This is a genomic window from Thiofilum sp., from assembly GCF_016711335.1.
In the GTDB taxonomy this organism is placed as follows: domain Bacteria; phylum Pseudomonadota; class Gammaproteobacteria; order Thiotrichales; family Thiotrichaceae; genus Thiofilum.
Map to the genome: position 1 here is coordinate 2700892 of NZ_JADJTF010000001.1, position 57671 is coordinate 2758562.

Here is a 57671-nt window from a genome sequence, read left to right on the forward strand (position 1 = left end):
AATGTTAAATTTGGATACTCTAACCTTATCGGTGGTGGTTATTTTGGCGGCGTTGCCTACGGCTTCTAGTGCCTATATTTTAGCGCGACAGCTAGGAGGTAATGCCGATTTAATGGCGGCCATTATTACCTTGCAGACCCTAGCGGCGCTATTAACTTTGCCTCTAGTGTTGTGGTTGTTGGCTGGTGTGACTCATTGATTTAGCGCGTTTTTGTGAGTGCAGTAAGGCTAAACCCGCTAGTGTAATCAATAAGCTACCGATTAGTACGCGCTGCGAAGGCATTTCATGCCAAATGATAAAGCTCAATACAGCGCCCCACACTAATTGGCTATATTGCATACTACTCACCATAATCGGCGAGCCGCGATGAAAGGCGGTAATGACTAAAGCGGTGGCTAAGGCATAGCACGCTCCACCCCCGATACTGATGCCTAAATCGGTTAAGGGCATAGGTTTAAAACTCCACATCATCACCACGCCAGTCACGAGCGTTACCAAACCTAAACCGTAAAAAGCAAACGCTTGCGGGGTTTCTTGTTCACGGTGGCGGCGAATTAATAAAAAGCCCACTGATTCAATCACAGCACTCAGGAGTGCCGCGACTAAGGCCCAATGAAAATGCCCAAATTGGGGAGAGAGCATTAGATACACACCACTAAACCCAATAAACGTCACCGCTAAGGCGAGGGGGCGTAAGGGTTCATACCTAAATAGCAGGGCGAAAAGCGCAGTGAATAAAGGCATGGTGAGAATTAGAGTATAAGCTTCAGCTAGTGGTACTTGCCCATAACTATAAAAAGCCAATAAATCAACTACTAAGACAATACTGGCGCGTAGCAAATGAATCTGAGGCTGCTTGGTTTTCAGTAACTCAAAGCGTGGATAAATCCAGATCAATAGCCCTAGCAAAGCAAAAAAGCAGTTAAAAAAAGTGACCTGCATCAATGGATATGATTGCAATAGCCACTTAATACTCAAATCCATCAGGGTAAAACTAAAAAAGCCCGCTAGGGCGAATAAGATTGCTTGCATAACACAGTACTCAAGGTGGTGATTTTCAATAACCTTAAGTGTGCGGCATGGCTTAAAATAAATAAAACGTAACTTTTTTAAATTAAAATGCAAAATTTTTGAATTATTATGCCTATACCTGCTCATTTACTAACCCATTTGCCCTATTTTGCGGCGGTTGCACGCTTGAATAGCTTTACTTTAGCGGCGGAGTCTTTGCATGTGTCACCCTCGGCAATGAGTTACCAAATTCGTCAATTAGAAGAAAAACTCAAAGTCAGTTTAGTGTTACGTCAGTCGGGCAGTAAGTTAAATTTAACCTCGGCAGGTTGGCAATTAGCACAGGCTTATCAACAGTTTGAGTCAGGGTTAGAGCAAACTTTGGCGCAATTACAACCGAGCCATTTAAGCGGTGTAGTTAAAGTCACTGCGCCCGTTGATTTTGCCAGTCGAGTTTTGCCCTATGTGTTAGCAGAGTTGAAAGTGCTAGCCCCGCGCTTGGTGGTGCAGCTAGAGGCTAGCGACACCTTGCGTGATGTGATTCAAGGCGGTTTTGATCTCGCTATCCGCTCAGAGCCAAGTGATGAACGCTTACAGCATGAGGTGCTGCTACAGGTACATAAGTCGGTGGTAACGAGTCCGGCATATATTCACAGTTATGGATTACCGGAAAAATTATCTGAGCTAAGTACGCATACTTTATTAGTGCGAGGTGTAGGGCAATATACGAGCTGGAAACAGTTATTAGCTTTGGAAAATCTAGTGTGGTCGGATGCTTTTAATACTTTGATTTTAGGTAATTCATTTGCCTTGGAGGAGGGTGCAAAGGCTGGATTAGGGTTGGCATTATTAGCTGATTTTGTGGTAGTGGATGCGTTAGAACGAGGGGAATTATTGCGGGTTATGCCACAATTAACACAGTCCTTGAGTACCACTTTTTATGTGAGTTTTGTCCCGACTCCGCAGGCTAGGGTGTATGTGGAGATATTGCAGCAGGCATTGAAAAAGGTGGTGGAAAAACGGTTTGCTGGGGCTTTGGTTGGGGGCATAGATATTGTTAAAATGTAGGATGTCACTGCTGGTAGTGTATGGTTAAAAAATTGTATATTTTGCTTACTTCTAAGAGATCGTTCTAGACTATATAAATTTTAGCAAAAGATTACAGTTAGTGAGTTATGAAGCTCTAAATAATTACTTACAGCGGTAAATATCAATAGGAAATAGGAAATAGGAAATAGGATTAAATGATGGACAATAAAGAAAAAGTAAAATTGCTTAAAAAACTTATAGAGGATGCTTCATCTATTACAGTAGAAAATAGTGATGATACAAATTTTAAAATATGGAGAAATTTAGTAGAAAGAACATTTATTAAAATATTTTCAAAGGATTCTACAGAGTATGAGCATTTCTCTAGTTTAAAATTTTATTATTCAGGAATGACAGTATATACTTTGGACGGGTATGGCCATGACTATGATGATGACCACCTTCGGATATTCAGAGAGGATCTAAAGATACTCTTATCTTCCATTAATAGTTATATTAAAGAATTTTCAGAGTCAACTGATAGTTTAGTAAAGAGTGCTCTGGAAAAAGAGGGAGCAATTTCTAAAGTATTTATAAGCCATTCCTCAAAAGATGTAGAGCTTGTTGAGGAAATAGTAGAGATTCTTGAGTCTATCGGTTTAGACTCAAAGCAAATATTCTGTACATCTTTTGAGGGTTATGGAATTAGTTTAGGTGAAAATTTTTTAAATGAAATAAAAAATGAACTATCATCAAACTCCATGGTAATTTTTGTATTGACTGAAAACTTTTTTCATAGTCCGATTTGCTTATGTGAGATGGGAGCTACTTGGGTTTTAGCAAAACAGCATATTCCCATTGTCGTACCTCCCTTAGACTATAAGGATATAAAAGGAGTTATTCCGTTATCTCAAGGATTTAAAATAAATGAGCCTTTAAAGCTAAATTTATTTAAAGAAAAAATTGAGCAAGTATTTGCTATTATAGAAAAGCTACCCACTTCTACATGGGAAAGAAAAAGAGATAGAATAATAAAGCGTATCGAGCTATCTATAGCAAAATCTCCGAATAAAGTTTAATTATTAAATTAAGTACGGCTTTTTAATTTGTGAAGACCTAAGTTCTATGTTCTTTTTTAGGATGGAAATAAGCCCTGAAATATGTTTACTCATTACCCTAATCATGATTTGCTAATATCAAGTGAGCTGAACCATACAGATCAAAACCAGCCATAGGAACAAAAGCATGTTAGCACCGCAAATTAACCACATCAGTGTTAAAGATTACCTAGCAGGTGAGCGCTTAAGTACACAAAAGTATGAATATGTAGCGGGTCAAGTCTATGCAATGGCAGGAGCAAGCCTCAGCCATAATCGTATTACTCGTAATCTTTCTGCCTTATTGTGGAGTGCTTTACGTGGGCAACCGTGTGAGCCGCTCACTAGCGATATGCTAGTCAAAACAGCCCATGATCGCTTTCGTTATCCAGACCTCATGGTCACCTGTAATGATGACCCTTCTACCGACAAATATGTACGCGAAACCCCCGTATTAATCGTAGAAGTAATCTCAGAAAGCACGCGGCGTACTGATAAAACCGACAAACGTTTAGAATATTTTGCTCTCCCTAGTGTGCTTGAATATATGTTAATAGAGCAGGATATTGCCGAGGTCACAGTCTATCGCCGTAGCGCAAGTTGGCAGCCCTTTTACTACTACTTGGGGCAAGAAATACTGTTAGAGTCTATTGGTGGTGTTGCTGTGCGAGTAGAAGACATTTATGAGCGGGTTGAAAATAGCGCTATGCTCCAATGGCTAGCTACTCTAGATCTAGAGGCATCTAAAACAGTTTAAATTCCTACCTGAATTGTGCCAAAAAGCACTCATCACTAGAGAGCTTGGTAAGGCATTATGTGTTTTAAGTGCAAAACGCTAGTCATAATCAGCAGCAGGCGCATTCGCTACTTTATCTAATACCTTCAAAGCATGTTCTCTAGAGCCACGTAGAGCACGCTCTTGCAGATAAGCTTCAGTACGTAAAGCCGCAATCTTCTCGGCGATAGCGTTAATAATAAATTGATTAATAGAGGCATCACCTTTGAGTTGCATGATTTCGTCTTTGTAATAATCAGGTATTCTAAGTGCAAAATTCATGGTATTCCCCTTTGATATAACTGCCATAAGTCCTTGGGTGCGACAGGTTGAATATTGAAATTATCCTTGACCTTTCTAAAATCTCGTAAGTTATGAGTGACGATAAATAAGACCATAATTGATGCAGAATTGCGCCAAAAAGCACTCATCTCCTACCATTAGTTACACCTTAATTGAGGTTAATCTGGTATACTAGGCGGCTTCTCTTAACAGCGATTAGAAATACAATATGGCCGATTTTGCCAAGGAAGTCCTCCCTATTAATCTCGAAGACGAGATGCGTCAATCGTATCTCGATTATGCCATGAGTGTTATCGTCGGCCGCGCCTTGCCGGATGTACGCGATGGTCTCAAACCGGTTCACCGCCGTGTGCTCTTTGCCATGAGTGAACTGGGTAATGATTGGAATAAACCCTACAAAAAATCCGCCCGTGTGGTCGGGGATGTCATCGGTAAATACCACCCACACGGGGATACGGCGGTCTATGACACCATCGTGCGCATGGCTCAACCGTTTTCATTGCGTTATATGCTCGCTGATGGTCAGGGTAACTTTGGTTCGGTGGACGGTGATGCACCCGCCGCGATGCGTTATACCGAAGTGCGCATGTCCAAAATCGCCCACGAATTACTCGCCGATTTAGACAAAGAAACGGTTAATTTCGTCCCTAACTATGACGGTTCTGAATCCGAGCCAGTGGTATTTCCCACCCGTGTACCGAATCTATTAGTCAATGGTTCTTCGGGTATTGCGGTGGGGATGGCGACCAATATTCCACCTCATAATATGAATGAGGTGATTAATGCCTGTTTAGCCTTAGCGAATAATCCCGACTTAGATATTAGTGATTTAATGGAATATCTGCCCGGTCCTGATTTTCCTACCGCAGGAATTATTAATGGCGCACGCGGGATTCATGAGGCTTACCATACCGGACGTGGGCGTATTTATGTACGGGCGCGAGCTGAAATTGAGGTAAACGAAAAAACTGGACGCGAAACTATTATTGTCCACGAATTACCTTATCAGGTGAATAAAGCGCGTCTTTTGGAAAAAATCGCCGAATTAGTCAAAGATAAAAAGATTGAGGGTATTTCAGAACTACGCGACGAGTCCGATAAAGACGGTATGCGTATGGTGATTGAAATCAAACGCGGTGAAGCGGGTGATGTAGTTTTAAATAATTTGTATAAACAAACCCAAATGCAAAGTGTCTTTGGGATTAATATGGTGGCTCTAGTTAATGGTCAACCTAAGCTACTGAATCTTAAACAGATTATTGAGGCTTTCTTACGTCATCGCCGTGAAGTGGTCACGCGCCGCACCATTTATAATCTACGCAAAGCACGGGAACGCGCCCATATTTTAGAAGGCTTAGCCATTGCTATTGCCAATATTGATGAAATTATTACCCTGATTAAAACCTCAGCCAATCCAGCCGAAGCAAAAGCCGCGTTAATGGCAAAAGGTTGGGGCTTAGGCGTCGTGCAAACTATGCTGGATAAAGCCGCTGGAGTGGTTAAATCAGAGGCGATTAGCGCTGAATTAGGCTTAAGAGACGGGTTATATTGGCTGTCTGAAACACAAACTCAAGCCATTTTAGAGTTACGCCTGCATCGTTTGACGGGTCTAGAACAAGATAAAATCTTGTCTGAATACCAAGAGCTGATTCATAAAATTAACGATTTTCTGGAAATACTCAGTAATCCAGATCGTTTATTACAAGTCATTCGTGAAGAATTGCTCGAAATCCAAACCAATTATGGTGATAAGCGTCGTACTGAAATTCAAACGGTAGCGGAAGATTTAAGCCTTGAGGATTTAATTGCCGAAGAAGATGTAGTAGTAACACTTTCGCATGAAGGTTATGCCAAAGCGCAGCCAATTGATACCTATCGGGCGCAACGCCGAGGCGGGCGGGGTAAGACTGCTACAGCAATGAAGGAAGAGGATTTCATTGAAAAGCTATTTGTAGCGAGTACTCATGACACGATTTTGTGCTTCTCCAGTCGTGGGCGCATGTACTGGCTCAAGGTGTATCAATTGCCTGTCGGGAGTCGCACTTCGCGCGGTAAACCGATGGTGAATTTATTACCCTTGGAAGAGGGCGAGCGCATTCAAGCAGTATTGCCGATTCGTCATTATGCCGAGGATGCTTATGTATTCATGGCAACCACTAATGGTACGGTTAAGAAAACGCCACTGACTGATTTCTCGCGTCCGCGTGCGGCGGGTATTATTGCGGTAGATTTACGCGATGGTGACAAGCTGGTCGATGTGGCGCTCACGAATGGCAATAATGAGGTCATGCTATTTACCAATGCGGGTAAAGCAATTCGTTTCCCAGAAAGTGATGTACGTGCGATGGGGCGTCAAGCGGCAGGTGTCAGAGGTATTCGCTTAGATGAAGGTGGCGCGGTGAATGCGCTGATTATCTTAGGCGAAGGCGAGATTTTGACTGCCACTGAAAACGGCTATGGTAAGCGTACCCGTGTAGATGAATTCATGCCCCAAGCGCGTGGTGGTCAGGGGGTGATTGCCATTCAGACCTCTGAGCGCAATGGACAAGTGATTGGTGCGGTTCAAGTGAAACCCGACAGCGATATTATGCTCATTAGCGATGGTGGTACTTTAGTACGTACTCCCGTAAGTGGCATTGCTTTAGTAGGGCGGAATACTCAAGGCGTAACACTCATTCGTATGGGCGATGATGAAAAATTGGTGCAGTTAGCGCCGATTATGAGTGAGGACGATGATGCACTACCCGAAAGCAGTGGCGACACACCACGCCCTAGTGCTTTAGCTCAAACCGATGACATCGATCAGGACAATAATACGAATACAACCGAGGATGAAGCATCATGACCGAAGTTTATAATTTTAGTCCCGGCCCAGCGGTCATGCCGCGTGAGGTATTAGAACAAGCTCAAGCTGAAATGCTTGATTGGCGCGGCTCAGGTATCTCGGTGATGGAAATGAGTCACCGTGAATCGAATTTTATGTCGATTGCTAATCAAGCCGAAGCTGATTTACGCGAGCTTTTGAGTATTCCGAGTAACTATAAAGTATTGTTTTTGCAGGGTGGGGCGCATATGCAATTTGCTATGATCCCGCTCAATCTGCTGCGTGGCAAAAGCAGTATGGATTATTTGGATACGGGCGACTGGTCAGCTAAAGCCATTCAAGAAGCCAAACGTTTTGGTAATGTCAATGTGGTGGCGTCTACCAAAGACACAGGTTATACCACGATTCCAGAGCAAAGCACTTGGGCGTGCGATCCGAATGCCGCCTTTTTGCATTACACCAGTAATGAAACCATTCGCGGCGTACAGTTTAAAGCTATTCCCGATCTTGGTGATGTGCCTTTAGTGGCGGATATGTCATCCGATATTTTATCTAAGCCTATTGATGTGAGTCGGTTTGGGTTGATTTATGCCGGAGCACAGAAAAACATTGGTCCAGCGGGCATTACGGTCGTGATTGTGCGTGAGGATTTAATCGGTCACGCGACACCTAGTACTCCTTCGATGCTCGATTACCAAATCTATGCTGATAATGAGTCGATGTATAATACGCCGCCGACTTATGCATGGTATTTGTCTGGCTTAGTGTTCAAATGGCTCAAGCGTAAAGGTGGCTTAGCGGCGATGGCTGAGTTCAATGAGCTAAAGGCTAAAGTGCTTTATGACGTGATTAATGCGTCTAGCTTTTATATTTGTCCGGTCGATGAGCGCTATCGTTCCACTATGAATGTGCCGTTTACTTTAGCCAATCCAGAGTTGGACAAAGTGTTCCTAACGGAGGCGGCTAATGAGGGCTTAATGTCCTTAAAAGGGCATCGCTCAGTGGGTGGAATGCGGGCTAGCATTTATAACGCCATGTCGATTGAGGGCGTGATAGCTTTAGCTCAATTTATGCGTGAGTTTGAGCGCCAGCATGGTTAGTTAGTACCGCTTATCCGTAGTCAGGCATTTCTTCCGCAGTCGCTGTAAATACATCCCTGTACGCTACAAGTTGGCATCCATGCCAACAAGACTGCTCCAGAAACACCTGACTACGGATCGGTAGTTATTAGAGCCAAACAAAATTAATTGAGGATGGGAGTGAGCCAAGCGGTGAGTGCCGATTTATTAAGTTTGCGTGAGCGTATTGATGCCCTTGATACGCAATTACTGGAATTATTGAGTGAGCGGGCGCGGTGTGCTGAAGCGGTAGCCCATGCCAAACTAGCCACTGATCCCGATGCGGTATTTTATCGTCCAGAGCGTGAAGCCCAGATTTTACGGCGCATGGTGTCGTTAAATGAAGGGCCTTTACGCAATGAGCAAGTAACTCATTTATATCGGGAAATTATTTCAGCTTGTTTGTCGCTTGAAGAGTCTATGACCATAGCCTATCTAGGACCAGAAGGGACTTTTACTCAGGAGGCAGCGCGTAAACATTTTGGTAACACGATTGGTCTACTGTCCTGTGATTCGATTGCTCAAGTATTTCGTGAGGTCGAAACTTATCGGGTGCGCTATGGAGTAGTGCCGATTGAAAATTCGACTGAAGGGATTGTGTCCCATACGCTGGATGTCTTAGTCAATTCGCCGCTCAAAATTTGTGGCGAGGTGGTATTACGTATTCACCAAAACTTATTATGTAAGCAAGAAGCATGGCAACAGGTCACTAAAATCTATTCTCATGCTCAATCCTTAGCCCAATGTCGCTATTGGCTAGATAAACACCTGCCCCAAGCGGAGCGTATTGCGTGTAGTAGTAATGCCGATGCTGCCAAACGTGCTGCTTCTGAACCTAACGCTGCGGCGATTGGTAGCATTCAAGCTGCGCCGATTTATGGGCTGAATGTGGTACAAACTTCGATTGAAGATAATGCCAATAATACCACACGCTTTTTAGTGGTCGGTCATCAGGATGTGGGGCCGAGCGGTCAAGACAAAACCTCGCTTTTGCTCTCTATGCCTAATCGTCCGGGGTCACTCTATAATTTGCTCAAGCCCTTTGCCGAATTTGGCATTGATATGACACGTATCGAGTCGCGTCCGGCACGGAGCAATAATTGGGAATATTTATTCTTTGTCGATATTCGTGGTCATGTCAAAGACACCCCGATTCAACAAGCACTGCAAACCTTGCAAGGGCAAGTCGATTTAGTACGGGTATTAGGTTCCTATCCAGTGGCGGTAATGTAAAAAAATGACTATTAATTTTCGTGATCAAGCCGTCAGCGGCGTACAAAAACTTCAACCTTATCAACCCGGTAAACCCGTTGAAGAGCTAGAGCGCGAGCTAGGGATTAGCAATATTATTAAGCTTGCCTCGAATGAAAATCCATTAGGTATTAGCCCTAAAGCTCTGGCAGCGATGCAAAAGGGTTTGACCGAGCTTGCGATTTACCCTGATGGTGCAGGCTTTAATCTCAAGCAAGCGATTGCTCGCAAGTTTGGTGTCAATGCTAATCAAATTACCTTAGGTAATGGCTCGAACGATATTTTGGAACTAATTGCACGCGCTTATTTAGATCCGAGTCGAGGTGTAGTGATTTCTGAGCATGCTTTTGCGGTGTACTACATTAGCTCGCAAGCGGTGGGGGCGCAGTTACAAATTGCCAAGGCGAATGACAGCACATCGACTATGCCCTATGGTCATCATTTGTCCAATATGCTGAATGCCATTCTGGACAATACCGTCGTATTGTTTTTGGCTAACCCCAATAATCCCACCGGAACATGGTTCAAAAGTGCTGAGCTATATGCCTTTTTAAAACAAGTACCTGATCGCGTTTTAGTAGTATTGGATGAGGCTTATACCGAATATGTGACGGATCCTGATTTTCCCGATGCTTTGCCTTGGCTGCAAGAATTCCCCAATTTAATTATTACGCGCACCTTCTCAAAGATTTATGGGATGGCGGCGTTGCGTGTGGGGTATGCATTATCTAGCCCTGAGATTGCGGATATTCTTAATCGGGTGCGTCAACCCTTTAATGTGAACTCTCTAGCGCTATTAGCAGCAGAAGCCGCACTAAGCGATGATGAGCATTTACAGCGCAGTAAAGACACCAATGCCGAAGGTCTAAAGCAGTGGCAAGCGGCTTGTGTTGAGCAGGGTTGGGAGTATGTGCCGACACAGGGCAATTTTATTACAGTCCATTGTAAGCGTAGTGGGGTAGAAGTATTCAATGCCTTATTGCGCGAAGGCGTGATTGTGCGCCCGATTGCCAATTATGGTATGCCTGAGCATGTGCGCATTACCATTGGGACGCAAGAACAAAACGAGCGTTGTATTGCCGCGTTGACTAAGGTATTAGCAGCATGATCCAGCGCTTAGTCATCGCTGGGGTGGGGCTGATCGGTGGTTCGCTGGCGTTGGCGCTGAAAGCAAAACAGTACTGCAATGAAATTATAGGCTTAGGGCGTGATGAGGTTTCATTGCGCCATGCTTATGAATTGGGAGTGATTGACCGCTTTAGTACTGATCCTAAGGAAGCATTGGAAGGGGCTGAAGTGGTTTTATTAGCTGTACCAATGCAAGCCATGCTTCCGGTTTTAAACAGTATTCATCCCTATTTGCCCGAACAAGCGATTCTCACCGATGCGGGTAGCACTAAGCAAAGTGTGATTCAAGAGGTCGAGCAAGTATTCGGGGCAAATTTTGCGCGTTTTGTTCCCGGACACCCGATTGCAGGGCGAGAAAAAAGTGGAGTCGATGCAGCTTTAGCGGATTTGTATGAAGGGCGGCGGGTGATTTTAACACCAACGCCTACGACAGATAGCCAAGCATTGCAAACCATTGAAACGATGTGGCAAGTCGCAGGTGGGCGCGTGGAACACATGACGCCAGAACTGCATGACCAAGTATTAGCAGCGACTAGTCATTTACCGCATGTATTAGCTTTTGCTTTGGTCGATACCTTGCTCAAACTGCCAGATCATGAAGACATTTTGCGCTATGCAGGGGGCGGCTTTAGAGATTCAACCCGTATTGCGTCTAGTGACCCGACGATGTGGCGTGATATTTGTTTGACTAATACCGATGCGATTGTCGAGGTAGTCGAAGCCTTACGTGAAAATTTGGCTGAATTTGTCACTATGATGCGCCAACAGGATGCTGAAGGATTGCATCAGCGCATGGCGACAGTGAAACAAGCGCGGGATGCGTATATATCTAAATACGATGCGCGTTAATGGCGGAAGCTGAGTATCCATAAGTCACAATACTTAGATGCTCAGCCTACTATTTAAACCTAATTTGCTTAGGTGGTTTCTACCGCAAAGCCTACTATATTGCGATTCTGCTTACTAAACTCTACGCCGATTAAGTAAATGGGCTGATTTAAAGCACGATATTTATCCGCATAGTGTTTGTCATGTAGCTGTTGAAGAGCTACACCCGTAGGTTGTTCATCGACTACTTTAAATTCAAATAAATAAACTTGGTGATTGAATTTGACTGCCATATCTAAACGCCCATGATTGGAAGCATCTTCAATAATCACATCTAAGCCTAAAGCAGCAAAATAAGAGTAAAACACGCTAGCATAATAGCCCTCGTAATTTTGAATGTCATTACTGCTATACCAGTTATAAGGAATGCTAGCATAGAAAGAGTGAAATAATTGCCTTAAGCCCTCAAAGTCATTAACTAATAATAAACGATAGAGTTGAGCGCTATTTACAGCTTGTTTGGATTTGTCTTTAACTAAAGCCAACAAAATATTTTCGTTTAAACTTTGGCGCACTTCTAGATTAGGGTAGCCTAAGGTGAAAAAATCCTGACTACCTAAACGTTCATACTTGATAATAGTTAAATAGCCTGTTTGAAACAATAGTGCTTCGGTTGCTATATCCTCAATCTCAAAGCTAGATATAATGGAGGAGCTAGTAAACATTTGATCTAGTGCGAGCGTAGAAACCTGTCTTTTGATTAATAAATTAATTAGAAAAGTAGGAGTCCCTGTCTCAAACCAATAATTTTTAAATTGACGCTGCTTAAAAAGTTGCAAAATATCAAAAGGATTATAGACACCTTTACCTAACCAATTGTAGCCATTATACCATTGTTTAATTAAATCCCTATCTAGGTTATCCAACTCACTGTTAAAGGTGGTATCAATATCATCATCAGTATAACCACAAATAGTGCTATAGCGCGAGTCAAGGGTAAGGTCATAAAGATTATTCAGCCCTGAAAATAAACTCACTTTAGAAAACTTGCTAACTCCTGTAAGAAAACTAAATTTGATATAGGCGTCATAGTCTTTAATAGTACCGTAAAAACCTCTTAAAAAATCTCGATTATTTTTTGCTAATTCAGGCTGGTCTAGAGCATCTAGAATCGGTTTATCATACTCATCTACTAGAATGACAACGGGTAAGCCGATTTTTTTGTGTACATGCAGGATAAGCTCAGCAAAACGACCGCTCACATGATCAAAAGTAGGGTTTAAATCAAACTGTCTTTCTAAAAAGGTGAGTTGTGCATCTAAAGCATTAGCCAAACCCTCAATATCGGTGAATTTGCCACTACCAAAACTAAAGCGTAGTACAGGATATTTAACAGACCAATCCCATTGTTCATGGATACCTAATCCTCTGAATAAGGGTTCATTACCCTCAAACAATTCTTTGAGAGTATCTAAAAATAGGCTCTTACCAAAGCGACGCGGACGTGAAAGGAAGTAGTGGCTACCCTTATTAATCAAGTCTAAGGCTAAGCTAGTTTTATCTACATAGTAGTAGTTTTCGCTACGGATGCGGGCGAAGGTTTGTATGCCTATAGGTAGTTTTTTACGCTGAGTCATGGCTAGTTTGCGTCATGTAAGAGGTATATTTTAAGTATATCACGGAAGGTGGTCAGGGCTGGGATAGGGATTTTATCTAGTGCTTATTCATACTCTGCGCCAAACGATTGCAGGCATTTTTTATAAATGCAGGCAGTGCGTGCATGTGCTATCATACCAATATTACTATATTTGGAGGTTGCAGCATGGGTAATTTAAGTATTCGACGTTTGGATGAGGCTACTCTCAAAGGGTTAAGATTGCGGGCAGCCCGTCATAATGTGTCTATGGAGGAAGAAGCACGACGTATCTTACGGCAAGCAGTCAATGCTCCATTGCGTTTAGGTGATTTAGCTGTACAGTTGTTTGGGCAAGAATCTGGTGTTGAGTTGGAGTTACCTAAACACGAAGCTCATGAGCCATTGAGTTTCTAAGATGATTTTATTAGATACCAATATTATTTCTGAATTAATGCGTCCTAAGCCACAACCTGCTGTGGTTCAATGGTTGAATAATCAGGATGCTTTAGATGTTTATATATCGGTTATTACCATTGCTGAAATTGAATATGGATTAAAAATTTTGCCAGAGGGTCAAAAGCGTTGGGGATTAAAACAGAAATTTGATTGGCTTATTGCGCAGGGTTTTAGCGAGCGAGTTTTAGATTTTACGGCTGAAGCAGCTTTGCATTACGCAGATATTATGGCTTATCGGCGTAGTTTAGGCTTGCCCATGAGTGTACCTGATGGACAAATTGCGGCTCTTGCTCGATTAAAGCGTTTTACTTTAGCAACACGCAATGTCAAAGATTTTGAAGAGTGTGGATTAATGTTGGTGAATCCATTCAGTATTGTCTAAAGCTAGTTGTAGGTTTTGACTGGCTGTTGGACTCAACTCTTGACCCAACTCAAACGCATAACCTCGAACCCTAAGCACATACGCAGGCGGTGGCGCTATTCCATACACCTCCTGATAGGCATGTAATAATGCAGCAGGGGTCATGGCATGGCTGGTATAGCTGCAATCTTGTTGAGCGATTAAAGGCTCAAACACAAACGGCGCTGCACAACTCGCATCCGCATCAATGAAGATAATCTTTTCACGCCCTACTAAATCGGTGATGTGTTCCACTTGTAATTGCATATCGGTGAGACATTCGACTTGAGGCAAGGCGCGTTGCTCCATTGCCTCAATGAATAAATACCCTAATGCATCATCACCACGACTAGGATTGCCGTAGCCAAACAATAAAATCGGTGCGGGTTTACTCAAAGTCACACTCAATCCTACCATCCATATGACGTGCTAATTGACTGACTACTTCCCCCTGTGCATTAACTAACTGCACTTGCAAAGGCATTTTGCCCAGAGCATGAGTGGCACACGATAGACAAGGATCATAAGCTCGTACTGCCACTTCTAGGTGATTGAGTAAGCCCTCGGTAATTTCTTCACGCCCCTCTAAATACTCATTCGCCACCGAGCGCACCGAATCATTCATGGCTTGATTATTACTGGTAGTGGAGACAATCAGATTAGCTTTTTCAATCAAGCCTTGTTCATTGATTTGATAATGATGAAATAATGTACCGCGTGGTGCTTCAATCACCCCAATTCCTTCACGGCGCGAAGTGCCCTTCACCACTAAATCCGTGCCCATAATGTCTGGATCATGGAGTAATGCTTCAATCGCTTCAGCACAATGCAACATTTCAATCATCCTAGCCCAATGATAGGCAAGGGTATCATGCACATAAGCACCCTGAGCGAATGCCCGAAAACGTTGACGTACCGTTTCCGCTTTAGGGGTAGCAATAAAATCAGCCAAATTAACCCGTGCTAAGGGACCGACCCGATACCAACCGTGTTCTTTACCAAGGCTAGTGATATACGGGAATTTCATATACGACCAACTGCGCACTTCTTCACGCAGGAGCTGGGTATAGTGAGTGTAATCAAATTGATCAATAATCGGCGCACCATCGGCATGACACGCTCGTAAGCCACCATGATAGAGTTCCATTTCACCTTGTTTGCCGATCATACCTAAATAACGGGTGACTAAAGTCGCAAAGCCATGATTTTCAGGATGTTGCAAATGAATCTGCTCATTCAGCTCGACCGCATCCTGTGACCATTGAATAATGTCTTTAATATCGACCAATAGTGCTTTGCGTTCCTCATTGCTGAGCGCTTTATTCATTCCCCCCGGAACAGTTGCCGCACCATGAATACGCTTACCCGCAATTGCTGCAATCACTTGTTGCCCGTATTTGCGTAGCTTTACCCCTTTTAAACCAATGTCTGGATAAGCCTCCAACACGCCCACAATATTGCGCTGTACTAAATTTGAGCCAAAGCCAAATAATAAATCAGGTGAGGAGAGGTGGAAAAAGTGTAAAGCATGTGATTGCAGCACTTGCCCAAAATGTAATAAGCGCCGCAGCTTATTCGTAGTAGGAGTTAATTGTTCGGGATCAACACCGACCAATTGATCGACTGCCTTAGCTGCGGCTAGATGATGTGAAACTGGACAAATACCGCAAAGCCTTTGCACAAAGTAGGGTACTTCGGTAAAGGGACGACCCTGAATGAATTTTTCAAAGCCACGAAATTCGACAATATGTAAGCGGGCTTCTTGCACATGATTGTCCTGATCCATGAGTAGCGTAATTTTGCCATGTCCTTCGACCCGCGAGATCGGGTCAATGGCAATACGACGTTTAGTAGTCGGTGTATTCATAATCGCTATCCTTAATCGTAGTGCAACAGGGCTTTAGGCAATGAGGGTTCACGTCCAGCGAGTAAGTCGCTCAAAATAGTAAAGAACGCATCACCCGCAGGTGGGCAGCCGGGGAGGTAATAGTCCACACGCACCACTTCATGTAAAGGATGCACCTTAGACAATAATAAGGGCAACTCAGGATCATTAGGGATCATAGGGTTATCGACGCCTACCCCATTGAGATAAGCCTCTTCCAAGCACTCCTGCACATCGTAATGATTGCGCATAGCAGGGACACCGCCATTAATCGCACACGCGCCTACTGCAATCAGGATTTTGCAGTTATTACGAAATTCACGCAGCACATGCACATTTTCAGCATTGCATAATCCCCCCTCAACTAAGCCAATATCACAAGGCTCGCAATGCTTAATATCAGTCAAAGGGGAGCGATCCAATTCAACGTGTTCCAATAAGTTGACTAAGCGTTCATCCATATCCAAAAACGACATATGGCAACCAAAACAACCCGCCAGTGAGGTAGTGGCGATACGAATTTTATTAGTCATCGTGGTGCTCCGTTTTCATCAGGGCTACAGCAAGATCAGACTCTGCTACGGTGTGCAAATCAAAGGTACGTCGCCCAATCGGAACTTCGTGCCCCTGATTTTTCGGCAAAATCGCTCCTACCGGACAGATATGGGCTGCTAGGTCATCTTGGGTTAAATCACTGTCGCCCAATTTTCCAGAGGGTGAGTTCACAATCACATGGTTATTAGCACCGCGTCCACTTAAAGCAAATACATTTTTGCCGTCGACCTCTTGGCTAGCCCTTACACACAGAGCGCACATAATGCAACGATCTCGATCTAGAATAAAATCAGGGTGCGAGGCATCCACTTCGCGCAACGGATAAAACGGTGGAAAGTGACCATCGAGCATACCCAAGTGATAACCCAAGGCTTGTAAGGTGCAATCTCCAGTTTTGTCACAAGTGGGGCAAAGATGATTACCTTCCACAAAGAGCATTTGTATTAAGGTTTTACGCACTTCATTGAGAGCAGGGGTATTATTAGCCACTTGCATTCCGGCACTGGCGGGATAAGTACACGCCGATACATTACGACCTTCAATGTCTACGGTGCATAATTTGCAGCTACCGTGTGGTGTCAAACCGGGTTTATGACAGAGATGTGGGATATAAATACCGGCTGCTAAAGCGGCATCCATAATGGTTTGCCCTTGAGTGAAGGGTATTACTTGCCCATCAATCGTCAGGGTGTTTGCTAAAGCAGGATTCATGCTAAATGTGCCTCCGCGTCATTACGGTGACTTAATTGGCGCGTAGTTTCTAATGCGGCATCTAAGTCAAAGAAGGGTTCATAGTCTTTCAGCATTAGCCGTTTTTCACACACCTCTGGGAAGTGTTGCAATAGATCTAAAATCGGATTAGCAGCAGTTTGACCTAGACCACAATGCGAACGCTTTTTAACCAATTTTGCCAAGCGTGCCATTTCCTCACGATCATAAGCCGTACCATGTCCCGCCGCGATTTTATCTAAGTATTTGCGTAATAATGGTGTACCCACACGGCAAGGCGTGCAAAAGCCACAGCTTTCATGTGCAAAGAAATGGGTAAAATTACGCACCACCTTTAATAAATCTTGGTGTGCGCCATAAATCATGATCGAACCCCCCGTAGCTAAATCCTCAAAGGCAAGGGTGCGAGCAAAATCCGCTTTACTCACTAAAGTACCTGATGGTCCCCCCACTTGCACCGCTTCAGCATCGATAGCACCACAATCATCCAGTACGTGCTGCAAGGTCACACCAAACGGGTATTCATAAATGCCAGCTGTTTTACAGTCACCACTAATACTTAATAATTTAGAGCCTGCTGATTTTTCAGTACCTTGCGCTTTAAACCACGCAGCACCTTGAGCGGCAATATGAGCCGCCGCCACCAGCGTCTCTACGTTATTAACGACCGTAGGTTGTTCTAAATAACCATGAGTAACAGGGAAGGGCGGACGCACACGCGGCACACCACGTTTTTGTTCCAAGGACTCTAAAAGAGCGGATTCCTCGCCACAAATATAAGCCCCCGCACCGACTATAATCTCAATCTCAAAATGAAAATCACCTTGCCCTAAGATCGTTTGACCTAATAGATGCTGCTCGTGACGCTCAGCTAATATGGATTCTAAGTGGGGCACTAAATAACGATATTCACCACGTAAATATAAATAGCCTTGGTGCGCACCGATCGCATAGCCTGCTACTGTCATACCCTCAAACAGTTCGTGGGCATGATCGCTGAGTAAAATACGATCTTTAAAGGTTCCGGGTTCACCCTCATCCGCATTACACACCACATAGTGCGCTGTACCTTGAGCTTGGCGGCAAAACTCCCATTTTAGCCCGGTCGTGAAACCTGCTCCCCCGCGTCCGCGTAGCCCCGATTGCTTAATGGTATGAATCAATGCCTCGCTTTCTTGAGCCAAGGCAGCTGTTAAACCTGCTCCTTGAGCTAAGGGGGTTTGCAGCAATAATCCAGTACGGCGGATATTGGATTGAATCACAAAGTAGTCACTAGGCCAGTCATCTACAGGCGTATGAGCCTCAATCAAATGCGCGATAGCGTGTAGGCGCTCTGAGCTTAGGTGGGTGATCACTTGATCATTGACTAATAAAGCAGGGCCTTGATCGCACATACCAATGCATGCGGTTTCATCAATACTCACTAAGCCATCGGTACGCGTAATGCCTTGTTGTACCTTGAGCAAAGCACACAATTCGCGCATAAGCTGCAAATCACCGCAGCTAGTGCAATTACTAAAGAGCAGATGGTAGTGACCACGCGGAGTGCGGGTAAAAAACGAATAAAAATCAATGACGGATTGAACTTGTGCAATGGGTAGTTCGAGTGTTTGAGCTAAAGGTGCAATTTGGTTAACGGGGATATGGCGAAATTGATGTTGTAATTGGTGCAGACATGCAAGCAAATGCGGCCTATTAGAGCTAGGCGCTTCAGGTTTTTTAACATTCATGAAATTAGCCTAAGGTGGTTTTACGCTATGAATTTATTAGTGATATACAGAGTAACAGTTATTAAAGGGGCAAGACTCCAAAAACCTAGTAATTAAATAGGTTATAGTGGTTTAATAAGTTTATTATAGCACCAGCCGGTAATTTGCAAAGAGTTAATAAGTAATGAATAATGAGCTAATATATTTTCTGATTAAATAAGTAGGTTATAAAGAATTGATTGGTAGCTAGTATATTTAGTTTATGCTAGTTAATCGATTTAAATGATTATGCAGGGAAAAACCTAGACTCTTTGAGAGTTCATTAGCTTTTTGTTTTAGTACTTGTTTAGTATCGCTATTAGCTATTCTACCCGCAATAATAATCCAATTATGGCTAGAGGTACTAATAGTTCTAATATCAGGGAAATAAGCTTTTAATCGAGTTAGAATAGTGGTAGTAGCTTGATGCTCTGTCCATGCATTAATCACTAGCCAGCCATCTATTTTTAATTGTTTCACACAATTATCAATAAAAGCTTGCTGGAATTGATTCTGATCTGCGCCTTGAGCTTGATATAAATCAGTAAAAATAATATCGACTTTACGTTCCAAACCTGTTTCTAACCAACTATTGGCATCGCCCTGAATAGTTTGCATACGTTTGCTATAGGGTAATTGAAAGTATTGAGTGGCTAATTCAATAACGGCGGCTCTTAATTCTACCGCAGTAATATGCACACCTTTAAACTGATAGTGCAAAGCCGTCGCTAAACAGCCTGCGCCTAAACCTAATAATAAGACTCGTGCGGGTGTTTTAAATAGCAGCACCAATAGCATGGCTTGAGTATATTCATGCTGTAAAACATGCGCTTCGTGTTTTAAAAGGCGGCTTTGCTCATCACCCGCCCCGAAGGATAAAACGCGATAAACCCCATCGTCTTTGACGGTGATTATGCCCCATTCATCAGTGCGTGAATCTAATACTTGCATTACTCACCTAAGGGTTTGAGTAAATCGAGTAAATCTTCCGCGCTTAACTCACTGCTATCCGCTACTTTACCGGAATAAATACCGTCGGCTAAGGCTTGCTTACGTTGTTGTAAACGTAGAATTTTTTCTTCTACCGTTTCTTCGGTGATCAGTTTATAAACGAATACAGGCTTATCTTGACCCAAACGATAAGCGCGATCTGTGGCTTGATTTTCAGCCGCAGGATTCCACCACGGGTCATAATGAATGACTGTATCCGCCGCCGTGAGATTAAGTCCCGTGCCCCCCGCTTTGAGGCTAATTAAAAAGACACTGGCATCACCGTCCTGAAACTCGCTAATTACTTCCTCGCGCTTACGTGTTTGCCCCGTGAGCTTAGTAAAGCGAATATTAGCGCTAATGAGTTCTGCCTCAATTAAGCTCAACATAGAAGTAAATTGGGAAAATAATAAAATCTTACGCCCTTCTTCTACCATTTCGGGGAGCATAGCCATTAATAGTTCTAGTTTGGCGGATTGTTTTAGGTTTTGTGCTTTTTCTAATTTAATTAAACGCGGGTCGCAACAAATTTGGCGCAGTTTCAGTAAAGCATCCAAGATCATAATATGACTACGGGCTAAACCTTTTTGACTGATTTCATCGCGTACTTTTTTATCCATCGCCAAGCGCACGGTTTCATATAAATCGCGTTGTTTACCCTCTAAAGCGACGGTGCGAATCATTTCAGTTTTAGCGGGTAATTCACTGGCGACTAAGGCTTTAGTGCGTCTTAGCATAAAGGGCTGAATACGTTGGCGTAATTGTTGTTGACGAGCTAAATCTTGATGCTTTTCAATCGGAGTACGGAATAAACGCCCGAATTGATCATGATTGCCTAAAAACCCCGGCATGAGGAAATGGAATAATGACCATAGTTCACTTAAATGATTTTCCATCGGTGTTCCAGTTAAACACAAACGATGCTGGGATTTAAGATTAAAAATAGCTTGAGCGGTTTTAGATTTAGCATTTTTAATTACTTGAGCTTCATCTAAAATCAGGTAATGGAATTGGCACTCCGCATACAGTGCTTCATCGCGCACAATCAAGGGATAGGTAGTTAGGATCAGATGATACTCTTTTAATTCCTCAAAATGCTGATGACGCTCGCTGCCATGTAATACTAATACTTTAAGGCTGGGGGTAAAACGCTCGGTCTCGCGGCGCCAATTACTCATTAAACTGGTCGGGGCTACAATCAAACTAGGATGTGCATCGGGTAGGCGGTGTTGCTCGACTAATAAATGCGCTAGTGCCTGTAATGTTTTACCCAAGCCCATATCATCGGCGAGCACTCCGTTAAACTGAAACTCGCGTAAAAATTGCAGCCAATTTAAACCTTGTTGTTGGTAAGGGCGCAGTGTGGCTTGTAAGCCTTCAGGCGGCGGCACAGGGGCAATACCTGAAAAATCGCTTAAACGCTGGGCGAGTTTTTGAATATCCTCGGCCCCCTTCCATTGCATAAAGGGGTCATTGAGAAACTCATTAAACGCGGCACTTTGAAACTTATTGAGCCGTAAGCGTCCATCCGCCCCTAACGCCGAATGATCATATAGCTCAATTAAGGTGTCAAACACGGTGATTAAGCGCTTAGACTCTAAACGCACCCAATGATGGTCATTAATAGGTACTAGAATATGAGGATCGGATTGGAGTTTTAATTTGAGCGCTAAAGGATTAGGACTTTGCTCCAATAGGTCAATCAATAAGGGTAATAAATCAATGCGTTGCCCATCAATTTCAAAGCCCATGCTGACATCAAACCACGCATTAGTAGGGGCGCTGTCATAGACTTCAGCTTCCCAATGGTCAACATCGTCAAAACGCAGCACAAAGCTGTCATCAATGGTAAAGCGCCATAATCCGGTTTCAGTCAGTTGGGGAATATGAATTTGTAGTAGACGCTCCCAATTCGTAGCCGCTTGTTGGGGGTTGTCATTGTCCATCACTAGATCATATAGCTCTAGGGACTCATACCAAGCATCTGGTAGATCAAAGCCAATTTCAAACAAGGTATTAGTGATCGCATCCTCCCATTCAAGATTATGATGAATGCGATAACGTTGCTGGTTTTGTTTAACAATAGTGATCTTAGCCATTTCCTCTGGCTGGACTAAATGCCCTCCATAATCAAAACGTAAACTCGCCACATGCACCGTTTTATTCAGTTCAGGGAGTTGCACCGCCCTTAGAATGACATCGGCAATCGGTTCAGTCATCGACACATCAATAATGGTGGATTGCACTTTATTGGCTGGGAGTGGAATATCGCCTTGAGGGATAGCTTGTAGAAGTTTTTGGCTAACGCGTTCGGCTTCTAAATCAGGAATAGGGGGCGCTTTTAAGAGTTGTAAGAGCTGATTAACCGTCAGTGTGGGATGCTCTAATAAGCCATAACTACTACGCTCAGTATCAACATAAAATAGGCGTTCTAACTGGAAAAAATCGCTGATATCCGGTTCGACTTGTAGGGTCAGGCGCGAGTGTTTACCGTTTTTAATCCATGCTAAATGAGCTTGGCGTGGAGTGTCGAAATGCAGGGGAGGATGATCAGTGGAATGCCAAAATAAGCGCTCGGTTTTGGTCATTAAATCCAGTGCCATACGCCCTAATTGTCCGGTAAGTTCAATCGGTTGCGCTTGCACATGATCACGCGGCACAATCATTTGCAAAATATCTCTATCCATCTCGCTAAAGCGATAACTAGGACGCGCCCAGCGACTTAAAATCTCCGTATATTCAATACGATAATGTTGCCCATAACCACCGCGTTTTAATTGATTAGCACGGCGTGGTTCGACCGTAAGGCGACGTTGTTTAGCTCCATTGTAGCTCAGTAGATAAATAATATCGGAGGCCGAAAGTAGTGCTTCTTTAAGGTCTGGATCATCTTGGGAGGCACTTTGTTCTAATTCATTGAGCCAACGCTGAACTTCATTGGTGGATTGAGAACGGGCAGTGGCAATCACCGATTGGTGTGCCACGGCTTGAGCATATTCTAGTACCGAAGCTACGCCATGCTTACATTGCCCCCCTACAGGACAGGAGCAGGTATTGCGTACATTATAAGTAGTACGATCAATCAGGGTATTAGTTTGATAAGTGTCTGTACCTGTTACAGAAGTCTCAATCGCAATCGAGTCTTCTGTACTGGCATGACGTATGAGTTGCACTCGTCCTTCCTGAAAATAATTAGAACCGCGCCGAATCGAGTTGAGATCATAACTAATCAAAATACCTTCCGGTGGGAATCCGGCGAGTTTCAAAATACGAATATGTTCAGGCTTTAGCATAAGGACGTGTCAATTCTTCTCATTAGTGGCGGAAATGGCGCATACCCGTGAAAACCATTGCCATACCATGTTCATTAGCCGCAGCGATTACCTCCGCGTCACGCATGGAGCCTCCGGGTTGAATCACTGCTTTAATACCCGCTGCGGCTGCATTATCAATCCCATCACGGAACGGGAAGAATGCATCAGAAGCCATGACCGAACCGGTCACGGTTAAACTCGCTTGCTCAGCTTTAATCGCTGCAATACGGGCTGAATTAACCCGACTCATTTGTCCGGCTCCTACCCCAATGGTCATGGCATTATGGGCATAAACAATGGCGTTAGACTTAACAAACTTGGCGATTTTCCAAGCAAACTCTAAATCACGTAATTCTTCTGCGGTCGGCTGGCGCTCAGTCACCACAGTTAAACCTTCTAAGAGTGCCATATCCGCGCTTTGCACTAATAAACCACCATTCACGCGTTTGAAATCCAGCCAAGGTTTAGGCTGAGCTTCCCACTGTTCTACCGTGAGCAGGCGTACATTCTTTTTGCTAGTGACAATGGTTTGTGCTTCAGCGCTAACGCCCGGCGCAATAATCACTTCCACAAATTGACGCTCAACAATAGTCTTAGCCGTTTCAGCATCAAGTAGTTGGTTAAATGCAATAATCCCGCCAAAAGCTGACTCAGGATCAGTACTATAGGCACGATTATAAGCCTCTAAAATAGTATGACCGACCGCAACACCACAAGGATTAGCATGTTTAACAATCACACAAGCGGGAGCGCTAAATTGTTTCACACACTCCAAGGCGGCATCGGTATCAGCAATATTATTATAAGACAGTTCTTTGCCTTGTAATTGAGTGGCGGAGGCAATCGTGCCCTTAGGAGCATTAGGCTCTACATAGAACGCGGCGGATTGGTGCGCATTTTCCCCATAGCGTAGTTCTTGCTTTTTCACCACTTGGAGATTGAAAGTGGCGGGGAAATTCAGCGGTTGATCGTGAGTACCACCTTGTACGCGTGCACCTAAATAGTTAGCAATCATGCCATCGTAGCGAGCGGTGTGTTCAAACGCTTTGACAGCTAGCTCTAGACGAGTTTGCGGGGTAATGCAGCCGTCGTTTTGTTGCATATCGTTCAGCACTTGAGCGTAGTCACTGGGGTTAACCACAATCGTCACATGCGCATGATTTTTAGCACTAGCACGTACCATTGCAGGGCCGCCAATGTCGATGTTTTCAATCGCATCGTCCCATGAGCAATTCGGTTTGCTGGTTGTTGCTTCAAAGGGGTAGAGATTAACCACAATCAGGTCAATGCGCCCAATGCCCTGTTCATTCATCACCGCATCATCTTGACCGCGCCGCGCTAAAATGCCGCCGTGAATTTTGGGGTGCAGGGTTTTGACCCGACCATCCATCATTTCAGGGAAGCCTGTGTAGTGAGAGACTTCAATAACAGGTATTTGATTATCAGCCAGTAATTTCGCTGTACCACCTGTAGATAGGATTTCAACGCCTTGCGCATGGAGTTGTTGCGCGAGTTCTAAAACACCCGATTTGTCTGAGACACTGAGGAGCGCTCGTGTCACCTTGCAAGCACTAACTGAGGACATGCCACATTCCCAAAAATGCGGGATTTTAGCGGGTTTATGCTTCAGATGGTAGGGTAAAGTTTATGGGAGTAGGGTTTTACTTTGGTTGCCAATTAGCTAGCATTTCATTGTCAAACTCAATTTGCCAAGTGGCTTTAGGTGGGATATTACGACAGGCTTGTAAATAGTGAATATAATCTGCTCGTGGCATCGTTTCAGCGCCCATACTCAATAAATAAGGATTAGGCATTTGACAATCAATGAGCTTAAATCCCCAGCGTTGTACCGAATAGCAAAGCGCAGTTAATGCAATTTTTGAGGTATCTGGCTCAGTACTAAACATTGATTCGCCATTAAATATCCCACCTGTTACCACTCCGTATAATCCACCCACTAATTCGCCCTGTGGATTCCACACCTCAAAAGAATGCGCTAACCCCATTTGATACAGACGCCCATAGGCTTTTTGCATAGCCGCAGTAATCCAAGTGTCATGGGAATAGCGTCTAGGTAAAGAGCAACCCAATACTACCGAGGCAAAGGCTTGATCAATAGTAAGGATATAGCCTTTATTGCGAATCGATTTGCGCAGACTACGGGTTAAATGAATACGGTCGGGAAACAACACGCCGCGTGGGTCAGGACTCCACCAATAAATCGGCTCATCCCCACTAAACCACGGAAAAATACCGCTATGGTAAGCATTTAATAAACGGGTAGGGCTTAAATCGCCTCCTACGGCAATTAAACCATTAGGATCAGTCCAAGCTAACTCAACGGGTGGAAAAGGCTCATCAGAGCGACGGGGATTCAACCGAGTTAAGCTAAGCTCTTGTACCATATAGACTCATCCCTAAATAGCTTGATACCGATACATGTATAGGTAGGGGCAGACACAAAGGTCTGCCCCTACGTGCCTATTGACCTAATTGGTCTAAATATTTCTCAGCATCCAGTGCTGCCATGCATCCTGTTCCGGCTGAGGTAATGGCTTGGCGGTACACATGATCCATCACATCACCCGCCGCAAACACACCTTCAATACTGGTTTGGGTGGCATTACCTTGAGCGCCACCTTTGACTTTAATATAGCCATTTTCCATCTCTAATTGATTTTGGAAAATTTCGGTATTAGGGTGATGACCAATCGCCACGAAAATACCCATTAAAGCAATATCTTGGGTGCTACCATCGAGAGTACTTTTGACGCGCATGCCAGTCACACCTGATTTATCCCCTAGGACTTCATCTAGCGTATGATTCCAGAGAATTTTAATATTACCAGTGCGTTCTTTTTCAAATAAATGATCTTGCATAATTTTTTCCGCTTTGAGTTTGTCGCGGCGATGAACCAAAATCACTTCTGAGGCGATATTAGAGAGATAAAGCGCTTCTTCTACAGCGGTATTACCTCCACCAATGACCGCTACTTTTTGTTTGCGGTAGAAAAAGCCGTCGCAGGTAGCACAGGCAGATACGCCACGACCCATGAATTTTTCTTCTGAGGGTAGCCCTAGGTACATCGCCGAGGCTCCGGTAGAGATAATTAAAGCGTCACAGGTATAAGAAGTACTATCTCCTATAAGGGTAAATGGGCGTTCCTGTAGGTTAACTTCTTTGATATGATCAAAAATGATCTCGGTGTTAAAACGCTCGGCATGTTGTTTCATGCGCTCCATTAACTCAGGGCCTTGTACACCTTGATGGTCACCCGGCCAATTATCCACCTCAGTTGTGGTCATCAATTGACCACCTTGTGCCATGCCAGTGATCAGTACGGGTTTGAGGTTGGCACGCGCCGCATAGACTGCTGCGGTATAACCAGCAGGGCCAGAGCCTAAAATAAGTAAACGGTGATGATTAGGACGGTTCAAGAGTTACTCCTTTGTACTAAATTCCCATCAATATTGAGCATAAGTGTATGCGCTATGGGAGAGTTTGAGCAATCCTATGCGAAGTAGGACATTGGGGTAAAGAATAGTCTTGACTCGTGGGGCGAATGTCTGGAGGGATAGAGGTTGAGTAGATCTTTTATCCTTCAGTGAATCTGACAGGCAGCGTTGGACACTAACTAGAACGGAATAAGGAACTCTACTTTGAGTAAAGCCAAACTCAATGCACAAAAACGCGCTAGTTTACAGCAGGCTAGTATTATTTTATCGGTGGGCATTGCCTTAATGCTACTGCTGATGTTGATTAGTTATAACCCATTAGATCCGGGGGCTTTTCATCGCGACGCTACCCACGAAGGCGGCTGTGGTAATCTCATTGGTTGTAAAGGTGCGTGGCTGGCAGATTTAATCTTTGGCTTATTAGGCTATTTTGGTTATCTGTTACCCGCTGGTATTTTATTTTTTGGCTTAAATGCGTTTAAAGATAAACCCAAACCCACTACGCCTAATACCCCAGACAATAATGGAGGGGTGAATACCGCCGTGACGATTGGGGGCGCGATTTTAACAGGCTTAACTGGGAGTGCGTTGGCGCATATTTTATTTACGCCTTATCCTCAAGGGATTGGGGGCGGTATATTTGGCTCGGTGATTGCGGGCTTTTTGGTAGAGAAAACCTTTTTCGGTTTTCATGGTTCGGTCTTACTCTTAGCGGCTTTATTTTTAGTGGGGATTACGCTAGTCACCGATATTCAATGGGGTGAAGTCACAGAAAAGGTAGGTGACTGGGTGATTAAAATGTTTGGCAAATTATCCGCCCGTTTTGCTACCCCTAATACCCCCGTGACTGCTGGCGTTCAAAGCCCTCCTGAATATGGTCATAACCCAACCCGTACCGGACAACGCGTCGATACTTCATTATTTGCCACCACACAAGACTGGATTAAAAACAGTACTAAACAAGCCAGTGGTGTAGTGTCAGGTTGGATGAATCGCTGGGGGCAAAAAGGGCGTCCTAGCGATCAGACCGCCAGTCGTAGCCGTGCGTTTCCTAGTCTAAGACGTAAAAACCCTTTAGATACGGCTGGCTATGATGATGAGCATGACCCTTTATTTAAGGACACGAAGCGTAACGAAGAATTGGGTCGTGGCTCAGAGAGTGTGCTGAGAACACAGGAGTTACAGCCGCCCGACCCCAATTTTTTAAGGGCTTCAACCGCAGCACAGAACCAAGCCGCGCATGCGGTACCTACTTCTGCAACAGCTTCCCCTACACCTGAGCCAGTACCGCTTGCTCCGAGTGCTCCCACTACTTTAGTGGTGGAAGAGGTAGGACAAGTAAAGCGCCGTCCGCGTGAATTACCCAAGCCAGTCGCTAGTGCGGATAAATTAGTATTGCCGCCATTAAACTTACTCAATCCGCCTCCACCTGCCCGTGAACGTGTGACCCAAAGCAAAGAAAGCTTAAAGCGTATGGCAGAGCAATTAGTCGTGTCTTTAAGCCACTATGGGCTAAGAGATGTGGAGGTGGTGGCGAGTGATCCGGGACCTGTGATTACACGTTTTGAATTGCAATTACCGGATGGCACGAAAGCCAGTAAAGTGTCAGGACTAGCCAATGATCTAGCGCGTAATTTATGTGTGTCTAGTGTACGGGTAGTGGAAGTCATTCCGGGGCGTCCAACGATTGGGGTTGAGATTCCCAATGAAAAGCGTGATGTAGTCACCATTAGCGAGATGCTAGCATCGGATGTTTATAATCATAGTCGTTCCCCTTTAACACTAGCTTTAGGTAAGGATATATCGGGCGTTCCGATAGTTGCAGACTTAGGGCGTATGCCGCATTTATTAGTCGCGGGTACAACGGGTTCGGGTAAGTCGGTCGCCGTCAATGCTATGCTTTTGAGTCTGTTATATAAAGCGACCCCTGAGCAAGTGCGCTTGATTATGATTGACCCCAAAATGCTGGAATTAAGTAGTTACGAAAATATTCCGCATTTATTAGCCCCTGTAGTCACGGACATGAAAGAGGCTGCTAATGCCTTGCGTTGGTGTGTCGCTGAAATGGAGCGGCGCTATATGCTCATGGCTAAGCTCAAAGTGCGTAATATTGCAGGCTATAACGCCAAAATTATTGAAGCCCAAGAGCGTGGTGAGCAAATTCCCGATCCTTTATTTGACCCCACTAAATCGCTCGATACTCATCCTAAGCCTTTAACTACTCTGCCTTTTATTGTCGTGGTAGTCGATGAGTTTGCCGATATGATGATGGTGGTGGGTAAAAAGGTGGAGGAGCTGATTGCACGTTTAGCTCAAAAAGCGCGGGCTTCAGGGATTCACCTTATTTTAGCCACCCAACGCCCCTCCGTGGATGTCATTACTGGCTTGATTAAAGCTAATATTCCCACGCGTATCGCGTTTCAGGTATCGACCAAAATTGATTCGCGCACTATCTTAGATCAAGGGGGCGCTGAGCAATTATTAGGGTATGGTGATATGCTGTATATGCCTCCGGGGATTTCCATGCCGCAGCGGGTACATGGTGCATTAGTCACAGACCACGAGGTAGAGGAAGTGGCAACATTCCTCAAGCAGCAAATGGAACCGGACTATATTGAGGGGGTCTTAGAGGATGTTAGTACTTTAGCCGAAGGCTCAGGTGCTGATTTAGGGGAGCAGGGCGAAGAAGCTGATCCATTATATGATGAGGCCGTTGCTGTGGTGACAGAATCCCGTCGCGCTTCTATTTCTTACTTACAACGACGCTTAAAGGTGGGTTATAACCGTGCCGCGCGTATGATTGAAGATATGGAGGCCGCAGGAGTCGTGAGTCCGGTGTTAGCCAATGGAACGCGTGATGTACTCGCCCCTCCACCCGTAAATGATTGAGGTTATTAATGAAAAAAATTCTATTACAAACATTGGCTGGATTGAGTTTAGCTGTGAGTAGTTGGGCAGTTTCTGCGGCAGATCGTACTACTTTGGACAATTTCTTTACTCAAGTAAACACCATGCAAGCGCAGTTTACCCAAGAAGTGTATGACGATGGTGGTAAATTACGCCAAAAATCACAAGGTAATGTGTTTTTAAGCCGTCCGGGAAAATTCAGTTGGGAGTATCGTGCTCCAGAAGCTCATCGTATTGTAGCCGATGGCAAAAACGTGTGGGTGCATGATGTTGAGTTAGATCAAGTAACCGTTAAACCAATGTCGCAAGCATTATCGGCTGCTCCCGTTGGTTTATTGCTCAATAAGCAACCTGTGGAAAAACAGTTTCGCGTCACTGAGTTAGAACCATCAGGCGGTATGGCTTGGTTTAATCTGATTCCGCATCGGCGTGATTCCGATTTCACTGCTATGGATTTGGGAGTCAGTGACCGTGGTATTCAGGAGATGGTACTAAGAGATAAGTTTGGCCAAGAAACGAAGATTCGTTTCAATGGAATGAGTCTGAATCCCGCTATTCCCGCCAATCGTTTCCAATTCACTCCTCCAGCAGGCGTCGATGTTATTGGTAAACCTTCTTAATGAGCGCTTAGCTAGTCATTAAGTGAGTACGCTTAATTATCAGCCCTTAGCCGAAAGAATGCGCCCCACGACTTTAGCTGAGTACGTGGGGCAATCTCATTTATTAGCCCCTAATAAAGCATTGTGCCGAGCTATCGAGGGGCAGCATTATCACTCATTATTATTTTGGGGACCTCCGGGGACGGGTAAAACCACACTGGCACGTTTGATTGCACACTATTGGCAAGCCCATTGGATTAATTTGTCGGCAGTTTTGGCTGGAGTGAAAGAGATTCGGGCCGCTTTAAGTGAGGCGGAGCAGCATCGACCCCAATCCACCGTAGTATTCGTCGATGAAGTACATCGCTTTAATAAAGCACAGCAAGATGCGTTTTTGCCCGCGATTGAAAGTGGGCTGATTATTTTTATTGGTGCTACTACTGAAAATCCTTCCTTTGCTTTGAATAATGCTTTGCTCTCAAGGCTTAGAACCTATGTGCTTAAAGCATTGACAGCTCACGATATTCAACAAGTACTCCAGCAAGCATTAGCATCAGAGCGCGGCTTAAATGCGCTTGTAGCACAGCCAATTACCCTAGAAGCGGATGCTTTGGAGTACTTAGCACAGTGGGCAGATGGTGATGCTAGACGCGCCTTAAATACCTTAGAAATTGCGGCTGATTTAGCTGAAGCTGAAAGTGCATTAGACGCACCTATCATCACTTTAAGTACTGTGCAGAGTGTCTTAGGCGAAAGTACCCGCCGCTTTGATAAAGGGGGCGATGTCTTTTATGAGCAAATATCAGCGATGCATAAATCAGTACGTGGTACTGACCCTGATGCGGCACTTTATTGGCTAGTGCGTATGCTTGATGGAGGGTGTGATCCTCTTTATATCGCACGGCGCTTGATTCGTATGGCGAGTGAAGATATTGGTAATGCCGATCCTAGAGCACTGACCTTAGCACTGAATGCGTGGGAGTCTTATGAACGCTTAGGTAGTCCAGAAGGTGAGTTAATGTTGGCTCAAGCGGTGATTTACCTCGCGTGTGCCCCCAAAAGTAATGCAGTCTATCAAGCTTTAAAGCTAGCTCAAGCCGATGTTACTCAATATGGCTCGCTGGAAGTGCCGCTGCATTTACGCAATGCACCCACTAGCTTTATGAAGCAGCTAGATTATGGCAAAGACTATCACTATGCTCACGATGCGCCCGATGCTTATGTCGTGGGTGAGCAATACTTGCCCGCTGAGCTACAGGGTAAACATTATTACGAGCCAGTTGAGCGCGGCTTAGAAATCAAAATACGTGCGAAATTACAACACCTACGTCAACTCAATCAAGTAGCTTCTAAGTAGGATGTCAGGAAGCTAATTAACTCGTTTCTATTGCCCAGACTATCGGCTTCTGGCTATGATTAGTTTTATTGTATATGGTTTGAGGATATACAAATGAGTAGTGCACAAACAACGCTTTTTAAAAGTAATCAAAGCCAAGCAGTTCGTTTACCTAAAAGTGTGGAGCTACCTGCCTCAGTGCGACAGGTGCGTATTATAGCAATCGGTAAACAGCGCATTATTACCCCTCTTTACGAAAGCTGGGATGATTGGTTTGATCGTTCCGAATGTACACCTGACTTTATGCAGGAGCGTATGCAACCTAGTGATCAGGAGCGGGAGTCACTGTAGATGCTCAAGTATTTGCTGGATACTAATATGGTGATTTATACGATTAAAAATCGTCCTGCCTCGGTACGTGAGGCATTTAAACGCCATGAGGGGCAATTAGCCATTTCAACCGTAACATGGGGTGAACTGATTTTTGGTGCAGAACGCTCTAAACGTCCTGAGCAAAATTATAGGGATATTGAAGGGCTAGCTGCTCGTTTAGAAGTATTGGCGTTTGATGAGAATGCAGCGGCTCATTTTGGACAAATTAGAGCGGAGCTATATGCTATCGGTCAACCGATAGGTCCCTATGATATGATGATTGCAGGGCATGCGCGTTCTCAAGGGCTGGTTTTAGTAACCAACAATACTCGTGAGTTTAGTCGAGTCGCAGGATTACGCATAGAGGATTGGGTGGTGTAATGCTAGTAAGCGCTCTTGAAATTGAGCGGCTAAGTTTAGCACTCTTAATAGAGCAGCATCAGCCCTAAGGTCTTGGCAATTTTTTTAGGGGTACTCTATGTCCCAACAGTACGATTTTATTATTATTGGCGCGGGTACGGCGGGTTGTTTATTAGCTAATCGGCTCAGTGCTAATGGGCGCTATTCCGTCCTACTGTTGGAAGCGGGCAAACGTGATAATTATCCTTGGATTCATATTCCAGTAGGTTATTTATATTGCATTGGTAATCCACGCACCGACTGGCTGTATTTCACCGAACCGGATCAAGGCTTAAATGGAAGGCAGTTGCGTTATCCACGCGGTAAAACCTTGGGTGGTTGTTCGTCGATTAATGGCATGATCTATATGCGTGGACAGGCGCGTGATTATGAGCAATGGGCGACACTCACCGGAAATCCCGCATGGTCATGGGAGCAAGTGCTACCCGACTTTAAACGCCACGAAAATCACTATCGCTTAGATCAGGGGGATTTTGAGCTAGGTGCTGAAGGACACTATGCGGATTGGCACGGGCATGGCGGCGAGTGGCGTATTGAAAAACAACGCTTGCATTGGGATATTCTCGATGCCTTTGCTAACGCCATGAATCAACTAGGTATTCCTAATACGGATGATTTTAATCGCGGGGATAATTATGGTGTGGGCTATTTTGAGGTCAATCAAAAAGCAGGCTGGCGCTGGAATGCTGCTAAAGCTTTTTTACGCCCCGCTTTAAAGCGCCCTAATTTGACCGTGTGGACTGACGCGACTGTACAAAAACTCAACTTTGCTGTTAATGGTGCTAGTAAACGCTGTACAGGCGTTGAGCTAAGTCACAATGGACAGAAACTACGGATTCAAGCGCGGCACGAGGTGATTTTAAGTGCGGGTGCGATTGGCTCACCACAGCTATTGCAATTATCGGGTGTAGGAGATGCTAGTCTCCTACAACATAAGGGCATTCCCTTAGTGCATGAATTGCAAGGAGTGGGGGAAAACTTGCAAGATCATTTGCAAATTCGTGCAGTATTTAAACTCCATCAGGCTAAAACCTTAAATACCCTAGCGAATAGTTGGTTAGGTAAAGCAAAAATCGGTTGGGAATATGCCTTAAAGCGCACTGGTCCTATGAGCATGTCACCTTCGCAATTGGGAGCGTTTACTCGTTCTAGCCCTGAGCAGCCTTATGCTAATCTGGAATATCATGTGCAACCCTTGAGCCTTGATGCCTTTGGACAGCCTTTGCATAGTTTCCCTGCTATGACGGCGAGTGTGTGTAATCTCAATCCGAGTAGTCGGGGCTATGTACGCTTAAAAACTCCCCATGCACACGATGCACCAGCGATTGCTCCCCATTATTTAAGTACTCTGGACGATCAGTTGATTGCCGCGCAAAGCTTAAGGCAGGTGCGTGCGATTGCGGCACAGCCTGCACTAGCCCCTTATCAACCGCAAGAGTGGAAGCCCGGAACTCAATTTCAAACTGATGAGGAGTTGATTAAATTAGCCGGTGATATAGCCACTACCATTTTTCACCCTGTGGGGACTTGCAAAATGGGTAAAGACTCTGATCTGAGTGCGGTGGTGGATAGTGAATTGAAAGTATTAGGGATTCAGGGCTTGCGCGTAGTGGATGCGAGTATTATGCCGACTATTACCAGCGGCAATACCAACTCCCCCACCTTAATGATTGCCGAGAAAGCGGCGGCGTGGATGTTGCGCGATAGTGGCAAGGCTTAAGATCTAATCCTTTTAGGCAATAGGCTAAGGCTTAAAGCTATGCTATTCCTGTGTTTTTAATCCTAGTCTAGGTGTCAACTATATGGACGAAATCACAAAAGAACGCCAAATTTTAATGGCTATGCGTAAAACTTTAGCCAAGATTGTGCGTGACTTGACACCCAATGAGCGTACTGAACGCTATCCCTTGAGCGACGATACCGTCGAGGACGTGAAACATTGTTTTGATCTGATTGCCGCGCGTGAGCGTGAGCTAGCGCAATTGGCGGGGGTACAACAAGCCTATCCCCATTTCACTGATGAACAACGCACGACTAAAGCGCAAGTGATTCGTTTTAAAGCCACCCCAAAAGCAGGAACTGAACATGAGTGATTTTAATTCGGAAGAGTTAAATGTATTAACCCAACAAGTCCTACGCCAACTCGATACTTGGGAAATCAGCCCAGAAAAAAGTGTGCAACTACTCGGTGTGAGTGAAGAAGTAAAGCCACGCCAGCTCCAATCTTATCGCACGGGCTTAAAGACCTTATCGGCGGACAGTCTAGAGCGTATGGGACATATTGTGGGGATAGGGGAGGCATTACGCACTACTTACCCGTTTAGTGCGGCGATGCAGATTAAATGGCTTAATCAGGTACATCGGCGTTTTGCCGGTAAAACCCCTCTTGAGGTCATGATGCAAGAGGGCGTAGATGGCTTGCTCAAGGTACGCGTTGAACTCGATTGTACTTATGGTTATGCCCTAGCCGATGCACAATACCAAAAGTCTAAAGAGCAATCCGCCTAATCATTTCTGAGTTACTAACCTATCACTTATCTAAGGCGCGGTTGTTTAAAGTATTCAAGTGGACGGGGTTGGCGCTTATAAGCGCGTTTTTGACTATTGCTAATTAAGCGTTGTTCCCCCGTCTGCTGTTTCCAGAAATAGCGTGCCATATCCTGCCACTTCATAAAATTCTCATTTTCTACTAAAAGCTTATACCAATAAGTGTTGGGCGTCGTCAGGATAGAAGCGTGTATAGGTTGGGTGCGTTGTTTGGCGGTAAGTTGAGAGGATGAATTGACCTCAGAGGGAGGCGTTCTGACTCTGGAGGAGGCTGCAAAAGTGACTTCGGCCGTGCTATACGTCAGGATTAATAAGCAAAATGCCATGGTAGGTATTGGCAAAATAGTGTTTTTCATTATTTGTTTCCCCTCAAGTACAAACAGAAAAATTGATTTTTTGATCTTTTATTAAGTCAATGTCATTAGTAATAGTAATGGGTTGACACTCTCCTCCCCAATAGGATGGCAGTTACCTTACTTAACCTTAGGTAGTCGGATTAATACCTTACTGACCTAGTGTCAGTATCCTCAGACGAAAGGTATAAAATTGGTTGATAGTTGTAATTATTATTAGGGCATAGAGTAACGCTTATAGCGCTAGAAAACCTTCCAATTATTGAAATATAAGCACTCAAATTCAGCGACTAATTAGTATTGAAAAATACCTAAGATTTGCTACCAAGGTTATATATTGTCTAACTGAATTAAACAGGAATATGTCATGACAGAGCCAACTAAACCGCCTGCTAAGGTGGAGCCGAGCCTGAGTTTTTGGGATAAATTAAGCCGTTTATGGGGTGCTCAACCGCAGGAAGAGCAGAGTGAGCCAGTAAAAACGCTTGAAATAGCCTGCCAAGCCGATGCGCCTGATTTACCCCTGCAACAGCCCTTAGAGACTATTGCACGGGTGCTCTATCAGACCGATCGCGTCGCACCGCCTTGTGATCAGGTGATTGATCAACCTTTTAGTGAGGATGCGATTAATATCAAAGCCAGTGGGCAGTGTATTAAGGGCAATCGTATTATTGATACTGTGATAGGTACGGAACTGGATCAGCAGCAGGGTTTAGCCAAGCGAGCGCATCGGGATGGTGTGCAATTAATTCCTACTAAGGCCAGTGTCGGTAATTATCAATTCATGGCAGGTACTTTAGAGGATCTGACCATTGAAAATAATCACATAATTTCCAAGGGTTTATTACAGGGTATTTTTGCCTCGGATGGTGTATTGCGTAATATTAATATTGGTAATAACTGCATCGATACCCAAGCGGAGCATAAGATTACTCTGAATGGTTTACTATCGGGCAAGCTCAGTAATAATCGGGATTCTTCGGGTCAATTGCTCTCGATTTATTTAGGGCCTTTACGCATTGGGGGCAATTTAGCGACCGGCAATGTGTGGATTTTATCCTTTGCCGCCGATGATGAGTATCGCTATGCGCCTTTAAGTGAAATCATTCCAGAGAGCGATCAAAGTGCTGATGCTGCTAATCCTTATCCACATGTACGCGATGAACGCCATAAGCCGCAAAATCGCAGCGGTCACTTAGGCGACACCAATCTATATGCTTTTCCTTTGGGGCGCTTTAAGCATCATTTGGACAATGCCACGATTGAGCATTTGCTGATGTTACAGACTAATTTAGAGAGTTTATTTAAGGATTGGCTAGGGCGTTTATGTCAAATCCTCCCTGAGGCACAAGTAAATGTGTTGAAAGAGGCGTATCAAGCTGAACGCCATGTGCCTATTGCTCAAATTAAGCATCAAGCACTACGCCATTACTTTTTGCAGGCCTTGGCTAAGCAATTGGGGAGCTTAGAAGATCCGATGGTGGGTAAGGTGTGAGTATAGTTTGTTTAAGCTCGGTTAGCTCTTGATCACGGCGGTGGTAGCCTGTGGCTTTGATTAGGCGTTCAGCCTCATTGATATGATATTGGGGTGAGCGCTTGTAATCAGTAGTCGCTTGATAAAAATAGGCGGTGTTTTCTGCTAATAATAATCTTGCCATTTCTAAATGGTAGTCAGTGAGATGTAGGCGCATGCCACTAGGTTCGGCAATGTCATAGACCTCTTGGAGATCTTGGTGTGCAAGTTTAAAGTTGTTTGTGTGACGATGTAAGGTAGCACGGGCTATAAGCCCTCTTGGCAACATTATTTTTTGACCAGCAGAGTGTAAACTAATAACTGAATGATTAAGCCAGAAAAGGCTAGAATCATATAAGTTCTTTTTTAAGTATGCAGAACCTATTAGTAAAGAGTATAATCCTAAACCAAGCAATTTTTTGTTTTCTTTATCGAAAGAATATAACTTCATAGAGTTCTGTAAAACTAAATCTGTATCTCCTTTAGTTAAGAGAAGATTGTTAAATCTATAACCTGCTAAAGCATTTAAAAAAGGCGTATCTGGCATCCACTCAATTTGGTACTTTAAAGCTTCATTGAATAAGCTATATGATTTATCTATAAAGTTTGCTTCATGTAAAGCATCAGCTAAAGTAGTGCGCTTTCCCATTTGGTGAAATGGATTAAGGCTTTGATCTGAAAGTTTAACAGATTTTTCAGAGTGAGAAATAGACTCATCTATTTTTCCTAGGCATAATAGTAATTCACTTATATTACTATGGTTTATTGCTGCATTTCTCCAGTTTTTTTGACTTTCTCTTATTTTACAGGCTTTGAGCATAGGCTCTAAGGCTTCAGTTAGTCTACCCAGACCACGTAAGTTAAAGCCAGCATTGTTTAATACATACGCCGCTGAGTCATTGTCTAAATAACGTGATACTTCTATCCAAGGGTTTTCAAAAAATTTGGCTACAACTGATAAAGCGTCACTAAAAGCACCAATTCTTTTATTGAGAAACATAGTATCACCCCTCTGAATTCTAGTTTTTACAATATTATCTAGTATTTCTTGTTGTAACCCAATTAAACAACCATGCTCTATAGATCTAAATAAAGTCTGCATTTCTTCTAGCGTATCAGGTAAGTCTTTTACTGCTTTGTTTTTCTCTGTACACGACAATTCGCTTAACTCATTGAATCTTTTTCAAAAGAAAATCGCCTGAGTTTCATCCGTCCATCCTCGATCGCCATGAATTGTGGTGGACAAAGGAACAGAAGCAGCAGCCTAAGCCTATCCACTTTTTCCCGTACCCTTCCATTCAATAAATCGGTCAAGTAGTCCAAGCCGTAACGGAAGACACTTTGCTCTTTGCGTCCATGTTTTTTCGTCTTCAAAGGCTTGACGGCTTTTTCCTTCCATTCGCCGACTTTGTGCGCCCAACAGAAGCCAATGGCAAGCAACGCCATCATCTTTTTGATGCGAGGGGTTTGGTGAAGTGAGTGGCTTCCATGTGAAAACCACGCCCTTTCAAGCATTGGAACAGGTTTTCAATTTCCCAACGTAGCCGATAAGTGCCAATGGGATCAGCCGTGTAGTGGTTGCTGGCGATAATCAACAACTCACCACTGGGCAGCTTTGAGCCACTGAGCCAAACCCATTCCCCGCTAACGTCGCGACGGTGACGGAGAACGCGCCGTTTACCCGGCTTGAGGTTGGCAAACAGCGAGCGGACATGCGCCTCTTTTTTGTGTTTGTCGGTCATCAACTGATTACCCTTGATACGAATCAAGTAGGGAATCTCTTTGGAAGACAACCACTTCCACCATTGACCACCAATAAACTCACGGTCAGCCAACACACCCAAGATGTTGTTGCGCCCGAATTGGCTGATAAATCGTTGCAGCAGGGCAATACGTTCACGTTGGTTAGAATTACCGCGTTTGTTCAACACCATCCAGTAAACGGGGATAGCCGCACCTTGGTAAACAACCGCCAAAGTCAGGAGATTGAGGTTGGATTTGCCCCATTTCCAGTTGGTTCTGTCGAGTGTGAGGTAGTATTGTTGACCACTAAAGGCGAACATTCCCATAAGAAAATGGGCAATGTCATTGTAATTAAAGAACACTTGGCTAAAAAAGCGTTGCATCCGTCGATAGCGGGAACCAATGTCGGTGTCAGAATCTATGTGTACCGCCAACAACGCCAAATTCATTTGTCGCGCACTCAGAAAGGCATGCAGCATTCCCACAAAACAATCCAAACGGGGCTTGCCCCAACTCAAGTGGGCTTTTAAACTGTCACGTAGTCCATCGCTCAGATCCATTTTGCTCTCCTGTGTGGTAACTAGAGAGTAAAACATAGGAGCGGTGGACTTTCACCATCTCCATGACAAACATGCTAAATCAATAAGTTAGTGGTTTTGTCGTGTACAGAGTTTGTTTTTATAATAAAAATAGAGGTTCTCATGTGTTTTTTTCCAAGCGTCTGGTTGTTTTTTTTGCAATTGTTTACCAAAATATTGACGTATCAAAGGATGACAGTCAATTAGGTTAAGATAGCCTTCGTGTATTGACAATAAATGATGTCGTTCGCGTAAATTAATAATGGCGTTTAACCAAGCTTTATGTGGAATATCTTTAGTAAGATTAAAAATCTGTGCCTTCCATAAAACCTCTAGTACTTCAATTTCAACAGGGTGATCAAATGAGCCTAATAAATAGAGTAATTGCAATTCAGGTGTGTTTTCTAGCCATTTTTCATAGGCAGCCATAACCTTAAAAGCGTGGTGCTCAGTAACATTATAATCTCCTATTAATTCATCAATTTTATTACGTTTAAGTATGTCACCATCGTAATAAGTACATAAAGCGTTACCTAATAAGTGTAGAGCAAGTGCATGGCATTGATATTCCTTCACCGCATCCTTTAGTTGATCATTCTCAGATTGATATGCTTGACCACCGCGAACGCCAATTGCTTTCAATAGCCTAATACTATCTTCTACGGTTAGATTTTGTAGATTAATAGAAACAACATTATTACGATCTAAAAGTTCATATACTTGAATACGCGTGGTAATAATGCAAAGGCTAGAGTGTTGAGAAGCTAGCCTTTGTAATAATCGGGTAATGGCTCGATCTTTGAGCCGCCCATCAATACCTTTACCCACATATTGCAGGGGTTCTAGACCATCTAATACTAATAGTGTTTTGCTATCAACCAGAAGTTTAACCAATGCATCCGCTTTTTCTTCTTCAGTTTTGAATTGCGAATAATCGATACCAAAAGCATTAAATGCATCTACAAAGAACGGACTAGCTGAGACCTGTTTATCTTCTGCCGAGCCTTGAGAGTAAAATGACCAAATAATACGATTAGTAATTGCAGCATCCTGTTTATTCAGCCAATGACGTAAAAGCTTGGTTTTTCCGGTTCCACCTGCGGCAATAAACTGCATAATACGAGTACCATCACCCAAAAGAGCATTATCGAGCAGTTGCAATTCCTCCTTGCGCCCAAAGAATCCACCTGCCACAGTTGGAAGGCGGTCAATAAATATGGGGCACTCACTACCTAGCTCCCGAATATCTCCTAATTTGGGCTGTATATATTTAGCCTGCCCTGTGAGTACTCGGTAAACATCTTCATACTGGCTCGGTAAACAGTAGTTAGAGTAGGGTCTGAGTGAAATAGGTATATGGTTCCGATCACCCTGTTCAGGAAGGACAGGAATGAATTTCGTATTTTTGTAATAGTGTTCATATAAAATTTGCGAGATTACTAAACCTTCAAAATTGACACCCTTACCACCTTCAGTCTCAAGTCCTCGATAGTGCCTTAAATAGTTTTCTGTGCACATTAGTAGTACAAAATTAGCCGTTTCAATTTGGTTTTCCATCCAACGTAGCCAACCTTCAGGAGGGAAGCCATTAATATAATCATCGATTCTGCAATCGATACCGTCTTGGCACAGGCGGTCTGCAATACGACGTACAAAATCACGATGATCTAATGAGTCGTGACTATAACTGATGAATACTTTGGGTTTCTGGTTTTGCATTAAGGACTAATCAATGGCAGTTTGAGATGGTCTAAACTATACCATTTATCCCTGTTTATGTCTTTTTAGTAGAGGATTCTTGTCTTAAAGAATTGGTCGATACAAAGGTTTCAAAGACTATTTAAATTTACTTTACATGACCTTGGAGTAAAGCAAAGTCGTTATTGAGTATAACGGTATTAGAGATGGTTTCATTGCTCAGGGTATGGCTGAGCAGGACATCATTTATACCTTCTTATAAAACCCTAAGTCGGTGCTTCATGAAGGGGGAATGTGGATTTCTTTAGGGGGTTTAAGCCCTCTTTAACGAATTACTGTGTGTAATACAGTTTTTTGCTCGAAAAATACGGCAAATGTGCCATAATCCCACACCGTTATTTTAGGCCATTGGGGTTTGACCTTACCTTCTGAATACCAAATCGAAGGTGGCTCGCCATAATGGGCTTTGACCCATTGCATACCTTTACCCGCGAGTTGGGTGGCTTGAGAGGGAGTAATAGTCTTAGCACTCGCAGGATTAGCATGCACACCAGTCAAACTAAGACCTGCCATAACCATAAGAGCATAAGAACAGCGCTGTAGCAGCACCAACATGATGTATCTCCCAGTACTCAGTCATGAGTTGTACAGCGTTGTTAACTAGAATAGATCTAATTCACAAGGGGTCGCTGATTGCAATTAACTCAATTGTTTAACTTAAACACCACAGCAGCCAATCGGTATCAGGGTGATCGTGCCATCCATGTTTAAACCATTAGAACTTTTTATCGGTCAACGCTATACCCACTCAAGGCGGCGTAACCGTTTTATTTCATTCATATCCTTTGCATCCATGCTGGGTATTATGTTGGGCGTGATGGTATTAATTACTATCCTGTCGGTGATGAACGGCTTTGAAAAGGAGCTGCGTGACCGCATTCTGGGAGTAGTGGCGCACGTCACGGTATCGGGTGCTGATAATCAGCTCAGTAACTGGTCAAGCACCTTGCAAACGTTAAAAGCCAATCCACAAATTGCCGGAGCCGCACCCTACACGCAAAAACAAGTCATGCTGATTAATGGCAATCGCCTACGCGGTGTCATTATTCAGGGCATTGATCCTGCGCAACAGCCTGAAGTCAGCGAGGTCAATTTCCGCCTCTTAGAAGGCAGTATGGAGGCACTCGCGCCGCGTGAGTACGGTATCGTGCTCGGTGTAGAGGTGGCGAATAATTTAGGGGTGGGGTTAGGCGATAAAGTGACCGTGATCGTGCCCCAAGTGCAAGTGACCCCAGCAGGGATTATGCCGCGTGTAAGGCGGTTTACCGTAGTCGGTATTCATCGCGTAGGAATGCAAGAATATGACGGTTTGACCGCTTTTATTCATTTGGATGATTCACAACGCCTATTTCGTATGCCGGATAGCGTGAGCGGTATTCGCTTGAAGCTCAGTGATCTCTTTAATGCGCCCACACTTAAACAGTCCTTAGAAACGCAATTAGGTACTGAGTTTAAAGTACGTGACTGGACGGAAGAGCATGGCAGTATATTTCGCGCCGTTAAAACCGAAAAAATTGCTATGACCTTAATTTTATTCCTAGTGGTAGGAGTGGCTTTATTTAATCTAGTCGCCTCTTTAATGATGGCGGTGAATGATAAGCAGGCAGATATTGCCATATTAAAAACGCTGGGTATGTCGCCTAATCAGGTAATGCGTATCTTTATGGTGCAGGGCAGTATTATTGGTATAGTGGGAACTATTTTTGGAGTGATGTTGGGTGTGCTATTAGCGCTGAATGTAGGAAGCATAGTGCCCTTTATTGAAAATACCTTTGGCTTTAAAATTTTTCCGCCCAATTTATTTTATATTAGTGAAATACCCTCGCAAATGTATTGGTCTGATGTTATTAAAATTGCGATTGCGGCATTAATCTGTTCGGTATTAGTCACTATTTATCCGGCACGGCGAGCTGCCAAGATTCAACCAGCGGAGTCTTTACGTTATGAGTAATTTATTCCAGCCGTTGGTCGCTTCAATTGGTCTGCGTTATACCCAGTCACGGCGTAAAAGCAATTTCATTTCCTTTATTTCCCTAGCGTCCATGATTGGAATTGCTATTGGGGTATTAGTGCTCATCACTGTGCTTTCAGTGATGAATGGTTTTGAGTCGGCCATGCGGGAGCGCATTTTAGGTATGCTCGCGCATGTCACGGTATCCGAAAATGATGCAATGGTCGATCAGTGGCAACCGATGCTAGAGGATGTAAAACGCTTTCAGCATGTTAAAGCTGCCGCGCCCTTTATTGAAAAACCTGTGATGCTCAATCATGGCGACGAGGCGCGTGGTGTCATGTTGCAGGGCGTATTACCAGAATACGAGTCACAAGTCGCCGATGTCTTTAAGCATATTAAAAAAGGCGACCCTGATACGCTTAAAGCGGGCAGTCATCATATTATGATTGGCTCAAAACTGGCAGAAGATTTAAAAGTTGATATTGGTGATAAAGTCACCTTAATTAGTCCTTCAGGGGATGCATTAGAAACCGGAGAATTGCCGAGCTTAGAGCGTTTTACCATTGGCGCGATATTTCGCATTGATATGCAAAATTACGATTCTGCTTTTGTGTATATTCATCAAGCCGATGCGCAAGAAATTTTTAAAATGGATAGCAGTGTCACGGGTATTCGTTTAAAGCTCGATGATGTCTATCAAGCACCTAATTTAGATACTGAAATTATGGCGCGGATGGGGCTAAATTATCCTGATTTGTGGGTAAATAACTGGACGCGCCAAAATGAGAATTTCTTTAAAGCGATTCAAATGCAAAAATCAGTCATGTTTATTATTTTGCTTCTGATTGTTGCCGTCGCTGCTTTTAATTTGGTGTCCACTTTAGTGATGGTAGTGACTGATAAAGAATCCGATATTGCCATTTTACGTACTTTAGGGATGTCGCCCGCTAAAATTATGCAGGTCTTTATGGTGCAGGGGACTTTAATTGGCATTATTGGTACAGCGATTGGAGTGGGTTTAGGCATATTATTAGCGATGAATTTAGGTACGATAGTGGGTTGGTTAGAAGTATTGTTTGATACGCATTTTATTTCCGGTGATGTGTATTTTATTAGTGAATTAGAGTCGCGGGTGAATCCGCGTGATGTGATTTTAATTACTAGCGCATCGATTATTTTGTCCTTAATAGCCACGATTTATCCGGCGTGGCGTGCATCTAAAGTTCAACCCGCTGAGGCATTACGTTATGAATAATAATCCTGTGGTGATTCGCTGTAGTCAGCTCACTAAATCGTTTGCCGATGGGCGCTTAAACGTGCATGTCTTACGCTCGGTGGATCTTGAAGTGCAAGCAGGTGAGCGCATTGCTATTGTCGGCAGTTCGGGGAGTGGTAAGAGTACCTTACTGCACATTTTAGGTGGCTTAGATTTGCCTAGCTCTGGTCACGTAGAGGTACTGGGCAAACGCTTAGATCAGCTTTCCGATGTAGAGCGCGGTAATTTGCGCAATGAGGGCTTAGGGTTTATCTATCAATTCCATCATCTATTGCCGGAGTTTACCGCACTGGAAAATGTGGCTATGCCGCTATTAATTCGCGGGGTGGATGTCAAAAGTGCCAGCCATACCGCCAGTTCCTTACTCAAACATGTGGGTTTGGGCGAGCGTTTAGATCATAAACCTGCACAACTCTCTGGTGGGGAGCGTCAACGTGCAGCGATTGCACGGGCATTGGTGACGCGCCCTAAAGCGGTACTCGCCGATGAGCCAACGGGTAATCTGGATCAGCAAACCGCTGAACAAGTGTTTGAACTCATGCAAGGCTTAAATCAACAATTGCAAACGGCATTTGTGATCGTAACCCATGACCTGAAACTTGCTAGTCGTATGGATACGATGTATCGCCTCATGGACGGGGAACTCAAGCGCATTTAAACCATGCGGCGCTTAGCCTTGGGCTTACTAATAGGCTGCCTAAGCGCCTTATTCTTAACGACTCTGCCCTTGAAGGGGTGGAGTATTTTCTTTCTACTACTAGGCTTAAGTGGTTTTGCTTACAGCCTGATTCAAACTCGCTTGCAATCCTTCTTGATCATCTTCAGCACCGCTTTGATAGGTTTTGGCTATAGTGCTTTCAGTGCTCATCACCTACTCGATCAACGTATTCCTAGCAGTTGGGAGGGGCAAGATATTGAAGTTGTGGGGCAAGTGATTGATCTACCTGCTTTCGATGGTCGCAGTACCCGTTTTGTCTTAGACGTATATACTGCTAAACCCGTCAATACCAAACTACCTACGCATCAGTTAGGGCGCATCAAACTCACTGGGTATCAAACGAAAACCTTAGCCGTGCAAGCGGGTGAGGTCTGGCAATTACGTATTCGCGCTAAGCGTCCCACGGGTTTTATCAATCAACATGGTTTTGATTATGAGCGTTGGTTAGCGACTGAACGCATTAGTGCCACAGGCTATGTACGCGACAGTCATTTTAATCAGCGTTTAGATACTGCCTCGATTTTCAATATTGATGCGATTCGCGCTCGTATTAAGGAAGCATTAGCGCATACTTTGCCGGACTCCAGTGTGTTAGGTTTATTGCAAGGTTTAGCTATTGCCGATCAGGAGCATATCAATACTGAGCAATGGGAGCTATTGCGTAATACCGGAACCATTCACCTATTAGCGATTTCGGGGCTACACATTGCAATGGTCGCATGGCTGGGATTCGTTCCGGTGTGGCTAATCGGTTGGTTGTATCCGAGCCTGTGGGAGCGTATTCCGGCGCAAGTATTAGCGGGCGTATTGGGGGCAGTGTTTGCTACAGGTTATAGCTTATTGGCGGGGTTTAATATTCCGACTCAGCGCACTTTGATCATGATCTTAGTGGTGGTGTGGTTGCTTACGCGGCGCACGCGTTTGCCTTGGTCAAGGATCTTAGCGACTGCTTTAAGTGCGGTCTTGCTGTTTGATCCCCTCGCCCCTTTGACTACGGGGTTTTGGTTATCGTTTGGGGCGGTGACATTATTAGTATTACTGGCGCAACGTGAGGCTCAACCTTCGCGCTGGCTGTGGCTTAGGCTGCAAATCGGTATTGCGCTGTGCATGATTCCTTTAACAGCGGGGTTTTTTGGCATGGTGTCGTGGGTGTCACCGCTAGCTAATTTGATCGCTGTTCCGCTGGTGACGGTGCTAGTCGTACCGCTGCTATTGGTGGGGTTACTGCTGTATCCGCTGGGGTGGAGTATTGGTGTTTATTTGTGGCTGATGGCAGAAATCGCTGTGCAGTACTTAATGCAGTTGCTGGAGTATTTAAGTGCTTTGCCTTGGGCGGCGCAATTTTTAAGTGCAGCACCGTGGTATTGGCTAGCCGGTGCGGGGGTAGGGGTATTGTTGCTCATTATGCCGCGTGGGATGGTGGGGCGTGGGCTAGGGCTGATTTTAATCATTCCGCTCTTTAGCTATCAGCCTCCGCGTCCAGATTGGGGCGAGTTTCGTTTAAGTGTGTTGGATGTGGGGCAAGGCTCTGCTCAAGTGATTCAAACCCAGCACCATATCCTCGTGGTCGATACGGGGGCGCGGTTGGATGAGTTTGATTTGGGTAAGCTGGTAGTCGTACCGTGGTTACAGGCTCAAGGGGTGCAGCACTTGGATAAGTTACTGATTACTCATGCCGATAATGATCATAGTGGTGGGGCTGAAGCGGTATTGGCGGTATACCCTAAGGCTGTTTTGCAAACTAATGCACTGGAACTATTCCCTCATCATCCGGCTGAGTCCTGTTATATGGGCGCTAATTGGGTTTGGGAGGGGGTAAGGTTTGAGGTGTTATCGCCTGAGCCTGATGATACTGCTACGGGGAATAATGATTTGTCTTGTGTGCTCAAGGTATCGAATGCGCATCACAGCGTATTGTTGGCGGCTGATGCTGAAGGGTTAGCTGAGCAACGTATGCTCAGGCGTTGGGGCAAGGGTTTAGGTAGTGAGGTGTTGGTGGTGGGGCATCATGGCAGTAAGTCGTCATCGAGTGCGGAGTTTTTGCAGGCGGTGCAGCCTAAGCTTGCTTTGATTAGTAGTGGCTATCGTAATCGCTATCAGCATCCGCATGCTGAGGTGCTGAAGCGTTTGGAGGAGCGCGGGATTGTTTATTTTAATACGGCGGGTGGGGGTGAGTTGCGGGTAAGTGTGCCGAATGGTGCTGTGCCTTTGGTGGTGTGGGAGGAGCGGGAGCGGCAGCGGGTTTGGTGGCGACGTGACTAGCAGTGGTGAATAGTTAAAGTGAGGTTTTGAGTAATGGCACAGACGAATTTGGCATGGGCAATGGGTGAGATTAAAGTCTAAGCTCGTGTTTTGATACACTTTATGTAAAAATAAAGTTCTACTTGAAATTTGCATAAATCATTATGATTGAACGTCATCTTCTCCCTATTCTCTTGCAGCGGGCTACTCAATATCCGGTAGTGACCGTGACTGGTCCACGTCAATCCGGCAAAACCACTTTATGCCGCCAAGCTTTTCCTGAGCGCCCTTATGCCAATTTAGAGCGCCCTGATACGCGTGAGTTTGCGCGTACTGACCCTAAAGCTTTTCTAGCGCAATTTAAGCCAGAAACGGGGTGCGTGATTGATGAGATTCAGCGTGTGCCAGAGTTATTGTCATGGATTCAGGTGGCGGTGGATGAAAGACCACAAATGGGGCAGTTTATTCTGACGGGCAGTCATCAGTTTGAATTGAGTCATCATATTACCCAGTCATTAGCGGGGCGTACTACTTTATTAAAATTATTGCCTTTATCAATAGCTGAGATAGCGCCTACTTTGCCAGCTTATTCCGCAGATGAATTAATGTTCAAAGGTGGCTATCCACGCATTTATGATCATAATTTAGATCCAGCTATGGTATTGGGTGACTATTTTGAAACTTATGTGCAGCGTGATTTACGCGATTTAATGCAATTACGTAATTTGCCCTTATTTGAAAAGTTTGTGCGTCTGAGTGCGGGACGTATTGGGCAACTATTGAATATGAGTAGTTTGGCGAATGATGTAGGGGCATCGAGTCAAACGATTCAGGAGTGGATTAGTTTATTAGAAGCCTCTTTTATTTTATTTCGTCTGCCGCCTTGGTTTGTCAATATTAGTAAGCGTTTAATTAAGACGCCTAAGCTTTATTTTTATGATGTGGGTTTAGCCGCTTGGTTAATGGGGATTACCCGTTTAGAGCATTTGCCGACGCATCCTTTACGCGGGCATTTGTTTGAGAATCTGGTGGTATTGGAGGTATTAAAGAGTTTGCATAATGCAGGGGCTAAGCCTTATTTGAATTTTTATCGTGATGCAGCGGGGAATGAAGTAGATTTATTGGTGGAGCAGGGGTTGGGTGCGCATTTGCTGGAGATAAAAGCGGCTCAAACGGTGGCGAGTGATGCGATGAATGGGGTTTTGAAGGTTAAAGAGCTTTTGGGGGAGAAGGTATTGGATTTGACATTGGTTTATGGTGGGCAGGAGGGGCAACAGCGTAGTGCTTTTGAGGTGTTACCCTATTATCAAGTGAGTCAGTGGTGTGAAGAGAAACTATTAAGCTCCTCGTCTTAATCCTTTTTAAACAGGGCAATCGTTTAAATTAGCCTTTAGCAAAAAGCTACCGCACTCAAACAAAACCTACTTTCCACGCCTGATACTCCGAAGGGCGTAACCGATACCGTGCAATATTTCCCTCGTGCAAACTCATTAACTCCATCTCAACCAGCTCAACAAAACGCCGTTGCTCACCATTACTCAGTTGATTCCGAGCCACTTCTTGTACATATTTTGTGGCTTGCTCTTTATTCCATTGCTCAATCACTACATATTGCACCGTTTGCTTAATCAAATCTCGATATTTCATTTGAAACGGATCAGGCTCACCTAAACTCTGCCGCACGGCTGCATAGCGAGCACTAGAACGCTGATACGCCCACACAAACACATCGCGCAATAACTCCACCCGATTTAATTCATATACCGCCAGAATCGCATCAATATAAGCTCGCTCTGGTACATCAATAAAAGACAACGGGGCTAGGTTTTCTCGAATCAAAGGAATATTGGCAGCTAAACGAGACACTCGTTTATTTACATCCTCAAAAGGTTGTAAATAGGGTAAATGCACCATCGCAAAAAATGCTTGCTCAAAAGGATCTTGAATGACATGCGCTGTATCAAGGATTTGATTAAAACACTCTTCGATTAATTGAGGTACTTCTAAAGGTAAATACGTAGTTTGTCCAATGCCTACTGGAATAAAACGTAAACGCCCACAAGCCAAAGGATCAGCTAATAAATTCTCTGACAATAAACCATGTAAGTTTAAAATAGTATAGCGATTAAATCCTAGCTCCGTATTACTATCTAATAAAAACTCAATCGCCGCTTTATGATTTAAAATCATTTGAGTTTCAAATAGTTTTTTTCCGTCTGCACTTTGCCCTAATTGTAATAAGCGCTCGGTTTCTAATAGTGAATAGGTATTACCTTCTAAACGACTCGAATTCCACGATAAATCTACTAATAAACGATTAAAGACTTGTCGCGCATAAGTCCCCGCAGGTTGGGCAAGTACCTGAGTCTGTCCGATTTGTTTTAAATAGTGTCGAGTGTTTTCGGGTAAATAAAAGGTTTCATTGGGGCGGTACTGATCTAGAAAGCGGCGCTGATAGCCTACTGGATGACGTAAGGTAAGGGGTTGGCGAATAGTTTGCTTAAGAGCTTCGCCTTGCTCAGAAAGTGGCAATAGGTACTCATGTTCTGGTAAGGGGTTCGGGTGTGAGGCTGGAGTGACTGCTTTATAATAGCGAGTACGTTTATTGCCTTGTGGTGCAATTTGTTGAGCTGCTTCTAAGCTTTCTAGGCGACGTTGTAGAGTACGGGTAGTCAGTGTAAAGGGAAGTTGTTGTTGTAGTTGTGTGAGCGTTAACCCCGAAATGCTGGTTTTAAGTAGTTCTAAGATCACGCGATTTTGTGCGGCAATGTCGATTTGTGTCATCACTAGCAAGACTCAAAGTGTCGTAATTAAGCTATTATAGCTCGATTACGACATTTTTTGTCGTAATTCATTATGGTCTTAATCCCTTTTAAACAGGGCAATCGTTTAAACGTGCGTAGAGTTAATAATGGAGCCACCCCAGAAGCGTCTTAATCCCTTTTAAACAGGGCAATCGTTTAAACGCCTCAAAACCCGCTATACGTTTATGGCAAGCTGTCTTAATCCCTTTTAAACAGGGCAATCGTTTAAACTTCCCAGCAGCACGTCTATTTCAATTACAGTAGTCTTAATCCCTTTTAAACAGGGCAATCGTTTAAACATCCCGTGCTACAAACCTTGTATATAGAGGCTAGTCTTAATCCCTTTTAAACAGGGCAATCGTTTAAACGGCACAGGAGACGTAGACTTGTTTTCTCAAATTAGTCTTAATCCCTTTTAAACAGGGCAATCGTTTAAACTCAAAACATTTGTTGATCAGCAATTGCGACAGCGTCTTAATCCCTTTTAAACAGGGCAATCGTTTAAACAACACTGACTGCAAACCCAAAGGTGGAAGGATTGTCTTAATCCCTTTTAAACAGGGCAATCGTTTAAACCATGCCCGGCTGATCCGCATGTGATGGCGTTTAGTCTTAATCCCTTTTAAACAGGGCAATCGTTTAAACAAAGGTTGCCGGAATTAAAAAGGCGGCGTTTAGGTCTTAATCCCTTTTAAACAGGGCAGTCGTTTAAACGTTCAAACATTATTAATTAGGAGATTTGAAATGGGTCTTAATCCCTTTTAAACAGGGCAGTCGTTTAAACATTGATAATTTTCATTCATTGTACAAAAACAATAGTCTTAATCCCTTTTAAACAGGGCAATCGTTTAAACCGACAGGTTTATCCGTTTCATTGACACGTCAGGTCTTAATCCCTTTTAAACAGGGCAATCGTTTAAACTCATAGTCAAGCCAAAGCGTGGCATGACTATGAACGTCTTAATCCCTTTTAAACAGGGCAATCGTTTAAACTCACTAGCTACCGTTAATTAAAAAAATATTAGCAGTCTTAATCCCTTTTAAACAGGGCAATCGTTTAAACGTAGTTGCCAGTGACATAACGTCTATATGACAGTGTCTTAATCCCTTTTAAACAGGGCAATCGTTTAAACCGTCTGAATTTGATGACCTTTTCAATGACCTCGAGTCTTAATCCCTTTTAAACAGGGCAATCGTTTAAACGTTAAATTAGAACTAAACCTGAAACATAACTGTTGTCTTAATCCCTTTTAAACAGGGCAATCGTTTAAACGATGACTTACATCCATTCACCGCTTACGACGCTGTCTTAATCCCTTTTAAACAGGGCAATCGTTTAAACGGCTACGTGTGCAGTAATTCGCAAAATGCTTAGTCTTAATCCCTTTTAAACAGGGCAATCGTTTAAACATCCAACCTATGTATAACGGCGGATACACACCTGTCTTAATCCCTTTTAAACAGGGCAATCGTTTAAACAACATATTTTTTACAAACCAACTAAAAGGAATCCGTCTTAATCCCTTTTAAACAGGGCAATCGTTTAAACGGCTACGTGTGCAGTAATTCGCAAAATGCTTAGTCTTAATCCCTTTTAAACAGGGCAATCGTTTAAACCGTACAAACCGTTGGTATTCAGAATATCAAGAAGAGTCTTAATCCCTTTTAAACAGGGCAATCGTTTAAACTTGTTCATTTTTAAAAGAGAAAGGAATTAGTGCGTCTTAATCCCTTTTAAACAGGGCAATCGTTTAAACAGAATGGCAATCGTATCTTGATTGGGTAAATGGTCTTAATCCCTTTTAAACAGGGCAATCGTTTAAACATCGTCAGATTGTTATTCAGGAGGCGAAAGCCAAGGTCTTAATCCCTTTTAAACAGGGCAATCGTTTAAACCGTACAAACCGTTGGTATTCAGAATATCAAGAAGAGTCTTAATCCCTTTTAAACAGGGCAATCGTTTAAACTTGTTCATTTTTAAAAGAGAAAGGAATTAGTGCGTCTTAATCCCTTTTAAACAGGGCAATCGTTTAAACAGAATGGCAATCGTATCTTGATTGGGTAAATGGTCTTAATCCCTTTTAAACAGGGCAATCGTTTAAACATCGTCAGATTGTTATTCAGGAGGCGAAAGCCAAGGTCTTAATCCCTTTTAAACAGGGCAATCGTTTAAACCCTTCGTGTCTGGCGAGGCTTTAGAATCAATGACTTGCAAAGACCCTTAGCGGAAATTTTACCTCCAAAAAAGCTAGGGTGGTAAAAATTTCAGCAAATCACCTAAATCACATTGTTAAAGAGCTTGAAACCCCACCATTATAACCACTCATCAACATTAAGTCATCATTCATCTGCTATTCTCAGCTAAAAGACTCCTTCACCTCCATCACCTCACAACTAATCTGCCCATCCGCCACCATAACCTCAATCCTATCCGCCGCTTTGACTTGTGCAACACTGCGCACCAACCTCTGATCCACCGTCCAAACCAGCGCATACCCCCGCGCCACCGTACCCAAAGGACTTAAAGCCTGTAATTGAGCCGCTAAAACTTGCAGTTGAGCGCGTTGCTGCTCTAAATAACGCACCATACGGCGCTGAAGTTGCTGGTGTAATTGCGCCACCTGTTCCTGAGCATGATCCATAGCTTGCGTAGGGGATTGCGCCCTAAGACGCTGGTGTAAAGCGTTAAACGCTAATCCTTTGCGCTCGACTAAACGCACTAAATTAGCAGCTAACCGTTGCTCTAGCTCATCAAGGCGTTGCGCTTTTTGCTGCAACTGATTCAAAGGATTTTGTGGGGCTAGGCGTTTATGGAGTTGGTGCAGCGCTTGAACTTGAGCCTGTAATAAGCGCGTCATACTGCGATTAAGGCGCGTCTGCCATTGCTGCACCGTATTAAACCAGACAGCAGTTTCAGGTCCCACTAATTCCGCAGCAGCAGAAGGCGTAGGGGCGCGGCGATCTGCGACAAAATCGGCAATAGTAAAATCAATCTCATGCCCAATCCCCGTGACTATAGGAATAACGCTGTTATCAATAGCACGCGCAACAGTTTCCTCATTAAACGGCCATAAATCCTCAAGCGACCCTCCACCGCGTGCCAGTATGAGTACCTCGCAACGCTGATCATGATTAGCTTGAGCAAGCGCTCTCACGATTTGTTCAGCGGCTAATGAACCCTGCACTAATACCGGATAAATAAAAATAGGAATTTGAGGGCAACGACGGCGCAATACTTGCAAAATATCTCGAATCGCCGCGCCAGTAGGTGAGGTAATCACCCCAATCGTTTTCGGGATTAATGGCAAGGCCTTTTTATGCTCCGAGGCAAATAAACCTTCTTCATTTAAACGCCGTTTAAGCGCTTCAAATTGAATTTGTAATGCCCCCACACCCGCCATTTCTAATTGGCTCACCACAAACTGATAATCACCACGCGGCTCGTAGAGTCCTACACTGCCTAAAGCCAACACTTGTTGACCATTTTCTGGTTTAAAGCTGAGCGAGCGCCCCTTAAATAAAGCGCAACGTAACTGAGCCTTTTCATCTTTCAGACTAAAATAATAATGCCCCGAACTAGCCCGCACTAAATTAGAAATTTCACCCTCTACCCAAAGAGTAGGCAATGCTTGTTTAAGCAGTTGGTTCACTTCATTATTCAATTCGGTAACAGTGAGAATAAGGCGTGGGTCATTAGCCATGATAGTGATTACTTCCGTGAGGCAAAAGCTTAGGCGGCACAGCGTTTAGTGTTTTGCTCATATTCCAAAAAACCGGTATTAAGCATAGCTTGGGCGAGCATTTGGATTACCGGCACTGAAACACTATTCCCAATCAGTTTCATCCAGCGGCTACGGGTTTCGGGTAAGATAAAATCCTTTGGAAAGCCTTGAATTAAACAAGCCTCTTGCTTAGAGATTTTTCTAAATTGTTTCTTATGGAAAATTTCTTGTAAAAAAAGCTTTTTATACTCTTCCTCTGTATCCGCTTCAATATCTTGCAAAGCAATAAAATCATTAGTATCACTTGCTACTAAGGTGGGAAATGCTTCTGATTTAGGTAAAAAAACTCGGTTCACTCCCTCAATACCCGTGCTAATTTTAGTATATTTAAACTCATAGCGTTTTTCATAGGGGGTTAAAATGGCTTTACTCACTAATCCATTTAAAAGAGCGTCGAGTTGTGAGCGTATTTTTTTAAGTGTGGGGCTGTTTTTTAGATTATCTAGGCTAATCAGATTGTGTTCAGCATGATTTAGAATAAGTAGCTCTACAGCGTCTAAGGCAGATTGGCTTTTTAGCTGAACTTGATAAGTGTAGTTTAGAGTTTTTAGGATACCTATTTCTACTAGGCTATCGAGTTCTTGCTGCGTAATAGAGTGATCGAGTGCTTGTAAATGAGCCAATGACATAGGGTTGCCATCAAGCTTGCCATAAGTGCTTTTACGACGGTTTTTTAATATCAGTAAGCAAATATTTTTTTGACGTTCGGTAGTGGGTAATAGATCCCATGAGTGAATAGTCGTAGGACCATTGCGAATATCGTTAAATAAAAAGAAGTCATTCATGCCTTGGGTTTTACGATAACGACGTTTATTTTCTATAGGTTGACCAAATAAATCCAAGGCTATAGACGCCTGATTTTGCTTATACGGGATAGTATATTTGACATCTTCTTGTAAAACATCGATTAATTTCAGTTGATTTTTATAGGGCTTAAGTAGTTGAAATCTATCAGAATATTGCTTTTCTTTGAAGCCCACAATATAAACCCTTACTCGATCTTGTGGTACTCCATAGTCGGATGAATTAATAACAAAATACTTAGCAAAATAGCCTGCTTGTTGAATACGCTTTAAAATATAATCTAAGGCAGTGTGATTGCGTGGGTCAGCTAGCCCTTTAACATTTTCAAAGATAAAGGCTTTTGGTTGAGATTGATGCAGTAAATATAAGGTATCATTCCATAGTTGACCTCGATCATCATCAAAACCTAGATTTTTTCCAGCAATAGACCAACTTTGACAAGGGACTCCAGCGGTGAGCAGATCAACGCTAGGGAGTTGTTTAATTTGAGTAATATCGTGAAGATTTAAACTAGGACTCTCATTAAAGTTGCTACAATAAGTTTGAATAGCTTCATTATCAATTTCACTAAAATGGATACAGTGTCCGCCTAGATGATCAAGGGCGAGCCTAAAGCCACCTATCCCAGCGAATAAATCGATAAATGAAAAGGTTGATTTTTTTTCTATATGCATGGTTTTTATCTTAATTCACTGTAATCGATAATTGAAAGTGCTATCGGCTGGAGGTTCTATGCCTAAGTATTCTCGATAAATTTTCTCACGATAAATAAGACCAAGCTCATTAACCTCTTTAATGAATGCCTTATACGTACCTTCGCCACCTATAAAATCCCAAAATTCATCACCTATTAAGACGCACGGATCATTACACATATCAAACCAACGTCTAGGAAAAGACCATTTATAATCTGCTTTATTTTGACCATAAGGGTTATAAGGTAAGGCATAATAAGCATTAGTAATAGGTGTTTCATTCATAGCTAATAATTTAAATAGCTTTTCTTTACTGACTTTGGTTTGGTCGCTATTAGGTAAAGGAGCTTTTAGTTCAAAAGCATAGCACTCATTATTTTTTATATTATGTATATAAATATCACAAACTACTGAGACAGGAATAAGGCTACCTTTTCCCTTTTTAATATAAGTTAATTCTTCTTGCCAATTAGGAGTTGCTTTAGCTTGTTTAGACGTAGAGTGCTCTAAATTATTAAGTACTTCTTGGATACGACGTAAGCGCTCAGCGGCGATAGTACCATTGACAGTTTTTCCCAATACACATTCACCATGCACTTCATTCGCTACTACTTGAGCTAATTTTTCCCATACTCCTCCAAATGGCGTAACAAAACGGCGTTCAAAATGTGAGCCTTTGAAGATTTCATCGGGAACCAGTGCTGCATACAATGGTTTTTGAGCGTGATGTTGTTCTTTGATGAAGGGGTCAGATTGTAAAACCCTTTCCATTACACGATCCATTAAGGTCTTGATTTCTCTTTGAATGGCTAAGGTTACCGAGTGGGTGGTATTCATGCTTAATACTAATGACTTTTGAGGTATGCCCTAGTTTAGGGACTAACCCTTGCTAATACAAATAGCTTGTTTATCACGAGCACCTTAGCTAAATATTATTTAAGTATGGGGGGTAGAGTAGCATCGGGGGTCAGGTACAATAGGGTGCTAAAAGCGCGTTTATGCTAACTTGTTAACCACAACTAACACAGGATTAAGTTTGCCAGTATGGATAATGAAAACAATGCTAATGCTATTGAAGCACTTAAAACCATTGCTCTGGAAGGACTCAAGGAGCAGCGCCGTGCTCGCCGTTGGGGTATCTTCTTTAAGTTACTGTTTTGGGGTTACTTATTAATAATAGGAGCCATTTTTATAATGGGCCTACTTGGTACGAATAGTGATGACTCTATCACTGCCTCGGAAATCACCGCCGTAGTCGATATTAAAGGTGTGATTATGGATGAGGCGGATGCGAGCGCTGACCTTGTGATTCCTTCCTTACGTAAAGCCTTTGCTAACCCAAAAACCAAAGCCGTATTACTGCGCATCAATAGTCCGGGGGGCAGTCCGGTGCAGGCGGGACAAATTAATGATGAAATTCGCCGCTTGAGAACTTTACACGAAGATATTCCAGTCTATGCCGTAGTGTCTGATATTTGTGCCTCTGGTGGGTATTACATCGCGGTCGCCGCCGACAAGATTTATGCGGATAAAGCCAGCCTCGTGGGTTCCATCGGGGTGCGTATGGATAACTTTGGCTTTGTGGAGGCGATGAATAAATTGGGTGTTGAGCGCCGCCTCATCACCGCAGGGGAAAATAAGGGCATGTTAGATCCCTTTTTGCCAGAAAACCCCAAAGAAGTGGAGCATGTGAAAACCTTGCTTAATATGACGCATCAGCAATTTATTAATGTCGTCAAAGAGGGGCGCGGCAAACGTTTAAAAGATAATCCTGATCTGTTTACGGGTTTAATTTGGACAGGTGAGGGCGCTAAAGAGCTAGGCTTAATCGATGAGCTAGGGGATGAGCGCTATGTAGCACGTGAAGTGGTAAAAGCGCCGACTATGGTGAATTTTACTTCAGAAAAAGATTTCTTAGATAAGATCGGTGAGCAGTTAGGTACTTCGGTTAGCCAATGGTTTATGCAATCGAGTACGCCACAACCGCGTATGTACTGATAATGGCGCGATAGTAAAAGGAGCGTCGTGATGACTAAGGTTTACGTGGGTGGGTGTTTATGTGGAGCAGTACGTTATGAAGCTCGTAGCATAAGCCCTAAAATGGCACATTGTCATTGCTCTATGTGCCGTAAGTTTCACGGTGCTGCTTTTGCCACCTTTGCCTCCGTGCCACAAGCCGATTTTAAGTGGCTACAAGGGGAGCTTGAACTACAAGCCTATCAAGCACCTAATGGCACTATCAGACGTTTTTGTCGACATTGTGGGAGTAGCTTAACGTTTGCTCCTGCTCAAGAGACGGGTTTTGTAGAAGTCACATTGGGTACTTTAGACACACCTTTAGCAGATCTATTACCCGATGCTCATATCTATGTAGGTTCTAAAGCGAATTGGTCAGTAATTAGTGATCAACTACCCCAATTTAGTCAAGGACGTGATAGTGAACGCTTAGATCAAGTAAGTAGTTAAAAGCCAAGGCTGTCGACATTTTCCTAAAATCCTTATAAAAAACTGAGCAGAACAGTTGTTATTCCGCTGGTTTGACTTTACCCTTAGCTATCTTAATTTTGCTAACGTTTTAACTAGAGGAGTGTTACATGAGCAGAGATGTTGTTGTGCTTAGTGCGGTTCGTTCAGCGATTGGTGCTTTCGGTGGGTCTTTATCCGATATGGAGCCAGCCGATTTAGGTGGAATCGTGATGAAAGAAGCCGTTGCACGTTCTGGCGTTGATCCGCAACA

Annotated in this window: 51 protein-coding genes and 1 CRISPR repeat array (2 of these 52 only partly in view); of the genes, 28 read left to right on the forward strand and 23 right to left on the reverse strand. The window is 43.7% G+C overall.

The window, feature by feature from the left end:
- Positions 1 to 199, forward strand: partial view of an AEC family transporter gene (locus IPL34_RS12950; RefSeq protein ID WP_296841865.1) — the 3' end only. It extends 725 nt beyond the left edge of the window; only the last 199 of its 924 coding nucleotides appear in the window; its start codon lies off the left edge, out of view; its stop codon occupies positions 197 to 199.
- Here the strand turns inward: IPL34_RS12950 and IPL34_RS12955 are convergent.
- On the reverse strand, positions 164 to 1033 hold the full coding sequence (locus tag IPL34_RS12955) for a DMT family transporter (RefSeq protein WP_296841866.1): 870 nt from the start codon (positions 1031 to 1033) through the stop codon (positions 164 to 166). The genes IPL34_RS12950 and IPL34_RS12955 overlap by 36 nt on opposite strands.
- 108 nt (positions 1034 to 1141) lie before the next feature.
- Here IPL34_RS12955 and IPL34_RS12960 point away from each other — a divergent pair, with 108 nt between their 5' ends.
- The 3 genes from IPL34_RS12960 (at position 1142) to IPL34_RS12970 (ending at position 3895) form a co-directional block, all read left to right on the forward strand.
- Positions 1142 to 2080, forward strand: coding sequence for a LysR family transcriptional regulator (locus tag IPL34_RS12960; RefSeq protein ID WP_296841867.1), 939 nt, complete (start codon positions 1142 to 1144; stop codon positions 2078 to 2080).
- 176 nt (positions 2081 to 2256) lie between these two features.
- On the forward strand, positions 2257 to 3120 hold the full coding sequence (locus tag IPL34_RS12965; RefSeq protein WP_296841868.1) for a toll/interleukin-1 receptor domain-containing protein: 864 nt from the start codon (positions 2257 to 2259) through the stop codon (positions 3118 to 3120).
- A 166-nt stretch (positions 3121 to 3286) separates the two neighbouring features.
- Positions 3287 to 3895, forward strand: a complete 609-nt coding sequence (locus IPL34_RS12970; RefSeq protein ID WP_296841869.1) for a Uma2 family endonuclease — start codon at positions 3287 to 3289, stop codon at positions 3893 to 3895.
- Positions 3896 to 3973: 78 nt separating this feature from the next.
- Here IPL34_RS12970 and IPL34_RS12975 read toward each other — a convergent pair whose 3' ends face one another.
- Entirely contained in the window at positions 3974 to 4195 is a 222-nt protein-coding gene (locus IPL34_RS12975) for a CopG family transcriptional regulator (protein WP_296841870.1), read from the reverse strand.
- A 229-nt stretch (positions 4196 to 4424) separates the two neighbouring features.
- Between IPL34_RS12975 and gyrA the strand changes: the two genes are divergently transcribed.
- The 5 genes from gyrA to IPL34_RS13000 all read left to right on the forward strand — a co-directional run bounded on the left by gyrA (position 4425) and on the right by IPL34_RS13000 (position 11386).
- Positions 4425 to 7061, forward strand: coding sequence for a DNA gyrase subunit A (gyrA, locus tag IPL34_RS12980; RefSeq protein WP_296841871.1), 2637 nt, complete (start codon positions 4425 to 4427; stop codon positions 7059 to 7061).
- Positions 7058 to 8140 (forward strand): 3-phosphoserine/phosphohydroxythreonine transaminase, encoded by a 1083-nt coding sequence (serC, locus tag IPL34_RS12985; RefSeq protein WP_296841872.1) that lies wholly within the window; start codon positions 7058 to 7060, stop codon positions 8138 to 8140. The genes gyrA and serC overlap by 4 nt, the downstream gene beginning before the upstream one ends.
- Positions 8141 to 8293: 153 nt before the next feature.
- The gene (pheA, locus tag IPL34_RS12990; RefSeq protein WP_296841873.1) at positions 8294 to 9391 is read left to right on the forward strand and encodes a prephenate dehydratase; all 1098 of its coding nucleotides are present in this window, start codon (positions 8294 to 8296) and stop codon (positions 9389 to 9391) included.
- A gap of 4 nt (positions 9392 to 9395) precedes the next feature.
- Positions 9396 to 10517 carry a histidinol-phosphate transaminase gene (gene hisC / locus IPL34_RS12995; RefSeq protein ID WP_296841874.1) on the forward strand — a complete coding sequence of 374 codons (1122 nt, stop codon included), beginning with the start codon at positions 9396 to 9398 and terminating at the stop codon, positions 10515 to 10517.
- The gene (locus IPL34_RS13000) at positions 10514 to 11386 is read left to right on the forward strand and encodes a prephenate dehydrogenase/arogenate dehydrogenase family protein (protein ID WP_296841875.1); all 873 of its coding nucleotides are present in this window, start codon (positions 10514 to 10516) and stop codon (positions 11384 to 11386) included. The genes hisC and IPL34_RS13000 overlap by 4 nt, the downstream gene beginning before the upstream one ends.
- Positions 11387 to 11454: 68 nt before the next feature.
- On the opposite strand, the gene IPL34_RS13005 is transcribed toward IPL34_RS13000, so the two are convergent.
- A complete protein-coding gene (locus IPL34_RS13005; protein ID WP_296841876.1) occupies positions 11455 to 13002 on the reverse strand; it encodes an ATP-binding protein in 1548 nt (515 codons plus the stop codon).
- 185 nt (positions 13003 to 13187) lie between these two features.
- On the opposite strand from IPL34_RS13005, the gene IPL34_RS13010 reads away from it, so the two are divergent.
- Both IPL34_RS13010 and IPL34_RS13015 read left to right on the forward strand, forming a co-directional pair.
- Positions 13188 to 13415 (forward strand): hypothetical protein, encoded by a 228-nt coding sequence (locus IPL34_RS13010; protein WP_296841877.1) that lies wholly within the window; start codon positions 13188 to 13190, stop codon positions 13413 to 13415.
- Between the two features lies 1 nt (position 13416).
- On the forward strand, positions 13417 to 13839 hold the full coding sequence (locus IPL34_RS13015) for a type II toxin-antitoxin system VapC family toxin (RefSeq protein WP_296841878.1): 423 nt from the start codon (positions 13417 to 13419) through the stop codon (positions 13837 to 13839).
- Here the strand turns inward: IPL34_RS13015 and IPL34_RS13020 are convergent.
- From IPL34_RS13020 to trxB, 10 genes are all read right to left on the reverse strand, one after another.
- Positions 13807 to 14259, reverse strand: a complete 453-nt coding sequence (locus tag IPL34_RS13020; RefSeq protein WP_296841879.1) for a hydrogenase maturation protease — start codon at positions 14257 to 14259, stop codon at positions 13807 to 13809. The two genes, IPL34_RS13015 and IPL34_RS13020, sit on opposite strands and share 33 nt — an antisense overlap.
- Positions 14246 to 15724 carry a Ni/Fe hydrogenase subunit alpha gene (locus IPL34_RS13025; RefSeq protein WP_296841880.1) on the reverse strand — a complete coding sequence of 493 codons (1479 nt, stop codon included), beginning with the start codon at positions 15722 to 15724 and terminating at the stop codon, positions 14246 to 14248. The genes IPL34_RS13020 and IPL34_RS13025 overlap by 14 nt, the downstream gene beginning before the upstream one ends.
- A gap of 11 nt (positions 15725 to 15735) precedes the next feature.
- Entirely contained in the window at positions 15736 to 16275 is a 540-nt protein-coding gene (locus IPL34_RS13030; protein WP_296841881.1) for an NADP oxidoreductase, read from the reverse strand.
- The gene (locus tag IPL34_RS13035; protein ID WP_296841882.1) at positions 16268 to 17008 is read right to left on the reverse strand and encodes a 2Fe-2S iron-sulfur cluster-binding protein; all 741 of its coding nucleotides are present in this window, start codon (positions 17006 to 17008) and stop codon (positions 16268 to 16270) included. Before IPL34_RS13035 ends, IPL34_RS13030 begins: the two co-directional genes overlap by 8 nt.
- On the reverse strand, positions 17005 to 18756 hold the full coding sequence (locus IPL34_RS13040) for an NAD(P)H-dependent oxidoreductase subunit E (RefSeq protein WP_296841883.1): 1752 nt from the start codon (positions 18754 to 18756) through the stop codon (positions 17005 to 17007). Before IPL34_RS13040 ends, IPL34_RS13035 begins: the two co-directional genes overlap by 4 nt.
- Before the next feature lie 234 nt (positions 18757 to 18990).
- The gene (locus tag IPL34_RS13045) at positions 18991 to 19725 is read right to left on the reverse strand and encodes a methyltransferase (RefSeq protein ID WP_296841884.1); all 735 of its coding nucleotides are present in this window, start codon (positions 19723 to 19725) and stop codon (positions 18991 to 18993) included.
- Positions 19725 to 23057, reverse strand: a complete 3333-nt coding sequence (locus IPL34_RS13050) for a DEAD/DEAH box helicase (protein WP_296841885.1) — start codon at positions 23055 to 23057, stop codon at positions 19725 to 19727. Before IPL34_RS13050 ends, IPL34_RS13045 begins: the two co-directional genes overlap by 1 nt.
- Before the next feature lie 22 nt (positions 23058 to 23079).
- Complete coding sequence (gene purH, locus IPL34_RS13055; RefSeq protein ID WP_296841886.1) at positions 23080 to 24663, reverse strand: bifunctional phosphoribosylaminoimidazolecarboxamide formyltransferase/IMP cyclohydrolase; 1584 nt, start codon at positions 24661 to 24663, stop codon at positions 23080 to 23082.
- Between the two features lie 76 nt (positions 24664 to 24739).
- Complete coding sequence (gene aat, locus IPL34_RS13060) at positions 24740 to 25483, reverse strand: leucyl/phenylalanyl-tRNA--protein transferase (RefSeq protein ID WP_296841887.1); 744 nt, start codon at positions 25481 to 25483, stop codon at positions 24740 to 24742.
- A gap of 76 nt (positions 25484 to 25559) precedes the next feature.
- Positions 25560 to 26516: a thioredoxin-disulfide reductase gene (gene trxB, locus IPL34_RS13065; RefSeq protein WP_296841888.1), complete on the reverse strand. Its 957-nt coding sequence runs from the start codon at positions 26514 to 26516 to the stop codon at positions 25560 to 25562.
- Between the two features lie 222 nt (positions 26517 to 26738).
- Between trxB and IPL34_RS13070 the strand changes: the two genes are divergently transcribed.
- From IPL34_RS13070 to IPL34_RS13105, 8 genes are all read left to right on the forward strand, one after another.
- Positions 26739 to 29423 (forward strand): DNA translocase FtsK, encoded by a 2685-nt coding sequence (locus tag IPL34_RS13070; protein WP_296841889.1) that lies wholly within the window; start codon positions 26739 to 26741, stop codon positions 29421 to 29423.
- Between the two features lie 8 nt (positions 29424 to 29431).
- Complete coding sequence (lolA, locus tag IPL34_RS13075) at positions 29432 to 30061, forward strand: outer membrane lipoprotein chaperone LolA (RefSeq protein WP_296841890.1); 630 nt, start codon at positions 29432 to 29434, stop codon at positions 30059 to 30061.
- A 58-nt stretch (positions 30062 to 30119) separates the two neighbouring features.
- On the forward strand, positions 30120 to 31397 hold the full coding sequence (locus IPL34_RS13080) for a replication-associated recombination protein A (RefSeq protein ID WP_296843069.1): 1278 nt from the start codon (positions 30120 to 30122) through the stop codon (positions 31395 to 31397).
- A 93-nt stretch (positions 31398 to 31490) separates the two neighbouring features.
- Positions 31491 to 31727: a type II toxin-antitoxin system VapB family antitoxin gene (gene vapB / locus IPL34_RS13085; protein WP_296841891.1), complete on the forward strand. Its 237-nt coding sequence runs from the start codon at positions 31491 to 31493 to the stop codon at positions 31725 to 31727.
- A complete protein-coding gene (vapC, locus tag IPL34_RS13090; protein ID WP_296841892.1) occupies positions 31728 to 32129 on the forward strand; it encodes a tRNA(fMet)-specific endonuclease VapC in 402 nt (133 codons plus the stop codon).
- A gap of 97 nt (positions 32130 to 32226) precedes the next feature.
- Positions 32227 to 33888: a GMC family oxidoreductase gene (locus IPL34_RS13095; RefSeq protein WP_296841893.1), complete on the forward strand. Its 1662-nt coding sequence runs from the start codon at positions 32227 to 32229 to the stop codon at positions 33886 to 33888.
- Between the two features lie 82 nt (positions 33889 to 33970).
- Positions 33971 to 34261, forward strand: a complete 291-nt coding sequence (locus IPL34_RS13100; protein ID WP_296841894.1) for a segregation and condensation protein A — start codon at positions 33971 to 33973, stop codon at positions 34259 to 34261.
- Positions 34254 to 34676, forward strand: a complete 423-nt coding sequence (locus IPL34_RS13105) for an antitoxin Xre/MbcA/ParS toxin-binding domain-containing protein (protein WP_296841895.1) — start codon at positions 34254 to 34256, stop codon at positions 34674 to 34676. The genes IPL34_RS13100 and IPL34_RS13105 overlap by 8 nt, the downstream gene beginning before the upstream one ends.
- Before the next feature lie 26 nt (positions 34677 to 34702).
- Here IPL34_RS13105 and IPL34_RS13110 read toward each other — a convergent pair whose 3' ends face one another.
- Positions 34703 to 35071: a hypothetical protein gene (locus IPL34_RS13110; RefSeq protein ID WP_296841896.1), complete on the reverse strand. Its 369-nt coding sequence runs from the start codon at positions 35069 to 35071 to the stop codon at positions 34703 to 34705.
- Positions 35072 to 35435: 364 nt separating this feature from the next.
- Here IPL34_RS13110 and IPL34_RS13115 point away from each other — a divergent pair, with 364 nt between their 5' ends.
- Positions 35436 to 36563, forward strand: coding sequence for a hypothetical protein (locus tag IPL34_RS13115; RefSeq protein WP_296841897.1), 1128 nt, complete (start codon positions 35436 to 35438; stop codon positions 36561 to 36563).
- Here IPL34_RS13115 and IPL34_RS13120 read toward each other — a convergent pair.
- From IPL34_RS13120 to IPL34_RS13140, 5 genes are all read right to left on the reverse strand, one after another.
- Positions 36517 to 37740, reverse strand: coding sequence for a tetratricopeptide repeat protein (locus tag IPL34_RS13120; protein WP_296841898.1), 1224 nt, complete (start codon positions 37738 to 37740; stop codon positions 36517 to 36519). The genes IPL34_RS13115 and IPL34_RS13120 overlap by 47 nt on opposite strands.
- A 5-nt stretch (positions 37741 to 37745) precedes the next feature.
- Positions 37746 to 38030, reverse strand: a complete 285-nt coding sequence (locus IPL34_RS13125; RefSeq protein WP_296835791.1) for a hypothetical protein — start codon at positions 38028 to 38030, stop codon at positions 37746 to 37748.
- Positions 38027 to 38884 carry an IS4 family transposase gene (locus tag IPL34_RS13130; RefSeq protein ID WP_296841899.1) on the reverse strand — a complete coding sequence of 286 codons (858 nt, stop codon included), beginning with the start codon at positions 38882 to 38884 and terminating at the stop codon, positions 38027 to 38029. Before IPL34_RS13130 ends, IPL34_RS13125 begins: the two co-directional genes overlap by 4 nt.
- 87 nt (positions 38885 to 38971) lie before the next feature.
- Entirely contained in the window at positions 38972 to 40621 is a 1650-nt protein-coding gene (locus tag IPL34_RS13135; RefSeq protein ID WP_296841900.1) for a toll/interleukin-1 receptor domain-containing protein, read from the reverse strand.
- Between the two features lie 303 nt (positions 40622 to 40924).
- Positions 40925 to 41215 carry a hypothetical protein gene (locus tag IPL34_RS13140; RefSeq protein ID WP_296841901.1) on the reverse strand — a complete coding sequence of 97 codons (291 nt, stop codon included), beginning with the start codon at positions 41213 to 41215 and terminating at the stop codon, positions 40925 to 40927.
- A gap of 148 nt (positions 41216 to 41363) precedes the next feature.
- On the opposite strand from IPL34_RS13140, the gene IPL34_RS13145 reads away from it, so the two are divergent.
- The 5 genes from IPL34_RS13145 (at position 41364) to IPL34_RS13165 (ending at position 48204) form a co-directional block, all read left to right on the forward strand.
- Positions 41364 to 42611: a lipoprotein-releasing ABC transporter permease subunit gene (locus IPL34_RS13145; RefSeq protein WP_296841902.1), complete on the forward strand. Its 1248-nt coding sequence runs from the start codon at positions 41364 to 41366 to the stop codon at positions 42609 to 42611.
- The gene (locus tag IPL34_RS13150) at positions 42604 to 43869 is read left to right on the forward strand and encodes a lipoprotein-releasing ABC transporter permease subunit (protein ID WP_296841903.1); all 1266 of its coding nucleotides are present in this window, start codon (positions 42604 to 42606) and stop codon (positions 43867 to 43869) included. The genes IPL34_RS13145 and IPL34_RS13150 overlap by 8 nt, the downstream gene beginning before the upstream one ends.
- Positions 43862 to 44548: a lipoprotein-releasing ABC transporter ATP-binding protein LolD gene (lolD, locus tag IPL34_RS13155; RefSeq protein ID WP_296841904.1), complete on the forward strand. Its 687-nt coding sequence runs from the start codon at positions 43862 to 43864 to the stop codon at positions 44546 to 44548. The genes IPL34_RS13150 and lolD overlap by 8 nt, the downstream gene beginning before the upstream one ends.
- Positions 44549 to 44551: 3 nt before the next feature.
- Complete coding sequence (locus tag IPL34_RS13160) at positions 44552 to 46870, forward strand: DNA internalization-related competence protein ComEC/Rec2 (protein ID WP_296841905.1); 2319 nt, start codon at positions 44552 to 44554, stop codon at positions 46868 to 46870.
- Between the two features lie 143 nt (positions 46871 to 47013).
- The gene (locus IPL34_RS13165) at positions 47014 to 48204 is read left to right on the forward strand and encodes an ATP-binding protein (protein WP_296841906.1); all 1191 of its coding nucleotides are present in this window, start codon (positions 47014 to 47016) and stop codon (positions 48202 to 48204) included.
- Positions 48205 to 48259: 55 nt separating this feature from the next.
- On the opposite strand, the gene IPL34_RS13170 is transcribed toward IPL34_RS13165, so the two are convergent.
- From IPL34_RS13170 to IPL34_RS13185, 4 genes are all read right to left on the reverse strand, one after another.
- Positions 48260 to 49633, reverse strand: coding sequence for a Fic family protein (locus tag IPL34_RS13170; protein WP_296841907.1), 1374 nt, complete (start codon positions 49631 to 49633; stop codon positions 48260 to 48262).
- Between the two features lie 75 nt (positions 49634 to 49708).
- Positions 49709 to 51828: direct repeats of the CRISPR family, unit length 36 nt; unit sequence GTCTTAATCCCTTTTAAACAGGGCAATCGTTTAAAC.
- Positions 51829 to 52010: 182 nt separating this feature from the next.
- Entirely contained in the window at positions 52011 to 53354 is a 1344-nt protein-coding gene (xseA, locus tag IPL34_RS13175; protein WP_296841908.1) for an exodeoxyribonuclease VII large subunit, read from the reverse strand.
- A gap of 29 nt (positions 53355 to 53383) precedes the next feature.
- Positions 53384 to 54913, reverse strand: a complete 1530-nt coding sequence (gene dcm / locus IPL34_RS13180) for a DNA (cytosine-5-)-methyltransferase (protein WP_296841909.1) — start codon at positions 54911 to 54913, stop codon at positions 53384 to 53386.
- A gap of 15 nt (positions 54914 to 54928) precedes the next feature.
- Positions 54929 to 55771: a TdeIII family type II restriction endonuclease gene (locus tag IPL34_RS13185; RefSeq protein ID WP_296841910.1), complete on the reverse strand. Its 843-nt coding sequence runs from the start codon at positions 55769 to 55771 to the stop codon at positions 54929 to 54931.
- Positions 55772 to 55978: 207 nt separating this feature from the next.
- Here IPL34_RS13185 and sppA point away from each other — a divergent pair, with 207 nt between their 5' ends.
- The 3 genes from sppA to IPL34_RS13200 all read left to right on the forward strand — a co-directional run.
- The gene (gene sppA, locus IPL34_RS13190) at positions 55979 to 56932 is read left to right on the forward strand and encodes a signal peptide peptidase SppA (RefSeq protein ID WP_296841911.1); all 954 of its coding nucleotides are present in this window, start codon (positions 55979 to 55981) and stop codon (positions 56930 to 56932) included.
- A 30-nt stretch (positions 56933 to 56962) separates the two neighbouring features.
- Positions 56963 to 57400, forward strand: coding sequence for a GFA family protein (locus IPL34_RS13195; protein ID WP_296841912.1), 438 nt, complete (start codon positions 56963 to 56965; stop codon positions 57398 to 57400).
- Positions 57401 to 57528: 128 nt separating this feature from the next.
- On the forward strand, positions 57529 to 57671 hold the beginning of the coding sequence (locus IPL34_RS13200; RefSeq protein WP_296841913.1) for an acetyl-CoA C-acyltransferase family protein. Its footprint extends 1039 nt past the window's final position; the window shows 143 of its 1182 coding nt (coding positions 1-143); the start codon lies at positions 57529 to 57531; its stop codon lies off the right edge, out of view.

Excerpts from the sequence above, each read along its gene's own strand:
- IPL34_RS12955 (WP_296841866.1), bottom strand. The coding sequence starts at position 1,033 with ATGCAAGCAATCTTATTCGCCCTAGCGGGCTTTTTTAGTTTTACCCTG.
- IPL34_RS12960 (WP_296841867.1), top strand. The coding sequence starts at position 1,142 with ATGCCTATACCTGCTCATTTACTAACCCATTTGCCCTATTTTGCGGCG.
- IPL34_RS12965 (WP_296841868.1), top strand. The coding sequence starts at position 2,257 with ATGATGGACAATAAAGAAAAAGTAAAATTGCTTAAAAAACTTATAGAG.
- IPL34_RS12970 (WP_296841869.1), top strand. The coding sequence starts at position 3,287 with ATGTTAGCACCGCAAATTAACCACATCAGTGTTAAAGATTACCTAGCA.
- IPL34_RS12975 (WP_296841870.1), bottom strand. The coding sequence starts at position 4,195 with ATGAATTTTGCACTTAGAATACCTGATTATTACAAAGACGAAATCATG.
- gyrA (WP_296841871.1), top strand. The coding sequence starts at position 4,425 with ATGGCCGATTTTGCCAAGGAAGTCCTCCCTATTAATCTCGAAGACGAG.
- serC (WP_296841872.1), top strand. The coding sequence starts at position 7,058 with ATGACCGAAGTTTATAATTTTAGTCCCGGCCCAGCGGTCATGCCGCGT.
- pheA (WP_296841873.1), top strand. The coding sequence starts at position 8,294 with ATGGGAGTGAGCCAAGCGGTGAGTGCCGATTTATTAAGTTTGCGTGAG.
- hisC (WP_296841874.1), top strand. The coding sequence starts at position 9,396 with ATGACTATTAATTTTCGTGATCAAGCCGTCAGCGGCGTACAAAAACTT.
- IPL34_RS13000 (WP_296841875.1), top strand. The coding sequence starts at position 10,514 with ATGATCCAGCGCTTAGTCATCGCTGGGGTGGGGCTGATCGGTGGTTCG.
- IPL34_RS13005 (WP_296841876.1), bottom strand. The coding sequence starts at position 13,002 with ATGACTCAGCGTAAAAAACTACCTATAGGCATACAAACCTTCGCCCGC.
- IPL34_RS13010 (WP_296841877.1), top strand. The coding sequence starts at position 13,188 with ATGGGTAATTTAAGTATTCGACGTTTGGATGAGGCTACTCTCAAAGGG.
- IPL34_RS13015 (WP_296841878.1), top strand. The coding sequence starts at position 13,417 with ATGATTTTATTAGATACCAATATTATTTCTGAATTAATGCGTCCTAAG.
- IPL34_RS13025 (WP_296841880.1), bottom strand. The coding sequence starts at position 15,724 with ATGAATACACCGACTACTAAACGTCGTATTGCCATTGACCCGATCTCG.
- IPL34_RS13030 (WP_296841881.1), bottom strand. The coding sequence starts at position 16,275 with ATGACTAATAAAATTCGTATCGCCACTACCTCACTGGCGGGTTGTTTT.
- IPL34_RS13035 (WP_296841882.1), bottom strand. The coding sequence starts at position 17,008 with ATGAATCCTGCTTTAGCAAACACCCTGACGATTGATGGGCAAGTAATA.
- IPL34_RS13040 (WP_296841883.1), bottom strand. The coding sequence starts at position 18,756 with ATGAATGTTAAAAAACCTGAAGCGCCTAGCTCTAATAGGCCGCATTTG.
- IPL34_RS13045 (WP_296841884.1), bottom strand. The coding sequence starts at position 19,725 with ATGCAAGTATTAGATTCACGCACTGATGAATGGGGCATAATCACCGTC.
- IPL34_RS13050 (WP_296841885.1), bottom strand. The coding sequence starts at position 23,057 with ATGCTAAAGCCTGAACATATTCGTATTTTGAAACTCGCCGGATTCCCA.
- purH (WP_296841886.1), bottom strand. The coding sequence starts at position 24,663 with ATGTCCTCAGTTAGTGCTTGCAAGGTGACACGAGCGCTCCTCAGTGTC.
- aat (WP_296841887.1), bottom strand. The coding sequence starts at position 25,483 with ATGGTACAAGAGCTTAGCTTAACTCGGTTGAATCCCCGTCGCTCTGAT.
- lolA (WP_296841890.1), top strand. The coding sequence starts at position 29,432 with ATGAAAAAAATTCTATTACAAACATTGGCTGGATTGAGTTTAGCTGTG.
- IPL34_RS13080 (WP_296843069.1), top strand. The coding sequence starts at position 30,120 with ATGCGCCCCACGACTTTAGCTGAGTACGTGGGGCAATCTCATTTATTA.
- vapB (WP_296841891.1), top strand. The coding sequence starts at position 31,491 with ATGAGTAGTGCACAAACAACGCTTTTTAAAAGTAATCAAAGCCAAGCA.
- vapC (WP_296841892.1), top strand. The coding sequence starts at position 31,728 with ATGCTCAAGTATTTGCTGGATACTAATATGGTGATTTATACGATTAAA.
- IPL34_RS13095 (WP_296841893.1), top strand. The coding sequence starts at position 32,227 with ATGTCCCAACAGTACGATTTTATTATTATTGGCGCGGGTACGGCGGGT.
- IPL34_RS13100 (WP_296841894.1), top strand. The coding sequence starts at position 33,971 with ATGGACGAAATCACAAAAGAACGCCAAATTTTAATGGCTATGCGTAAA.
- IPL34_RS13105 (WP_296841895.1), top strand. The coding sequence starts at position 34,254 with ATGAGTGATTTTAATTCGGAAGAGTTAAATGTATTAACCCAACAAGTC.
- IPL34_RS13110 (WP_296841896.1), bottom strand. The coding sequence starts at position 35,071 with ATGAAAAACACTATTTTGCCAATACCTACCATGGCATTTTGCTTATTA.
- IPL34_RS13115 (WP_296841897.1), top strand. The coding sequence starts at position 35,436 with ATGACAGAGCCAACTAAACCGCCTGCTAAGGTGGAGCCGAGCCTGAGT.
- IPL34_RS13125 (WP_296835791.1), bottom strand. The coding sequence starts at position 38,030 with ATGATGGCGTTGCTTGCCATTGGCTTCTGTTGGGCGCACAAAGTCGGC.
- IPL34_RS13130 (WP_296841899.1), bottom strand. The coding sequence starts at position 38,884 with ATGGATCTGAGCGATGGACTACGTGACAGTTTAAAAGCCCACTTGAGT.
- IPL34_RS13135 (WP_296841900.1), bottom strand. The coding sequence starts at position 40,621 with ATGCAAAACCAGAAACCCAAAGTATTCATCAGTTATAGTCACGACTCA.
- IPL34_RS13140 (WP_296841901.1), bottom strand. The coding sequence starts at position 41,215 with ATGTTGGTGCTGCTACAGCGCTGTTCTTATGCTCTTATGGTTATGGCA.
- IPL34_RS13145 (WP_296841902.1), top strand. The coding sequence starts at position 41,364 with ATGTTTAAACCATTAGAACTTTTTATCGGTCAACGCTATACCCACTCA.
- IPL34_RS13150 (WP_296841903.1), top strand. The coding sequence starts at position 42,604 with ATGAGTAATTTATTCCAGCCGTTGGTCGCTTCAATTGGTCTGCGTTAT.
- lolD (WP_296841904.1), top strand. The coding sequence starts at position 43,862 with ATGAATAATAATCCTGTGGTGATTCGCTGTAGTCAGCTCACTAAATCG.
- IPL34_RS13160 (WP_296841905.1), top strand. The coding sequence starts at position 44,552 with ATGCGGCGCTTAGCCTTGGGCTTACTAATAGGCTGCCTAAGCGCCTTA.
- IPL34_RS13165 (WP_296841906.1), top strand. The coding sequence starts at position 47,014 with ATGATTGAACGTCATCTTCTCCCTATTCTCTTGCAGCGGGCTACTCAA.
- IPL34_RS13170 (WP_296841907.1), bottom strand. The coding sequence starts at position 49,633 with ATGACACAAATCGACATTGCCGCACAAAATCGCGTGATCTTAGAACTA.
- xseA (WP_296841908.1), bottom strand. The coding sequence starts at position 53,354 with ATGGCTAATGACCCACGCCTTATTCTCACTGTTACCGAATTGAATAAT.
- dcm (WP_296841909.1), bottom strand. The coding sequence starts at position 54,913 with ATGCATATAGAAAAAAAATCAACCTTTTCATTTATCGATTTATTCGCT.
- IPL34_RS13185 (WP_296841910.1), bottom strand. The coding sequence starts at position 55,771 with ATGAATACCACCCACTCGGTAACCTTAGCCATTCAAAGAGAAATCAAG.
- sppA (WP_296841911.1), top strand. The coding sequence starts at position 55,979 with ATGGATAATGAAAACAATGCTAATGCTATTGAAGCACTTAAAACCATT.
- IPL34_RS13195 (WP_296841912.1), top strand. The coding sequence starts at position 56,963 with ATGACTAAGGTTTACGTGGGTGGGTGTTTATGTGGAGCAGTACGTTAT.